Annotated in this window: 51 protein-coding genes (2 of these 51 running past the window's edge); 26 read left to right on the forward strand and 25 right to left on the reverse strand. The window is 65.9% G+C overall.

Features of this window, described 5'->3' with window-relative positions:
* Positions 1–581 carry the 3' portion of a bifunctional hydroxymethylpyrimidine kinase/phosphomethylpyrimidine kinase gene (gene thiD, locus J0I42_RS01655; protein WP_291652135.1) on the forward strand. The gene continues 244 nt to the left of window position 1, outside the view, so the window shows 581 of its 825 coding nt (coding positions 245–825); its start codon lies off the left edge, out of view; its stop codon occupies positions 579–581.
* Positions 578–2743 (forward strand): methylmalonyl-CoA mutase, encoded by a 2166-nt coding sequence (scpA, locus tag J0I42_RS01660; RefSeq protein ID WP_291652137.1) that lies wholly within the window; start codon positions 578–580, stop codon positions 2741–2743. The genes thiD and scpA overlap by 4 nt, the downstream gene beginning before the upstream one ends.
* A gap of 62 nt (positions 2744–2805) precedes the next feature.
* Here the strand turns inward: scpA and J0I42_RS01665 are convergent, their stop codons facing one another.
* The 5 genes from J0I42_RS01665 to J0I42_RS01685 all read right to left on the reverse strand — a co-directional run bounded on the left by J0I42_RS01665 (position 2806) and on the right by J0I42_RS01685 (position 7149).
* A complete protein-coding gene (locus J0I42_RS01665; protein WP_291652139.1) occupies positions 2806–3075 on the reverse strand; it encodes a hypothetical protein in 270 nt (89 codons plus the stop codon).
* Positions 3076–3172: 97 nt separating this feature from the next.
* Positions 3173–3961 carry an ABC transporter permease gene (locus J0I42_RS01670; RefSeq protein WP_291652141.1) on the reverse strand — a complete coding sequence of 263 codons (789 nt, stop codon included), beginning with the start codon at positions 3959–3961 and terminating at the stop codon, positions 3173–3175.
* Positions 3958–4860, reverse strand: a complete 903-nt coding sequence (locus J0I42_RS01675; protein ID WP_291652143.1) for an ABC transporter permease — start codon at positions 4858–4860, stop codon at positions 3958–3960. Before J0I42_RS01675 ends, J0I42_RS01670 begins: the two co-directional genes overlap by 4 nt.
* Entirely contained in the window at positions 4857–6011 is a 1155-nt protein-coding gene (locus tag J0I42_RS01680; RefSeq protein WP_291652145.1) for an ABC transporter ATP-binding protein, read from the reverse strand. Before J0I42_RS01680 ends, J0I42_RS01675 begins: the two co-directional genes overlap by 4 nt.
* Positions 6012–6036: 25 nt before the next feature.
* On the reverse strand, positions 6037–7149 hold the full coding sequence (locus J0I42_RS01685; protein WP_291652147.1) for a polyamine ABC transporter substrate-binding protein: 1113 nt from the start codon (positions 7147–7149) through the stop codon (positions 6037–6039).
* Positions 7150–7314: 165 nt separating this feature from the next.
* Between J0I42_RS01685 and J0I42_RS01690 the strand changes: the two genes are divergently transcribed.
* Complete coding sequence (locus J0I42_RS01690; RefSeq protein ID WP_291652149.1) at positions 7315–8052, forward strand: DUF3750 domain-containing protein; 738 nt, start codon at positions 7315–7317, stop codon at positions 8050–8052.
* Positions 8053–8063: 11 nt separating this feature from the next.
* Here the strand turns inward: J0I42_RS01690 and J0I42_RS01695 are convergent, their stop codons facing one another.
* A complete protein-coding gene (locus tag J0I42_RS01695; RefSeq protein WP_291652151.1) occupies positions 8064–9347 on the reverse strand; it encodes a cystathionine gamma-synthase family protein in 1284 nt (427 codons plus the stop codon).
* 133 nt (positions 9348–9480) lie between these two features.
* On the opposite strand from J0I42_RS01695, the gene J0I42_RS01700 reads away from it, so the two are divergent.
* Positions 9481–9951: an Lrp/AsnC family transcriptional regulator gene (locus J0I42_RS01700; RefSeq protein ID WP_291652153.1), complete on the forward strand. Its 471-nt coding sequence runs from the start codon at positions 9481–9483 to the stop codon at positions 9949–9951.
* A gap of 6 nt (positions 9952–9957) precedes the next feature.
* On the opposite strand, the gene J0I42_RS01705 is transcribed toward J0I42_RS01700, so the two are convergent.
* From J0I42_RS01705 to J0I42_RS01715, 3 genes are all read right to left on the reverse strand, one after another.
* Positions 9958–10818 (reverse strand): alpha/beta hydrolase family protein, encoded by an 861-nt coding sequence (locus tag J0I42_RS01705; RefSeq protein WP_291652155.1) that lies wholly within the window; start codon positions 10816–10818, stop codon positions 9958–9960.
* A 37-nt stretch (positions 10819–10855) separates the two neighbouring features.
* Positions 10856–11860, reverse strand: a complete 1005-nt coding sequence (locus tag J0I42_RS01710; RefSeq protein ID WP_291652157.1) for an alpha/beta hydrolase — start codon at positions 11858–11860, stop codon at positions 10856–10858.
* A 134-nt stretch (positions 11861–11994) separates the two neighbouring features.
* Positions 11995–13146 carry an alpha/beta hydrolase gene (locus tag J0I42_RS01715; RefSeq protein ID WP_291652159.1) on the reverse strand — a complete coding sequence of 384 codons (1152 nt, stop codon included), beginning with the start codon at positions 13144–13146 and terminating at the stop codon, positions 11995–11997.
* Positions 13147–13278: 132 nt separating this feature from the next.
* Between J0I42_RS01715 and meaB the strand changes: the two genes are divergently transcribed.
* A complete protein-coding gene (gene meaB / locus J0I42_RS01720) occupies positions 13279–14265 on the forward strand; it encodes a methylmalonyl Co-A mutase-associated GTPase MeaB (RefSeq protein ID WP_291652161.1) in 987 nt (328 codons plus the stop codon).
* 218 nt (positions 14266–14483) lie between these two features.
* Here meaB and J0I42_RS01725 read toward each other — a convergent pair whose 3' ends face one another.
* The gene (locus J0I42_RS01725; RefSeq protein ID WP_291652163.1) at positions 14484–15482 is read right to left on the reverse strand and encodes an asparaginase; all 999 of its coding nucleotides are present in this window, start codon (positions 15480–15482) and stop codon (positions 14484–14486) included.
* A 139-nt stretch (positions 15483–15621) separates the two neighbouring features.
* On the opposite strand from J0I42_RS01725, the gene J0I42_RS01730 reads away from it, so the two are divergent.
* The 5 genes from J0I42_RS01730 (at position 15622) to J0I42_RS01750 (ending at position 22270) form a co-directional block, all read left to right on the forward strand.
* Complete coding sequence (locus J0I42_RS01730) at positions 15622–16446, forward strand: alpha/beta hydrolase (protein ID WP_291652165.1); 825 nt, start codon at positions 15622–15624, stop codon at positions 16444–16446.
* A 52-nt stretch (positions 16447–16498) separates the two neighbouring features.
* Positions 16499–16735: an Lrp/AsnC ligand binding domain-containing protein gene (locus tag J0I42_RS01735; protein ID WP_038361355.1), complete on the forward strand. Its 237-nt coding sequence runs from the start codon at positions 16499–16501 to the stop codon at positions 16733–16735.
* 356 nt (positions 16736–17091) lie between these two features.
* Entirely contained in the window at positions 17092–19392 is a 2301-nt protein-coding gene (locus J0I42_RS01740; RefSeq protein WP_291652167.1) for an NADP-dependent malic enzyme, read from the forward strand.
* A 143-nt stretch (positions 19393–19535) separates the two neighbouring features.
* Positions 19536–21134 carry a peptide ABC transporter substrate-binding protein gene (locus J0I42_RS01745; protein WP_291652169.1) on the forward strand — a complete coding sequence of 533 codons (1599 nt, stop codon included), beginning with the start codon at positions 19536–19538 and terminating at the stop codon, positions 21132–21134.
* A 278-nt stretch (positions 21135–21412) separates the two neighbouring features.
* Positions 21413–22270 carry a D-amino-acid transaminase gene (locus tag J0I42_RS01750; protein ID WP_291652171.1) on the forward strand — a complete coding sequence of 286 codons (858 nt, stop codon included), beginning with the start codon at positions 21413–21415 and terminating at the stop codon, positions 22268–22270.
* A gap of 57 nt (positions 22271–22327) precedes the next feature.
* On the opposite strand, the gene guaD is transcribed toward J0I42_RS01750, so the two are convergent.
* Complete coding sequence (gene guaD, locus J0I42_RS01755; RefSeq protein WP_291652172.1) at positions 22328–23638, reverse strand: guanine deaminase; 1311 nt, start codon at positions 23636–23638, stop codon at positions 22328–22330.
* Positions 23639–23755: 117 nt separating this feature from the next.
* Here guaD and xdhA point away from each other — a divergent pair, with 117 nt between their 5' ends.
* From xdhA to J0I42_RS01805, 10 genes are all read left to right on the forward strand, one after another.
* On the forward strand, positions 23756–25246 hold the full coding sequence (gene xdhA, locus J0I42_RS01760) for a xanthine dehydrogenase small subunit (RefSeq protein ID WP_291652174.1): 1491 nt from the start codon (positions 23756–23758) through the stop codon (positions 25244–25246).
* Positions 25239–27581, forward strand: a complete 2343-nt coding sequence (gene xdhB / locus J0I42_RS01765) for a xanthine dehydrogenase molybdopterin binding subunit (RefSeq protein WP_291652177.1) — start codon at positions 25239–25241, stop codon at positions 27579–27581. Before xdhA ends, xdhB begins: the two co-directional genes overlap by 8 nt.
* On the forward strand, positions 27578–28420 hold the full coding sequence (xdhC, locus tag J0I42_RS01770; protein WP_291652179.1) for a xanthine dehydrogenase accessory protein XdhC: 843 nt from the start codon (positions 27578–27580) through the stop codon (positions 28418–28420). The genes xdhB and xdhC overlap by 4 nt, the downstream gene beginning before the upstream one ends.
* Positions 28404–29948 (forward strand): ABC transporter ATP-binding protein, encoded by a 1545-nt coding sequence (locus J0I42_RS01775; protein ID WP_291652182.1) that lies wholly within the window; start codon positions 28404–28406, stop codon positions 29946–29948. Before xdhC ends, J0I42_RS01775 begins: the two co-directional genes overlap by 17 nt.
* Positions 29941–31005 (forward strand): ABC transporter permease, encoded by a 1065-nt coding sequence (locus J0I42_RS01780; protein WP_291652185.1) that lies wholly within the window; start codon positions 29941–29943, stop codon positions 31003–31005. Before J0I42_RS01775 ends, J0I42_RS01780 begins: the two co-directional genes overlap by 8 nt.
* The gene (locus J0I42_RS01785) at positions 31002–31925 is read left to right on the forward strand and encodes an ABC transporter permease (protein ID WP_291652188.1); all 924 of its coding nucleotides are present in this window, start codon (positions 31002–31004) and stop codon (positions 31923–31925) included. Before J0I42_RS01780 ends, J0I42_RS01785 begins: the two co-directional genes overlap by 4 nt.
* Before the next feature lie 31 nt (positions 31926–31956).
* Entirely contained in the window at positions 31957–33036 is a 1080-nt protein-coding gene (locus J0I42_RS01790) for a BMP family ABC transporter substrate-binding protein (protein WP_291652190.1), read from the forward strand.
* A gap of 319 nt (positions 33037–33355) precedes the next feature.
* Positions 33356–33628, forward strand: a complete 273-nt coding sequence (locus J0I42_RS01795; protein WP_047582325.1) for an HU family DNA-binding protein — start codon at positions 33356–33358, stop codon at positions 33626–33628.
* Positions 33629–33711: 83 nt separating this feature from the next.
* Positions 33712–34887, forward strand: a complete 1176-nt coding sequence (locus J0I42_RS01800) for a vWA domain-containing protein (protein ID WP_291652194.1) — start codon at positions 33712–33714, stop codon at positions 34885–34887.
* Positions 34884–35486, forward strand: a complete 603-nt coding sequence (locus J0I42_RS01805; protein ID WP_291652197.1) for a hypothetical protein — start codon at positions 34884–34886, stop codon at positions 35484–35486. The genes J0I42_RS01800 and J0I42_RS01805 overlap by 4 nt, the downstream gene beginning before the upstream one ends.
* Positions 35487–35489: 3 nt before the next feature.
* Here J0I42_RS01805 and J0I42_RS01810 read toward each other — a convergent pair whose 3' ends face one another.
* Complete coding sequence (locus J0I42_RS01810; RefSeq protein ID WP_291652199.1) at positions 35490–35912, reverse strand: universal stress protein; 423 nt, start codon at positions 35910–35912, stop codon at positions 35490–35492.
* Here J0I42_RS01810 and J0I42_RS01815 point away from each other — a divergent pair.
* Positions 35896–36087 (forward strand): hypothetical protein, encoded by a 192-nt coding sequence (locus tag J0I42_RS01815; RefSeq protein ID WP_291652201.1) that lies wholly within the window; start codon positions 35896–35898, stop codon positions 36085–36087. The genes J0I42_RS01810 and J0I42_RS01815 overlap by 17 nt on opposite strands.
* Here J0I42_RS01815 and J0I42_RS01820 read toward each other — a convergent pair.
* Positions 36078–36398: a 2Fe-2S iron-sulfur cluster-binding protein gene (locus J0I42_RS01820; protein ID WP_291652203.1), complete on the reverse strand. Its 321-nt coding sequence runs from the start codon at positions 36396–36398 to the stop codon at positions 36078–36080. The genes J0I42_RS01815 and J0I42_RS01820 overlap by 10 nt on opposite strands.
* Positions 36399–36482: 84 nt before the next feature.
* Positions 36483–36821, reverse strand: coding sequence for an Hpt domain-containing protein (locus tag J0I42_RS01825; protein WP_291652205.1), 339 nt, complete (start codon positions 36819–36821; stop codon positions 36483–36485).
* A 262-nt stretch (positions 36822–37083) separates the two neighbouring features.
* Here J0I42_RS01825 and J0I42_RS01830 point away from each other — a divergent pair, with 262 nt between their 5' ends.
* Positions 37084–43290, forward strand: coding sequence for an apolipoprotein A-IV repeat region-like domain-containing protein (locus J0I42_RS01830; protein ID WP_291652208.1), 6207 nt, complete (start codon positions 37084–37086; stop codon positions 43288–43290).
* Between the two features lie 75 nt (positions 43291–43365).
* Here J0I42_RS01830 and J0I42_RS01835 read toward each other — a convergent pair whose 3' ends face one another.
* From J0I42_RS01835 to J0I42_RS01855, 5 genes are all read right to left on the reverse strand, one after another.
* Entirely contained in the window at positions 43366–44085 is a 720-nt protein-coding gene (locus J0I42_RS01835) for a DNA helicase (protein WP_291652210.1), read from the reverse strand.
* Between the two features lie 195 nt (positions 44086–44280).
* The gene (locus tag J0I42_RS01840) at positions 44281–44886 is read right to left on the reverse strand and encodes an ABC-type transport auxiliary lipoprotein family protein (protein ID WP_291652212.1); all 606 of its coding nucleotides are present in this window, start codon (positions 44884–44886) and stop codon (positions 44281–44283) included.
* A gap of 4 nt (positions 44887–44890) precedes the next feature.
* Positions 44891–46033 (reverse strand): MlaD family protein, encoded by a 1143-nt coding sequence (locus J0I42_RS01845; protein ID WP_291652214.1) that lies wholly within the window; start codon positions 46031–46033, stop codon positions 44891–44893.
* A gap of 3 nt (positions 46034–46036) precedes the next feature.
* On the reverse strand, positions 46037–46867 hold the full coding sequence (locus J0I42_RS01850) for an ABC transporter ATP-binding protein (RefSeq protein WP_291652216.1): 831 nt from the start codon (positions 46865–46867) through the stop codon (positions 46037–46039).
* Between the two features lie 2 nt (positions 46868–46869).
* Positions 46870–48012: an ABC transporter permease gene (locus J0I42_RS01855; RefSeq protein WP_291652218.1), complete on the reverse strand. Its 1143-nt coding sequence runs from the start codon at positions 48010–48012 to the stop codon at positions 46870–46872.
* A 312-nt stretch (positions 48013–48324) separates the two neighbouring features.
* Here J0I42_RS01855 and J0I42_RS01860 point away from each other — a divergent pair, with 312 nt between their 5' ends.
* Positions 48325–49182, forward strand: coding sequence for a hypothetical protein (locus J0I42_RS01860; RefSeq protein ID WP_291652220.1), 858 nt, complete (start codon positions 48325–48327; stop codon positions 49180–49182).
* A 17-nt stretch (positions 49183–49199) separates the two neighbouring features.
* Here the strand turns inward: J0I42_RS01860 and J0I42_RS01865 are convergent, their stop codons facing one another.
* The 3 genes from J0I42_RS01865 to J0I42_RS01875 are packed head-to-tail and all read right to left on the reverse strand — an operon-like array spanning position 49200 to position 51945.
* Complete coding sequence (locus tag J0I42_RS01865; protein ID WP_291652223.1) at positions 49200–50075, reverse strand: ABC transporter permease; 876 nt, start codon at positions 50073–50075, stop codon at positions 49200–49202.
* Entirely contained in the window at positions 50075–50890 is an 816-nt protein-coding gene (locus tag J0I42_RS01870; protein ID WP_291652225.1) for an ABC transporter ATP-binding protein, read from the reverse strand. The genes J0I42_RS01865 and J0I42_RS01870 overlap by 1 nt, the downstream gene beginning before the upstream one ends.
* A 23-nt stretch (positions 50891–50913) precedes the next feature.
* On the reverse strand, positions 50914–51945 hold the full coding sequence (locus J0I42_RS01875) for an ABC transporter substrate-binding protein (protein ID WP_291652227.1): 1032 nt from the start codon (positions 51943–51945) through the stop codon (positions 50914–50916).
* A 148-nt stretch (positions 51946–52093) separates the two neighbouring features.
* Between J0I42_RS01875 and J0I42_RS01880 the strand changes: the two genes are divergently transcribed.
* Positions 52094–52894, forward strand: coding sequence for a creatininase family protein (locus J0I42_RS01880; RefSeq protein WP_291652229.1), 801 nt, complete (start codon positions 52094–52096; stop codon positions 52892–52894).
* A gap of 3 nt (positions 52895–52897) precedes the next feature.
* Here J0I42_RS01880 and soxR read toward each other — a convergent pair whose 3' ends face one another.
* A complete protein-coding gene (soxR, locus tag J0I42_RS01885; RefSeq protein ID WP_291652232.1) occupies positions 52898–53353 on the reverse strand; it encodes a redox-sensitive transcriptional activator SoxR in 456 nt (151 codons plus the stop codon).
* A gap of 76 nt (positions 53354–53429) precedes the next feature.
* Here soxR and J0I42_RS01890 point away from each other — a divergent pair, with 76 nt between their 5' ends.
* A complete protein-coding gene (locus J0I42_RS01890) occupies positions 53430–54023 on the forward strand; it encodes an NADPH-dependent FMN reductase (RefSeq protein WP_291652234.1) in 594 nt (197 codons plus the stop codon).
* 98 nt (positions 54024–54121) lie between these two features.
* Positions 54122–54886, forward strand: a complete 765-nt coding sequence (locus tag J0I42_RS01895; protein ID WP_291652236.1) for an MBL fold metallo-hydrolase — start codon at positions 54122–54124, stop codon at positions 54884–54886.
* A 121-nt stretch (positions 54887–55007) separates the two neighbouring features.
* On the opposite strand, the gene J0I42_RS01900 is transcribed toward J0I42_RS01895, so the two are convergent.
* Together J0I42_RS01900 and J0I42_RS01905 are read right to left on the reverse strand one after the other, a co-directional pair.
* Complete coding sequence (locus J0I42_RS01900; protein ID WP_465247631.1) at positions 55008–56501, reverse strand: malonate--CoA ligase; 1494 nt, start codon at positions 56499–56501, stop codon at positions 55008–55010.
* A gap of 167 nt (positions 56502–56668) precedes the next feature.
* Positions 56669–57149, reverse strand: the final stretch of a protein-coding gene (locus J0I42_RS01905) for a malonyl-CoA decarboxylase (RefSeq protein ID WP_366509787.1). 848 nt of this gene lie beyond the right edge of the window; 481 of the gene's 1329 nt are visible here — the last part of the coding sequence; the start codon falls outside the window, past its right edge; the stop codon is at positions 56669–56671.

Below are 57149 nucleotides of genomic sequence, written 5' to 3' on the forward strand. Positions count from 1 at the left end.
CCGCCGAGCTGATCGAGACGGTCGCTGCCGGGCTGAAGCGCCATGGCGCGAAGAATGTCGTGCTCGATCCCGTGATGATCGCGGCCTCCGGCGCGCGGCTGCTGGAAAGCGCGGCGGTCGAGGCAATCCGCACGCATCTCTTCCCGCTTGCGACCCTGATCACGCCGAACCTACCGGAAGCCGCGGCCCTGCTCGGCACCAGCGCTGCCGAGACCGACGAGGCAATGGACGAGCAGGCCGAGAAGCTCGCCGCGCTCGGTGCAGCCAACGTCCTGGTCAAGGGCGGGCACGGCACCGGCGATATCAGCAGCGACCTGCTTTTGCTCGCGGGCGGCGCGCGCCAGCGCTTCAACGCGCCACGGCTCGCGACGCACAATACCCATGGCACCGGTTGCACGCTCTCATCCGCAATCGCCGCCAACCTCGCCAAGGGGCTGGCGCTGCCAGAGGCGGTCGGCCATGCCAAGACCTATATCTCGGCCGCCATCGCTGCCGCCGACGAGATTCCGGTTGGCCACGGCCATGGACCGGTCCATCATTTCCATCATTGGTGGGACAGGACCGACGGGAGCAAGCCATGACCGCGATCCCGGATTTCACGAAGCTCGCCTACGCCGCCGGGGCGCGCCCGGCTGCCAGCGCTCTGCCCTCGGGCGAAGCCTGGCAGACACCCGAGGATATCCCGGTCAAACCGGTCTACATTGCTGCCGACCGTGACGGCCTGCCCTTCGTCGAGACGCTGCCGGGCATCGCGCCCTATCTGCGTGGCCCCTACCCGACGATGTATGTCAACCAGCCCTGGACGATCCGGCAATATGCCGGCTTCTCCACGGCCGAGGATTCGAACGCCTTCTACCGGCGCAACCTCGCTGCCGGGCAAAAGGGCCTCTCGGTCGCCTTCGATCTCGCGACCCATCGCGGCTACGATTCCGATCATCCGCGCGTCGCCGGCGATGTCGGCATGGCCGGCGTCGCGATCGACTCGATCTACGACATGCGCACGCTGTTCTCCGGCATCCCGCTCGACCAGATGAGCGTGTCGATGACGATGAACGGCGCGGTGCTGCCGGTTCTGGCGCTCTATATCGTCGCGGCCGAAGAACAGGGCGTGCCACAGGCCAAGCTCTCGGGGACCATCCAGAACGACATCCTCAAGGAGTTCATGGTCCGCAACACCTATATCTACCCGCCCTCGCCCTCGATGCGGATCATCGGCGATATCTTCGCCTTCACCTCGGCCAACATGCCGAAGTTCAACTCGATCTCGATCTCCGGCTATCACATGCAGGAGGCCGGGGCGACGCAGGACCTCGAGCTCGGCTACACGCTGGCCGACGGCGTCGAGTACATCCGCGCCGGCCAGCGCGCGGGCCTCAGCGTCGATGTCTTCGCGCCGCGCCTGTCCTTCTTCTGGGCGATCGGCATGAACTTCTTCATGGAAGTCGCCAAGATGCGCGCCGCCCGGCTGATCTGGGCCAAGCTGGTCAAGGATTTCGGGGCCCAGAACGAGAAATCCCTGCCCCTGCGCACCCATTGCCAGACGTCTGGCTGGTCGCTGACGGCGCAGGACGTGTTCAACAACGTGCCGCGCACCATGATCGAGGCGATGGCGGCGACTCAAGGCCATACCCAGTCGCTCCACACCAACGCGCTCGATGAGGCACTGGCGCTACCGACCGATTTCTCGGCCCGCATCGCCCGCAACACCCAGATCCTGCTGCAGCAGGAGAGCGGCACGACCCGGATCATCGATCCCTGGGGCGGCTCCTATTACGTCGAACGGCTTACCGCGGAACTCGCCGAAAAGGCCTGGGGCCACATCCAGGAGGTCGAGAAGTTAGGGGGCATGGCCAAGGCGATCGAGGCCGGCATCCCGAAGCTGCGCATCGAGGAGGCGGCCGCCAAGACGCAGGCCCGCATCGATGGCGGCCAGCAGGCGATCATCGGCGTCAACTGCTACAAGCCGGAAAGCGAAGCGGCGATCGACGTGCTCAAGGTCGACAATGCTGCCGTACGCACCCAGCAGCTCGACAAGCTGAAGCGCCTCAAGGCCGAGCGCAACGAGAGCGAGGTCGATGCCGCGCTGACGGCGCTGACCAATGGCGCAGCCGGCAACGGCAACCTGCTCGATCTTGCGGTCAAGGCCGCCCGCGCCAAGGCCACCGTCGGTGAGATTTCGCTGGCGATGGAGAAGGTCTTCGGGCGCCACAGGGCCGAGATCAAGGCGATCTCCGGCGTCTACAAGCGGGAGGTCGGCGAGATGAACCCAGCCGTGACGCGTGTCCAGATCATGTGCGAGGCCTTCGAGGAGGCCGATGGGCGCCGCCCGCGTATCCTCGTCGCCAAGATGGGCCAGGACGGGCATGATCGCGGCCAGAAGGTCATCGCCTCGGCCTTCGCCGATCTCGGCTTCGATGTCGATATCGGCCCGCTCTTCGCAACGCCTGACGAGGCGGCGCGGCAGGCCGTCGAGAACGACGTCCATATCGTCGGCGTCTCGTCGCTGGCGGCAGGGCATCTGACGCTGGTGCCGGAGCTGAAGGCCGCGCTCGCCAAGGCCGGCCGGCCCGACATCATGATCGTGGTCGGCGGCGTCATCCCGCCCCAGGATTTCGACGCCCTGATCGAAGCCGGTGCTTCAGCGATCTTCCCGCCCGGCACGGTCATCGCCGACGCTGCCGAGAAGCTGCTGCAGGAATTGAACGAGCGCCTCGGATACGCCCAGCGGACGGCTGCTGAATAAAAGAAGGCGGGCGCTGCCAGCCGGCAGCGCCCGCCCCATGATCACGACCGACGTGGCGACACTTACCGCCAGCCGTAACCATAGCCGTAGCGCGGCGGAGGCGGCCGCATGCCGTAACCGTCAGAATAGCGATGCCAGCGGCGCTGACCCCAGAAGCCGTGGACGGCGGGCGGCGCGGGGCGCCAGCCGTAGCCATAGGCCGGACGCTCAGAGCTGCGCCCGTAGCCACCAAAGGCCTGGGCCTCGCCGGACCCGGCGAAGGTCGAAAAGGCGAGAACGGCACCGCCGAAAGCGAGCGCGGTCAAACCGATCCGGGTGCGATTGCCAAACATGATCTCACGTCCTGTTCCGGCAGGGATCGCCCCGCCACGGATCGGACATTCGCAGATCGAGGCTGAACGGGCTTTGAGGGAGCCGTTCAGCAGCCGTTTATCTATCGGAGAGTTGCTGCCGCTTCAGCAGCAGCGAGGCTGCGATCACGACGACGGCGACAGCCCCGATCATGATCGTGCAGGCGGCGTTGATCTCCGGCGAAACGCCAAGCTTGACCGCTGAATAGAGCCGCATCGGCAGCGTCGTCGCTCCCGGGCCCGTCGTGAAGCTCGCAATGACGAGATCATCGAGCGAAAGCGTGAAGGCGAGCATCCAGGCTGCGGCCACCGCCGGCCAGATCAGTGGCAGGGTCACGGTCCAGAAGGTGACGAAGGGCGTCGCGCCGAGATCCTGCGCCGCTTCCTCCAGCGAACGATCGAAGCCTACGAGCCGGGACTGCACGACGATGCAGGCAAATCCCAGGCTGAAGGTTGCGTGGGCGATCGTCACCGTCCAGAAGCCGCGCTCGACATCGACGGCGACGAAGAACAGCAGCAGCGACAGGCCCGTCACCACCTCGGGCATGACCAGCGGCGCCAGTACCATGCCGGAGAACATGGTGCGCCCCATGAAACGACCATGGCGCGCCAGCGCGAGAGCGGCGAGCGTGCCGAGGACCGTCGCCAGCGTCGCCGAGACGAAGCCGAGGCGAATCGAGAGCCAGGCTGCATCGAGCAGCGGCTCATTCTGCATCAGCGCGCCGTACCAATGCGTCGAGAAACCGCCCCAGACCGTTACCAGCCGCGAGGCGTTGAAGGAATAGGCGACGAGCGTCAGGATCGGCAGGTAGAGGAAAGCGAAGCCGACGACCAGCGCGAGGATCAATCCGGGACCGAGCCGGCTCATGCCGCCATCTCCCGCTGCAACCGCGCCCGCTGGAGCAGGACGAGCGGCAGCACCAGCACGACGAGCAGCACCACGGCCACCGCCGAAGCCAAAGGCCAGTCGCGGTTCGAGAAGAACTCGCCCCAGAGCACCTTGCCGATCATGACCGTGTCGGGGCCGCCCAGCAGGTCCGGGATGACGAACTCGCCTACCGCCGGGATGAAGACCAGTGCGGAACCAGCCAGAATGCCCGGCAGCGAGAGCGGCAACGTCACCGTCAGGAAGGCGGTGACCGGCGTGGCGCCGAGATCGGCGGCCGCCTCGAGCAGGCCGCGATCGAGCTTCTCCAGCGTGGCGAAGAGCGGCAGCACCATGAAGGGCAGATAGGAATAGACCATGCCGAGCAGCACAGCCACTTCCGTATTGAGCAGGCGCAGCGGCTCCCCCTCAAAGCCGAGCAGACCAAGCGCCGCATCGAGCAGCCCGTCCGGTCGCAGGATACCGATCCACGCGTAGACGCGGATCAGAAAGGACGTCCAGAACGGCAGGATGATGAAGACGAGCAGAATACCGCGCCAGCGCGCCGGCACCGACGCCATGGCATAGGCGAGCGGATAGCCGATCGCGAGGGCCAAAACGGTGGTCAAGGCTGCGATGCGGAGTGAATAGAGATAGCTTTGCCAGTAGAGCGGGTCGTCTCCGAGCAGGGTGAAATTCGCCAGGTCGAGCTGGGAAATGAATTCGCCGAGCTGAGCCAGCCCTTCCCAATGCGGCGCATAGGGAGGCAGCGCCGTCTCGGCCTGCGAGAAAGCCATGCGCAACACGATGGCGAAGGGCACGAGGAAGAACAGCGCCAGCCAGACGTAAGGGACGGCAACGACCAGCCGGCCGAGCCGCTGCAGCGGAGCGACCGCGCTCATGGCGGCAGCACCACGCCAGCCTCGACATCCCAGGACAGCCAGATCTTGTCGTCCCAGGCGAAGGGCCGTGCCAGACGGCGCGTGCGGTTGGCGAGCGCAACCTTGACCAGTTGCCCGCGCTCCCCGCCGAGCATCACCTGGATCATGGTGAAGTCGCCGAGATAGCCGATGTCCCAGATCTCGCCTTCGACCTTGTTGACGGCCTGAGCCGGCTCGTCATGGCCGATCTCGATTTTCTCGGGCCGGATGCCGACAACCAGGGGCTCGCCCGGTCTCAGCGCTGGCGCATCCTCGTCGAGTTCGACGATACCTACATACGGCATCTCGGCCCGAACCAGATCGCCTTCCACGGCCGCAACACGGCCCTCGAAGATGTTGATGTCGCCGACGAATTCCGCGACGTGGCGGCTGGCGGGCGCTTCGTAGATCACGTCGGGCGGGCCGATCTGGACAAGCTTGCCATGGTCCATCACCGCCATACGGTCAGCCATGGTCATCGCCTCGTCCTGGTCGTGGGTAACGACCATGAAGGTCAGGCCGAGCTCGCTCTGCAGATCCATCAACTCGAACTGGGTCTGTTCGCGCAGCTTCTTGTCGAGAGCCGCCATCGGCTCGTCGAGCAGGAGCAGCTTCGGCCGCTTGGCGAGCGAGCGGGCGAGCGCGACGCGCTGACGCTGGCCGCCGGAGAGCTGATGCGGCTTGCGGCCGCCGAAACCGGAGAGCTTGACCAGCGCCAGCATCTCCTCGACGCGCCGGTCGATCTCGGCGCGCGGCAATCCCTCCCGCTTCAGCCCGTAAGCAATGTTGCCCGCCACCGTCAGGTGAGGGAACAGTGCATACGACTGGAACATCATGTTGATCGGCCGCAGATGCGACGGAATACCGGTGATGTCCTGCCCGTCGAGCAGAATCCTGCCCTCGTCCGGCGTCTCGAAGCCGGCGAGCATGCGCATCAGCGTGGTCTTGCCGCAGCCTGATGGCCCGAGCAGCGCAAAGAACTCGCGCGGGTAGAGCGCGAGCGAGAGATCGCCGACCGCAGTGACGTTGCCGAAACGCTTGGTCACGCCCTCGAACGAGACCAGCGGCTTCGCCGCCGGGTCGTTCCAGGGCTGAAAAGCCCGGCGTACGCTGCCGGGCGAGGTTTTCTTCATACCGGTCGTCCCCGTCGAGAACCGTTCACTTGCCGGTCTTGACGCGGGTCCAGAGCCGGTTGACCAACCGCTGGGACTTTTGGTCGTAGGGTGTGATCGTGTAGAGCCGCCCCATCACCTCGTCCGACGGATAGATGCCGGGATTGTCGCGCACCGCCGCAGAGAGCAGCGGCTTCGCTGCGATGTTGCCGCTGGCATACTGGATGAAGTCAGAGTTCTTCGCCGCCATTTCGGGCTTGTTGACGAAGTCGATGAACTTCAAGGCAGCCTCGACATTGCCCGCATCCTTCGGGATCACGAAGGAATCGAACCACATCAGCGCGCCTTCCTTCGGGATCGAATAGGCGATCTGGACGCCGTTCTTGGCCTCCTCGGCACGCTTCTTCGCCTGAAGGATGTCGCCGGAATAGCCGACGGCCAGGCAGATATCGCCATTAGCCAGAGCGTTGATGTACTCGGAAGAGTGGAATTTCTGGATATGCGGGCGGATCTTGCGCAGGAGTTCGCCGGCCTTGTTGAGATCGGCTTCCTTCTTCGAATCGGGATCGAGCCCGAGATAGCGCAGCGCCGCGGGGAACATCTCCTCGACCGCGTCGAGCACATGGACACCGCAATTCGACAGCTTCTTGAGCTGGTCGGGCTCGAAGACGATCTTCCAGCTATCGATCACGGCATCGGGACCAAGCCGTTCCTTGACCTTGGCCACATTGTAGCCGACACCCGTCGTGCCCCACATGTAGTTCACGGCATATTTGTTGCCGGAATCGTACTTGCCGAGACGAGTCTGGATTTCGGGCCAGAGATTCTTGAGATTCGGCGCCTTGTCGCGGTCAACCGGCTGGTAGAGGCCGAGCGGAATATGGCGCGGCAGGAAGGACGCGGTGACGACGATCAGGTCATAGCCGGTCTTGCCGGCCAGAAGCTTGGTCTCCACCGTCTCCATCTGGTCGAAGGTGTCGTAGACGACGGTGATGCCGGTTTCCTTCTTGAAGGCGTCGAGCACTTCCGGATCGACATAATCCGACCAGTTGAAGATACGCAGCTGCTTGTCCTGCGCGGCCGCCGGCGCGGCGAGAAGTCCCAATCCGATCGCACAGGCGGCGATCGCCTCGGTCAGTCGCTTCGTCGTCTTTCCCAATCCGCCCCTCCATCATGTTGGCGCGCGCACGCTACCAGCTTTCGTTTCGGCATCAACCGCCAACGACCAGGTTCGGAATGGCTGCACACAGGCGAAGCGCGCCTGACGCAACCGTGATGTGCCGGGTTCTTGCCGGCGTGCGACGGCATGCACATACCGAAAAGCATGCGTCTGCTCCGCCGCATCCTGCTATTCTTCGCGATCGCGTTCCTGCTGCCGCTCGCAAGTCACGCGGGCTGGTGGATTTGGCAGTCGCATGCACCAGACTGGCGGCGGGCCGACTGGACCAGCGCAAAGCTGCTCCCTCCAGCCTCGGTCGAACCGGAGGCGAGCGTGCATGTCTTCGCCGCACGCGTCGGTCGCTGGCGCGGGATCTTCGCCCATCATTCCTGGATCGTTGTGAAGGAACGGGGCGCCAGCGCCTATACACGCTTCGACGTCGTCGGCTGGGGCGCGCCACTCAGGGTCAATCATCGCGAGGCCGACGGCCGCTGGTTCGGCAACACGCCCGAGTCCGTCGCCGAAATTCGTGGCGAAGCGGCGGAGCACCTGATTCCGCGTATCCGCGCGGCCGTGACCGCTTACACCTATTCCAGCCCCGGCAGCTATATCGCCTGGCCGGGGCCGAACTCGAACAGCTTCGTCCAGTACGTCATGGCGGAGGTGCCCGAGCTTCAGCAGGCGCTGCCACCGACGGCGCTGGGGAAGGATTGGCGGGCCGACGGGCTCTTCGCCGGGCTGACCGCCAGCCGCACGGGCGTCCAGGCCTCGCTCTACGGGCTTGCCGGCGTCACCGTCGGCTGGGTGGAGGGCATCGAGATCAACATGTTCGGCCTAGTCGCCGGGTTCGACCTGCGCAGCCCGGCGCTGAAGCTGCCGGGCTGGGGGCGGGTCGGAGCCTAGTCTCGAAGCGGTCACACCGCCTCGAAGGCCTGCGCCAGATCCGAGATGAGGTCCTCGATATTCTCGATGCCGACCGAGATACGGATCAGGGCATCGGTCAGGCCGATCTCCTCGCGCAGTTCACGAGCGACGCCGGAATGAGTCATCGCGGCCGGGTGCGAGACCAGTGTCTCGGTCCCGCCCAGGCTCACCGCGAGCTTCATGATCTGCAGGTTGTCGAGCAGCGCGAAAGCCTCCTTCTCACCGCCCTTGACGTCGAAGGCGAAAGTCGAGCCTGCGGCCGTGCACTGGCGGTCGAAGACGGCCTTGCGTGGATCGCTGTCCTTGAGGTTGCCAAGATAATGGACTCTGGCGACCTTGGGATGGCCTTCGAGATATTCCGCCACCAGCTTGGCGTTCTCGTTGGCGCGGCTCATGCGGATGTCGAGCGTCTCCAGCGAGCGCATCAGCATCCAGCAGGAGTTCGGATCGAGCTGCGTACCGAGCGAACCGCGCCAGGCTTTCACCTGCCGCACGAGGGCTTCCGAGCCGCTGATCGAGCCACCGACGAGATCGGAATGGCCACCGACATATTTGGTCAGCGAAAGCAGCGACAGGTCGGCGCCCTGCTTCAGCGGCTTCTGGTATTTCGGGCCTAGCATGGTGTTGTCGACGACGACAGGCGGGCGGTGACCCTGCGACTTCTCCAGTTCGTCGGCGATCGCCTTGCAGGCAGCAAGATCGACGAGGCCATTGGTGGGGTTGGCCGGGGTCTCGACCAGGATCATCGCGACCCGGCCCTTGGCCGCGGCGGCACGCGCAACGTCACGCATCTGCGCGATATCGAGCCCGTCGGTAAAACCGAAGGGCGTGACGCCGAAGGCGCCCATCTGATTCTTCAGCAGCGTCTCGGTGCCGCCATAGAGCGGGCGGGAATGCAGGATCGTATCTCCCGGGCGCAGGAAAGCGAAGCAGGTGGTCGCGATCGCCGCCATGCCCGAAGCGAAGACCGCGCATTTCTCGGCTTCGTCCCAGATCGCCAGGCGATCCTCGAGGATCTCCATATTGGGATGGTTGAAGCGCGAATAGACGAGGCCGGGCTTCTCGCCGGGCTTGGGCTGGCGCCGGCCGGAGGTGAAGTCGAAGAAATCCTTGCCCTGCTGGGCATTCTCGAAAACGAATGTCGAGGTCAGGAAGACCGGCGGCTTCAGCGACCCTTCCGACATGGCCGGCGAATAGCCGAAGCCCATCATCAGCGTCTCGGGATGGAGCTTGCGGTTAGCGATCCGGTCCTTGTGGTAGTTGTCTGCGCTCATGGCCGTCTCCCTCTGAATCCTGCGACGCAGGCCGGTTTCTGGCACCAGAGTATTCCCATCAGCGCGCCATTGCTTGGCCGATCAGCATCGCCCTGATATTCCTTGAGCAACTTTCTGCTCAATCTTCATCGACATGGAGCATATCGTGCTCGACAGCATCGACCGCCGCATTCTCGCCGTACTGCGCGAGGACGGGCGCATCACCAATCAGGACCTGTCCCAGCGTGTCGGGCTGTCGCCGACGCCGTGCCTCAGGCGCCTGAAGCGTTTGGAGGAAACCGGCGTCATCCAGGGCTATGCGGCCATTGTCGACCCCAAAGCCTACGGACTGCCCTTCAGCGTCTTCGTCTCGGTGCGGCTGACGCAGCAGAACCAGGAGCAGATCGCCGAGTTCGAGAAAGCGGTAGAAGGCTGGAGCGAGGTTGCCGAGTGCTACCTCATGACCGGTTCCCAGGATTATCTGCTACGCGTCGTCACCGACGGCATCGAGGGCTATGAGCGCTTCCTGAAGCAGAAGGCGACGCGGCTGAAATGCATCCAGTCGGTCGAATCCAACTTCGCGCTGGCGACGATCAAGAAGCGCTCCGGCCTGCCGCCGGTCTGAAGATTATCAGCGGGCGGCGAACAGCTCGGCCGCCGCGGCCTTGGCCATGCCGCTTTGCTGATGCGCCACGCCGGGCACGGCAACCTCGCGCCAGCGCAACGCCACACCGAGACGGCGTGCCTCGTCCGCAGCCATAGCTATGAAGTACTCTCCGCGCGCAAAGCGGGTCGGCCCCTGCTCCTCGGCGCCTCGCGACTTGTTGAGTTGAGGATGGTCGGGATCGATGTCGCGGTCTCCGAGCATGACCAGTACTGGCTTGGAGAAGGCGCGGATCAGCGTGGCATCGGTCGCGGGGGTAGCCTTGAGCGAATACGGATAAGCGCGATCACCGGCCAAAACGGGCAGCGTGTAGTAGCCGGCATTCGCCACAACCGCCGTCGCAATGCGCGCCTCAGGCACCAGCATCACCATGCGATGCACGAACTGCGCACCTGCGGAATGACCGAAGATCGTATAGCTGTCGCCGGCAACACGGCCACTGGCGCGAGCGCCGTCGAACAACCTTTCGATCAGGCCGAAGGTCCATTTCGTCTTGTCGGGCTCGCCGCGCACACCACCCTGCTGGAAACGGCGGCTGGGAAACTGCTCCTTGTCGAAGCGCGGCGCCAGAACCAGAAAGCCCGCCCGGTCGGCGGCAGCCTTCCAGGCATCGCGCGCGCCCTTTGCATTGCGGCCCATGCCATGGACCGCGATCAGCAGCGGACAGGGCTCGGCGGCACAAACCGGCGGCACATAGGTCGAAACGGCGATGGTGGCTGGCAACGGATCGGAATAGCTGGCCTCGGCCGGACCGGTCCCCGCGAAGAGTGCCGGCGTTTCGGCAAAGGCAGCGGAAAGGCCGAAGGCCAGCGCCAGACCAGCGACCATCAATCCCCTGCCCGGCCGCCTCATCCCGCCAGCTCCTCTAACCGCCGCGATCCATGGCGCGACGCACGACCTGGGTGACCTCGCTGTTGGACAGGAAGAGGTCGTGGCGCAGCATGCTCCAGCCCCGACCGGAGGTATCGGCGACTCTGACGCCCAATTCTTCCAACCGCGAGCGATCCGCAGCGCCAGCCCGGGCGACGCCACCGGCGATACGGGCAGAAACCGCGAGCGCCCGGTCGCCGGGATCGATGATCACCGTCATGCGCTGCGCCAGAGGCCCGAGCTTCTTCACCGTCTGCTCGAAGGCGTCGATATCGACATCGGGCGAAGCCAGAACGACAGAACCGATCCGGGCATAGATTTCCCGAGATTCACGCAATTCGCGCAGGCCTTCCAGCGTCAGGAAAGTCCCCATGGAATGGGCCACGATATGGATGCGGCCGACGGTCGGGTTGGCGACAAGCGCCTGCAGCGACTGCACGAAGCCGTCACGCGACCAGAGAGCGCTCTCACGATCATAGGCATAGTCGAAGAGCTTGCCGCCTGAGGGCCAGGTGAACAGCGCCGTGCGGCCCTGGAATTCCAGCGAATGCGAGAGCTGGCCAGCGCTGCGTGCCGCGGTCTCGAACGTCTCGTTGAAGCCATGGATGTAGAGCAGCACGTCGCGCCCGTTTACGGCGTCCGAAAAGGCACGCGCAGCGTCGCCCGTCGTCTCGCGCGAAACCCCGAGCACGGCCCAGTCACCGCTGACCGCCGAGGAGACACGCCCCGCGATACCGCGCCCCGGCGGCGACAGCCGCACCTCGGCGAAGGTCAACGGTCCGCGATCCGTGTTGAAGAAGGGCGCGGCGTTCCCGGTCGACCGACGCGTCGTCATGACCAGCAGCCGCGGGTCCTTGCCGAGCGCAGACGTATCGGCGCGCTCCGGCTCGGAAAAGGGAGACACACTCGCCTCGCTTTGCGCGCAGGCGGCAAGCCCGAGCGGCAGGAACGCGGCGAGGGCCAGCGAACGGCATGAAAAGGCGCGCCTTGTAACGGGCATGGAGACGGGTATCCGGTCAGAAATCGAGGGGCCGAGCTGGCAGCCGGACCTCTAAAGGCAGGTCAAGGCGGCCAGAATGGGGCAAACCGCCCGCTTCCGCTCCTGAGCGGCCGGAGCGTTGCGCGAAGGCGACATCACCGTGCCGCGCCGGAGATGATCTGGATCGGCGCGTTGACGACCAGCCCGACGGTCGAACCGACCGTACCCATCACGCCGCCGGCGATATCGCCGACCCTGTCACCGAATTGCGGGCCGGCGAAGCCGATGCCCTTGTCCTGCTGCAGCCTCTGACCGATGAGCTGCACCACTTTCGGCGAGGACGCGAATTTGGCGTGGTTGAGGCTGTCGCCCGAGGAGACCTCGGACAGGTCGATCAGCCGTACGCCGAGCTTCTCCAGCTCCGCGATCGTTTCGGTATCCTTGCTCGACACCGCGCCGAGCCGCGTCTTGTCGCCGGCAAAGCGCCGGGAGAAGTCGAGTGCCCTGTCGTCGGCCGAAACGAAGACCGTCAGCGGCCGCCGGATGGCGCGCATCTGCGTCCTGAACACGTCAAGATCGACATCGGGCGCCGCGAGCATGACATCGCGCAGCTTGCCGCCGAAACCTCCATCGCCCCGGATCGCAGCCTGACGGAGCGTCTCCAGCGTCAGCATCGTGCCCATGGAATGGGCGAGGATATCCATGCGCGCCGGGCCGAGATCGCGGGCGATGGCACGCAGGTTCAGCTCGAGGAAATCGCGCGAATAGAAGGCGCTTTCGCGATCGTAGGGATAGGCCAGCAACTGCCCGCGCGAGGGCCAGGTGAACAACACCGGCACGCCCTTGAAGCCGGAATCATAGACGATCTGGGCGAAGCGATAGGCCGCATCGGCGAAATTCGTGTTGTAGCCGTGGACGAAAACCAAGACGTCGCGTTGGGAAGCCGGCCGCCGCTGCAACTCCTTCCGCACGTCAGAAACAACAGGCGCGAGATCGAGCTTCTGGATGTAGATGGCGGAAAAATGCTTGGCGGGGTCGCCCGGCCCGGAATCGGGCAACTCCAGATTGCCGGGTTTATGGATACGCGGGACGGTGATGTCGAGGCGGGCGAAGGAGAGCTGCGGCCCGCGCTCGCCGCTGAAATAGACCGGCTGCGCCGAGACTTCGCGCGTGGTCGCAACATAGATCTGGACGGTTCCGGCGATGTCCTCTTTCGGCGCCTGGCTCAGCTCCAGCACGCGCGGCGTGCCGCAGGCGGCCAGCGCCAACGGCAGAAACAGAACCAACAGGAAAACACGAAGCCGCATCGCCACGCACATCATCGCCAAGTCGTCTCACCGCCACGGCGGATTCACAAGAGGCACACATGACACAGTGATGAAGCAAGTGAGTCGCAAGGGTGCCTTGTCGCCGGCGCCGGCGGGTTGCTAACTGGCGGCATGGTCGACAGCAGTTCCCCAGCCGATCCGCTCGGCGATGCCATCCTCGCCGGCGAACGTGCGGCTTTGGCGCGCGCGATCACGCTCGCGGAATCGCGGCGCGCCGATCATCGCGAGCGGGCGCAGGCCCTGATCCAGCGTTTGCTGCCCCATACCGGGCGCGCGATCCGGGTCGGCATCACTGGTGTTCCGGGGGTCGGCAAATCGACGACGATCGATGCCCTTGGTACCTATCTGACAGCCAAGGGTCACAAGGTCGCGGTGCTCGCGGTCGACCCCTCCTCGACTCGTACCGGCGGCTCGATCCTCGGCGACAAGACACGCATGGCCCGCCTCGCGGTCGACCCTGACGCCTATATCCGCCCCTCCCCTTCTTCGGGCACGCTCGGCGGCGTCGCGGCAAAGACACGCGAGACCATGCTGCTCTGCGAGGCCGCCGGCTTCGACGTCATCCTGGTTGAGACGGTCGGCGTCGGCCAGTCCGAGACCGCGGTCGCCGACCTCACCGATTTCTTTCTCGTGCTGATGCTGCCCAATGCTGGCGACGAGCTGCAAGGGATCAAGAAGGGCATCATCGAGCTTGCCGACATGATCGCGGTCAACAAGGCCGATGGCGACGGCGCCACGGCTGCGCGCTCGGCGGCAGCTCAGTACAAGGCAGCGCTGCACATCCTGGCGCCTGCCTCGTCGCTCTGGAGCACACCCGTCGTGACGATCTCGGGACTGACCGGGCTCGGCCTCGAAGCCCTGTGGTCCAAGATCGAGGAGCATCGCGGACGCTTCGAGGCCAAGGGGCTGATTGCCGAGAAGCGCCGCCGGCAGGACGTAAAATGGATGTGGGCGATGGTGCAGGACCGGCTTCAGGCGAAACTGCGGAGCGATCCGGCGCTGAAAGCCCGCACGCCGGAGCTCGAGGCCGCCGTCGCGGCCGGGCGCCTGCCGCCGACATCGGCCGCCGACGAGATCGCGCAAGCGCTGGGATTATAGAATTCGGGCTGTAGCTGACGAAGCGCTGGCCTGGGCATGCCAGGCACCGCCAATGATCTCATCGAGGACTTTTAGACCGGCGCGTCCCTGATCGAGCTCGACGATGGCAGGTGCCTGGCGGTCAGCGCCAACGACGTCATCGCCGGGGACCTGACGAAGCCCCCGATGCCAAGGCGTCGGAGGCTTGGCCGCGAACGACGCGATGCGCTGAACCCGGATCAGGCAGCAGGCGCGCGGATCCGCCCGACCTCGATGCCGTTCCAGTTCTTCAGCACGGTCTCGCGCAGCGGCGCGAAGGCGGCCTGCATGGCGTCGTCCATCGGCAGGAAGCGCGCGATCAGGGCGCCGAGCGCGATCTCGGCGGCGCGGCCGGCGCCATCATCGCATTTCAGGGCGATGCCATAGCCCAGTTCCGGCAAGGCCGCGCAATAGACGCCTTCGGCCCCGGTCTTGGTGAAGGCGCGCGCGCCGAGCAGGTCCATCAGCCGCGTGTCATAGCGGCCCGTGCCGGCCACCATGAAGGGATGGGCGGCCGCAGCCGCCCGGATACGCGCAGCCGCCTTCGCCCGCTCCAGCCCAAAGCCACGGCCGGTGCCGAGCCGGGCAAAGCCCAGCGCCAGCGCGGAAAGCGGTACGGCGTAGGACGGGATCGAGCAGCCATCGGTGCCCATCCGGTCGGCGCTATGGGCGGCACCGGTCACCGCTTCCAGCGCGCCGCGCACCGCTTGTTGCACAGGATGGCCGGCCTTCACATAGCCCCGGGTGTCCTCGCCCATATTGCAGGACAGGCAGACGAAGCCGGCATGCTTGCCGGAGCAGTTATTGTTGAGAGCGCTCGGCTCGGCGCCCGACTTCGCCAGCGCTCGCGAAGCGAGTTCGTTCGACGGCCAATGCGCACCGCACTCAAGGCAGCCAGCATCACGGCCGGCCTTGCGGAGCATCGACAACGACGTCTGCGCATGGAGCGGTTCTCCGGAATGCGAGGAGACCGCGAGCGCGATCTCGGCCTCGGTCAGCCCGTAACGGTCTGCGGCACCGCTCTCGATCAGCGGCAGGCCCTGGATCGCCTTGACGGCCGAGCGCGGGAAGACCGGGCGTTCGACATCCCCCGCCGAGAAAACCACGCCGCCGTCGGCATCAACCACGATCGCCGCGCCGCGGTGGCGGGATTCGACGACATTGCCGCGCGTGACCTCGGCGAGCACAGGGTTTTCCATGGCGACCTCCATTGCCCATTCGTCAGGGCTTGCCGCCTTTTGGCGCCGACACGAGGTCCTGTCAAAAGCGCTGGCGCGAAGAGCGCCGGGCTGCCACGGTGCGGCCGAGCCAACCACGCCCTTCAGCGATGGAAGACCGATGTCGCCGGACTACGAGACCGAGTACAACAACCGCGCCCGCGTGCCGGAACATCCCGGCATCATCGCCGGCTGGCAGGCAGATGCCGCCGCCTATCGCAGCGAAGCGCTGGCCGAGCTGGACGTGTCCTACGGCGAGGGCGAACGCCAAGCCTATGACCTGTTCAAGCCTGAAGCGATCCGCGGCAATGCGCTGGTGATGTTCATCCATGGCGGCTACTGGCAGGCGCTGGATCGCAGCTATTTCTCGCATATGGCGCGCGGACTGAACCGGCTCGGCCTGCCGGTCGCGGTCGTCGGCTACGACCTCTGCCCGCAGGTGCATCTTGGCCATATCGTCTGGGAACTGCAGCAAGCGGCGGCGGCGCTATGGCGACGCTTCAACCTGCCGGTGATCGCGACAGGGCATTCAGCCGGCGGGCATCTCAGCGCCTGCACGCTCGCCACGGACTGGAAGAATGTCGACGCCAGTCTCCCGGACCAGCTCGTGCCCGCGGCCTATGGCATCTCCGGGCTCTACAACCTGAAGCCCCTCGTTGAGACCAGCATCAACAAGGCGCTGAATCTCGACCTCCCCGCCGCAGAACTCGAAAGCCCGCTATTCTGGCCGGCGCCGTCCCGGCTGACGATGGATGCGGTGGTCGGTGGTGCCGAGAGCGAAGAATATCACCGGCAGAGCCGTCGGCTCGTCGATGTCTGGGGGCTGGAAGGCGTGACGACACGCTATGAAGAGATACCGGGCTCCAACCATTTCACGGTGATCGCCGGGCTGACCGACCCGGAGAATGCGATGACACGGCGCATCGCTGCGCTCGCCGGCGCTTGATCTCGGCCCATCGAAGATTCTATCCAGACCCGACAGAATTTCGGAGCATGCCATGCAGACCTTCTTCGTCGAGATCAAATGCAAGCTCGGCAAGACCTACGAGGTCGCCAGCGAACTGGCTGATCGCGAGATCGCGTCCGAGATCTACTCGACCGCCGGCAACTACGACATCCTGGCCAAGTTCCACGTCGCGGCCGATGTCGATATCGGCCATTTCGTCGCGCAGAAGGTACAGTCGATCCCGGAGATCGCCGACACGCATACGATCATCACCTTCAAGGCGTTCTGAGAGCCGACCCCTTACCTGAATCCGCATCCTGAGAAGCGGTTCCTCGCGGAATGGCTTCTCAGGATGATTCAGTTGTCTCCTGCCCTCTGGAACATCCTTCGAGACGCGCCTGCGACGCTCCTCGGGATAGGGGCTCAGATATTGAAGCCGGACTCCCTTCGCTGGGATTTCCCGAATCCTTCCCGGCGTTTGCGTGCGACTTCGCGCATGCTGGTTCAGCATCTTGCCAGATTGATTCAAGTTCGCGCCCGCCTCATCCTTTCCGCCCCGGCGAAACTGCTGGCGGCATCGACGGCTTGACGGCATGGGGCCTTTCGCGCGACCAGCATCCTTCGGATCGAAGGGACTATCGCGCCATGAAAAGTACGCTCTCGACTGATCTGCGCTCGGGCGCGCTCGTCTATCACCGCCAGCCCCGTCCCGGTAAGCTCGAGATCCAGGCGACCAAGCCGCTCGGCAATCAGCGCGACCTCGCTCTCGCCTATTCGCCCGGCGTCGCCGCCGCCTGCGAGGCGATCATCGACGACCCCTCCGAGGCTGCCGAGCTCACCTCGCGCCAGAATCTCGTCGCCGTCATCACCAACGGCACCGCCGTGCTCGGCCTCGGCGACATCGGCCCGCTCGCCTCCAAGCCGGTGATGGAGGGCAAGGCGGTCCTCTTCAAGAAATTCGCCGGCATCGACTGCTTCGACATCGAGGTCGAGCAGAAAAACATCGAGAAATTCGTCGAGGTCGTCGCAGCGCTGGAGCCGACCTTTGGCGGCATCAATCTCGAGGACATCAAGGGGCCGGAATGCTTCGAAATCGAGGAGCAGCTCAAGGCCCGGATGAACATCCCGGTCTTTCATGACGACCAGCACGGCACGGCGATCATCGTCGGGGCCGCCGTCCTGAACGGGCTCGACCTCGCAGCCAAGAAGATCGCCGACGTCAAGATCGTCGTCTCCGGCGCGGGCGCGGCCGCGCTCGCCTGCACAAGCCTGCTGGTCGAGCTCGGCGCACAGCGCAAGAACATCTGGGTCACTGATATCGACGGCGTGGTCTACAAGGGCCGCAACACGCTGATGGACCGCTGGAAGGAGGTCTATGCGCAGGAGACCGACGCCCGGACTCTCAGCGACGTCATCGGCGGCGCCGACATCTTCCTCGGGCTGTCCGCCGCCGGCGTGCTCAAGCCCGAGATGGCCAAGCAGATGGCGCCGAAGCCGCTCATCCTGGCGCTCGCCAACCCGAATCCCGAAATCACGCCGGAGGACGCGCTGAGCGTTCGCCCCGACGCGATGATCTGCACAGGGCGGTCGGATTATCCGAACCAGGTCAACAACGTTCTGTGCTTCCCCTATATCTTCCGCGGCGCGCTCGACGTGCAGGCGACGACGATCAACGAGGCGATGAAGCTCGCCGCCGTGCGCGCCATCGCCTCGCTCGCCCGTGAGGCGACCTCCGATATCGCGGCGCGCGCCTATGGCGGCGAGGCCTCGACCTTCGGCGCAACCTCGCTGATCCCCAACCCGTTCGACCCGCGCCTGATCATGCGCATCGCCCCGGCCGTCGCCGAGGCCGCGATGGTGACCGGCGTCGCCCGCAAGCCGCTGGTCGATGTCGAAGCCTATCGCGAGCAGCTTTCGCGCTTCGTCTTCCGCTCCGGCTTCCTGATGAAGCCGCTGTTCCAGAAGGCCAAGGCCGACCCCAAGCGCGTGATCTATGCCGAAGGCGAGGACGAGCGCGTGCTGCGCGCGGCCCAGGTCGCGCTGGAGGAAGGGCTTGCCATCCCGATCCTGATCGGCCGCCCAAGCGTGATCGAGACGCGTATCCAGCGCTTCGGCCTCACCCTCAGGCCCGGCGTTGATTTCCAGGTGGTCAATCCCGAGGACGACCCGCGCTATCGCGATTACGTCCAGAGCTATCTCGATATCGCCGGCCGGCGCGGCATCACGCCGGAGGCGGCGCGCGCGCTGGTGCGCACCAACAACACGGTCATCGCCGCGCTCGCCGTCGCCCGCGGCGAGGCCGATGCGATGATCTCGGGCCTCGAAGGCCGGTTCATGTCGCGCCTGCGGCACATCAAGGACATCATCGGCATGGCGCCGGGTGTCTGCGACCTCGCGGCGATGACCCTGATCATCACCAACAAGGGCGCCTTCTTCCTGTCGGACACGCATGTGAAGCATGATCCGACGGCCGAGGAGATCGCCGATATGACCGTGCTCGCGGCGAGTCATGTTCAGCGCTTCGGTATCGCCCCGAAGATCGCACTCTTGTCTCATTCCGATTTCGGAGCGGCCGATACGCCCTCCTCGCTCAAGATGCGCAAGGCGCTGAAGCTGATCCGCGAGCGGGCGCCGCATCTGGAATGCGACGGCGAGATGGAGGCCGACACCGCGCTGGTCCCACTGATCCGCGAGCGCGTCCTGCCCTCCTCGACGCTGAAGGATATGGCGAATGTCCTGATCTTCCCGAATCTCGACGCCGCCAACATCTCCTACCAGTTCGCCAAGGTGATGGCCGACGCCCTGCCGGTCGGGCCGATCCTGATCGGCACGGCCAAGCCAGCGCATATCCTCACCGGCTCGGTGACCGCGCGCGGCGTGGTCAACATGACCGCCGTCGCCGTGGTCGAGGCGCAGGAGAGCGCGGCCGCTGCCGCAGGCAAGTGAGCCTGTAGCCAGCTCCTGACAATCAAGACGCGAAAACCGCGGCCCCGTCGCCGTTTTCGCGCTTGGCAGACTCAACGCGACAAGGTCTACTCCCCCGAAGTCGGGCATCGCTCGCAACGACGCCCGATTCGAGGGAGGTTGCCATGCTTGACGTCACGCGCCGTCACGCGCCCTGGGCGTTCGCCGCCATCCTGGCTGCGACCCGCGCCGCGGCCTCCCAGGGCCGGATCGTCTTCCACCGCGGCAATGACGGCGATCCGGAAACGCTCGATCCGCACAAGACCTCGACCGTTGCGGAAGCTCATCTGCTGCGAGACCTGCGCGAAGGCCTCGTCATCCACGACATGAAGGGCGAGGTCGTGCCCGGCGTCGCCGAAAGCTGGACGATGAGCCCGGACGGCAAGACCTGGCGCTTCAAGCTGCGCGGTAACGCGAAATGGTCGAACGGCGACCCGGTCAGGGCCTCGGACTTCGTCTATTCCTTCCGACGGATCATCAATCCGGAAACCGGCGCGAAATACGCCAACCTGCTCTTCCCGATCCGCAATGCCCAGGCGATCCACAAGGCAGCCACCGGCTCCTCGCTGGAGGCTCTCGGCGTCAGCGCCCCGGACGAAGGCACGCTGGAGATCGCGCTGGAACAGCCGACGCCTTATCTCCTGGAGTTACTGACCCACCAGAGCGCACTGCCCGTACACCCAGCCAGCGTGAGCAGGGCAGCGCAGGAGCCGGCAAAACCGGAGAACTGGATCACCAACGGCCCGTATATGCTCAGGGAGCTTGCCCCGAACTCGCATATCCGGCTCGACCGCAACCCGCATTTCCATGCGGCGGCCGATGTGAAGATCGATACCGTAATCTTCTATCCGGCTTCAGACCTCGCGGCGACGGCACGGCGCTTCCAAGCCGGCGAACTGCACCTGACCACGGATATTCCCGCCGACCAGTTCAAGAATCTCAAGGACAAGCTCGGCGATCAGGTCCGGATCGGCCCCTATCTCGCGACCTATTTCCTGATCGTCAACAGCGCCAAACCGCCCTTCGACGACGAGCGCGTCAGGCGGGCGCTCTCACTCCAGATCGACCGGGAATTCATCGCCGACCGGATCTGGGGCGGCACGATGCTGCCGGCCTACGGCGTGATCCCACCCCATATCGGCAATTACGGCGAGCGCGCCGAGCTCGATTTCCGCCATGCCTCGGTGCTGGAACGCGAGGACGAGGCCAAGCGCCTGCTCGCCTCCGCCGGCTTCGGCAGCATGCCGCTTCAGGTCGAATACCGCTTCAACACCACCGACAACAACCGCCATACGGCGGAGGCGATCGCCGAGCAATGGCGCGCGATCGGGGGCGAGACCCGCTTCGTCGAGACCGATTTTCGAACGCATTTCGCCTATCTGCGCGACGGCGGCGATTTCGACGTCGCCCGCTATGGCTGGGTCGGCGACTATTCCGACCCGCAGAACTTCCTGTTCCTGTTCGAGAGCGACAATGCCGGCTTCAACATCGGCCAGTACAGGAACCCGCGTTTCGATGCGCTGATGAAACTCGCTGCCGAGGAACTCGATATTGCGCGGCGCGCCGCGATCCTGCGCGAGGCCGACAGCATCGTCATCCGCGACGAACCCTGGCTTCCGGTGCTGCATTACTCGACCAAGAACCTGGTCTCGCCGAAGCTCGCCGGCTTCGAGCAGAATCTGCGCGGCGCGATACCGACGCGGTTCCTGAGTTTGAAGGCGTAGCTTTTTGGGAAGTTCCTCCTCAGGTCATCCCGGACAAGCGGCGAAGCCGCGCCGATCCGGTATCCATTCCGGAAGCTTCCCCGGGCGCCTTCCGGAAGGGACCGCGGATTTCCCTGCGGCCGCCGGGATGCCCTGCGTTTTCGTTAAATTCCGACGTGTCGACCCGACGCCGGCCCTGCACCAGACGCCGGGCCGTTTCCACGCTGTGAGGCTCGCAACCGCCGCCAAGCTTCGCTAGGAAGGACCGGCCTTTCCTTTCAATCAGCGAGTCCGCATCGATGAGCCGCATCGTCTACGTCAATGGCGCCTATCTTCCCGAGGAAGAGGCCAAGATTTCCGTCTTCGACCGCGGCTTCATCTTTGGCGATGGCATCTACGAGGTTTCGGCGGTGATCGGCGGCAAGCTGGTCGATTGCGAGGCGCATCTCACCCGCCTCGAGCGCTCCTGCGGCGAGATTCGCCTGGCCCTGCCCTGGTCGAAGGCCGAGCTTGTCGCAATCCATGAAGAGCTGATCAGGCGCAACAATCTCGACGAGGGCGGCATTTACCTGCAGGTCTCGCGCGGTGCCTCCGATCGCGACTTCCCCTTCCCGAAGGATGTCCAGCCGACGCTGGTGATGTTCACCCAGGCCCGCAACTTCGTGAACGCGCCGGGCGCCAAAACCGGCATCAAGGTCGTCTCGACGCCGGACCTGCGCTGGGCGCGCCGCGACATCAAGAGCGTCAACCTGCTCGCCCCCGTTCTCGCCAAGCAGTTCGCGCTCGAAAGCGGCGCGCAGGAGGCCTGGCTGGTAGAGGACGGCGTGGTGACGGAGGGCGCCTCCTCCACCGCATGGATCGTCAAGGGCAAGACGCTGATCTCGCGCCCGCTCTCGCACAAGGTGCTGCCGGGCATCACCCGCAAGGCCGTGCTGGCCTATCTCGCGGAATCCGGCTTCAGCTTTGAAGAGCGCGAGTTCACGCTGGAAGAGGCGCTCGATGCCGAGGAGGCCTTCATCACCTCCGCGACCAGCCTCGTCATGCCGGTGACCACGATCGACGGCCACACGATCCATAACGGCGCTCCCGGCCCGACCGCGCTGCGCCTGCGCGAGATCTATATCGACTACGCCCGCAAGGGCGGCGTTCTGGGCTGAAGCATCCCCGTCATTCCGGGCTCGCAGCTTCGCTGCGCCCCGGAATGACGCCGGAATTTACGCCAGCGTGGCGACCCGCTCCCCCATCACATAGGTCGCGGCGACATTGCGCTCGTCGCCAAGCGTAATGAGCACGAAGAGTTCCTCCGCGAGATCACGCACCGTCTCCATGCGGTGCGCCATCGCCGGCGTCGCGGCCGTATCGAGCACCACGACATCCGCCTCGTGGCCGGGCTCGAAGCTGCCGATCAGGTGTTCGAGCCCGAGTGCGACGGCGTTGCCGCGCGTGATCGCATGCAAGGCGTCCAAAGCCGGCAGGCTTTGGCCCTGAAGCTGCAGGACCTTGTAGGCCTCCGCCATCGTCCGAAGCATCGAATAGGACGTGCCGCCGCCGATATCGGTAGCGACCGCGACCTTGACGCCCCGCTGCCTTGCATGGGCCCAATCGAACAGCCCTGAGCCGAGGAAGAGGTTCGAGGTCGGGCAAAACACCGCGACCGCGCCTGTCTCGGCGAAGGCCTGCCACTCGTTGTGGGTCATGTGAATGCAGTGGCCCATCAGGCTCTTCGGGCCAAGCAGGCCGTATCGCCGGTAGATATCGGCATAGTCCGCAGCTTCCGGATAAAGCTCGCGGGCGAAGGCGATCTCAGCTCGGTTCTCGTCGATATGGGTCTGAATGTGACAGTCCGGGTGCTCGGCAGCGAGCTTTCCGGCCGCCGCCAGCTGCTCCGGCGTCGAGGTAATCGCGAAGCGCGGCGTGATCGCATAGAGCTGCCGGCCCCTGCCCTGCCAGCGCGCGATCAGCGCCTTCGTGTCGCGATAGCCGCTCTCGGCCGTGTCGGTCAGCGCTTCCGGCGCATTGCGATCCATCATCACCTTACCGGCGATCATGCGGGTGTTGCGACGCTGCGATTCCGTGAAGAAGGCTTCGGCCGATTGCGGATGAACCGAGCAATAGACCGCCGCCGTGGTCGTGCCATTGGCGAGCAATTCGTCGAGGAAGAAGCGCGAAAGCTTCTCGGCATGGCCCTGATTGGCCAGTTTCTGCTCCTCGACGAAGGTGTATTTGTTGAGCCACTCCATGAGCTGGGCGCCATAGGAGGCGACGACTTGGGTCTGCGGCATATGGATATGGGCGTCGATGAAGCCCGGCATGATCAGATGCGGCCGATGGTCGATGATCTCGGCATCGGCCGGCAGCATCCGCAGCAGCTCCCGCGCCTCTCCCGCCGCCTTGACCAGTCCGTTCTCGATGACGAGCAGCCCGTCTTCGACATGGCGATGCGCAGCCTCGCCAGCGATCTGCGGATCATCGACGAACCAGAGCAGGCGGCCGCGCAGGGCGCGCAAGGCAGTGAGTGCGGTCACGTCGGGCAACTCCGGCACAATTCGACATCACATCTGCACCAAATCGAAGCTTCCGGCCAAGCGCGGATCATGCCTAATCTGGAGGGATGATTTGGCTTTGCGAATGGAGCGGGCAGGATGCGTGACAGCTTGCGCTTCCTGCTCGGCGACAGGCTGGTCGAAATCGACCGCTGCGATCCGACACTTACCGTGCTCGACTGGCTGCGCCTCGACCAGCGCATGACCGGCAGCAAGGAAGGCTGCGCCGAGGGCGACTGCGGCGCCTGCACCGTCGTCGTCGGGCGGCTCGATCGCGGCCGGCTGCGCTACGAGGCGATCAATGCCTGCATCCGCTTCCTGCCGACGCTGGATGGCTGCCAGCTCCTCACCGTCGAGCATCTAAAGGGCGCCGACGGCAGTCTGCATCCGGTACAGCAGGCTATGGTCGAGTGCCACGGCTCGCAATGCGGCTTCTGCACGCCGGGCTTCGTGATGTCGCTATTGGCGCTGAGGCTCAACGAGGCGGAGCCGAACGTGGGCCGTATCGAGGATGCACTGGCCGGAAATCTCTGCCGCTGTACGGGCTACGAGCCGATCATCGCCGCTGGACGACGCATGGACGAGGTTGCACCGCGAGAGGCGGATCGGTTTCTGTCGGAGCGCGAGGCGGTCGCGGCGCGGCTTGAGACACTCGACGATACCGAGACGTTGGCCTTGCAGGGCGATGGCGGCCGTTTCCATGCACCCGCGACTGTCGAAGCGCTTGCCGAGCTTGTCGCGGCACATCCGCAGGCGACGCTGGTGGCCGGCGCAACCGATGTCGGGCTCTGGGTCACCAAGGCGATGAGACGCCTTGATTCCGTGATTTACCTCGGGCGCATCGAGGCTTTGCGCGCCATCATCGACGAAGGCGACCATCTCCGCTTCGGCGCGATGGCGAACAACATCGACGTGCGGGAAGCGCTGGCCGCGCTCTCGCCGCAGCTCGATGAATTGATGCGCCGCTTCGGCGGCGAGCAGGTGCGCAATGCCGGCACGATCGGCGGCAACATCGCCAACGGCTCGCCGATCGGCGACCTGCCGCCGGCCCTGATCGCGCTCGACGCGACGCTGGTGCTGGCACGACACTCCGAGGCAGGGATCGAGCGCCGTTCCATCCCGCTCGAAAGCTTCTTCACCGCATACCGCAAGCAGGACCGGCGCCCCGGCGAGTTCGTCGAGACCGTGCTGGTCCCGAAACTGGCAAAGGGCGCGCTGCTCCACGCCTCCAAGGTCTCCAAGCGCTTCGACGAGGACATCTCGGCCGTCTGCGGCGCGTTCCGGCTGACGCTCGGCAGCGATGGCCGGATCAGCGAAGCCCGTCTCGCCTATGGTGGCATGGCCGGCATCCCGAAGCGAGCGGCGGCGGCAGAAGCGGTGCTCGCCGGCCAACGCTGGAACGAGGCGGCCGTCGCGGCGGCCATAGCCGCCCTGCCTCAAGACTTCACTCCACTCGACGACATGCGCGCCTCGGCGCATTATCGGCTTAAGATCGCCGGAAACCTGCTGCGCCGCTTCCTGATCGAGACCACGCAGACACAGGCGCAAACCCGGGTCGTCGGCCTGCTGGCGGAGACCGCCAATGGCTGACGCGCGTCGCAGGCTCTATATGGGAGTGGAGAGCGGCCCGGTCGGCAGCTCCCGCATCCATGATTCCGCCCCCAAGCATGTCGCGGGCGAGGCACTCTATGTCGACGACGTCGCCGCGCCCGAAGGACTGCTGCACGCCTATCTCGGCACGAGCACGATCGCCCACGGCCGGTTGCTCTCGCTCGATCTCGATGCCGTCCGGCAAGCGCCCGGCGTCATCGCCGTTCTGACGGCGGCGGATATCCCCGGCGTCAACGACATCTCCTCGACACATCTGCATGACGAGCCGGTCTTCGCGACGCAGGCTATCCTGTTCCACGGCCAGCCGCTCTTTGCGGTCGTCGCCGAGACCCGCGAGCTGGCAAGACAGGCCGCGACGCTGGCCAATGCGGAGTATGCCGAGGAGGCGCCGCTGATCGATGTCGCCGCCGCGCGCAGGGCCGGCGGCAAGTTGGTCACCGAGCCGCTCAAACTGGAACGCGGCGATGTCGCGGGGGCACTCGCGGCCAGCCCGCGCCGGCTGAAAGGCGCGATGGCGATCGGCGGGCAGGAGCATTTCTACCTCGAAAGCCAGATCGCGCTCGCCATCCCCGGCGAGGACGAGGACATCGCCGTGCTGGTCTCGACCCAGCATCCGAGCGAGGTCCAGCACATGGTCGCCGTCGTGCTCGGCATCGGCTCGCATGCGGTCACCGTCGAGGTCCGGCGCATGGGCGGCGGTTTCGGCGGCAAGGAAACGCAGGCCAATCTTTTCGCCTGCGTCGCCGCGCTCTGCGCCCGAAAACTGAAGCGGCCGGTCAAGCTCCGGCCCGATCGCGACGACGACATGGCGATCACCGGCAAGCGGCACGATTTCGTCTGCGACTACGAGATCGGCTTCGACGACGAGGGGCGCATCCACGCGGTCGACGCCATCTATGCGGCGCGCTGCGGCTGGAACGCCGATCTGTCGGGGCCGGTGACGGACCGCGCCCTGTTCCACATGGACAATTGCTATTTCTACCCGGCGGTGCGCGCCCGCTCCGAGCCGCTTTTCACCAATACCTGCTCCAACACGGCCTTCCGCGGCTTCGGCGGGCCGCAGGGCATGGTCGGGGCCGAGCGCTTCATCGAAGAGGTCGCCTATGCGACCGGGCTCGACCCACTGGAGGTGCGCCGGCGCAACCTCTATGGCGGCCCCGGCCGCGACGTCACGCCCTATCACCAGACGGTCGAAGACAACATCGCGGCCGATGTCATCGGCGAGCTGGAACGGCGCTGCGATTATCAGACACGCAAGGCCGCGATCCGCGAGGCCAACAGGACGAGCCCGATCGTCAAGCGCGGCATCGCGCTGACGCCGGTGAAGTTCGGCATCTCCTTCACCGCGACCTGGTTCAACCAGGCCGGGGCGCTGGTGCATGTCTATACGGACGGCACGGTCGCGCTGAACCATGGCGGCACCGAGATGGGGCAAGGGCTCTATATCAAGGTGGCGCAGGTGGTGGCGCATGCCTTCGGCATCGGGCTCGATCAGGTCAAGATCACCGCGACGACCACCGGCAAGGTGCCGAACACCTCGGCCACCGCCGCTTCCTCCGGCTCCGATCTCAACGGCATGGCGGCGCTCGACGCCTGCGAGACAATCAAGAAGCGGCTGACGGAATTCGCAAGGAAGCATTGGCAGGTCGAGGCCGGGGATGTCGCCTTCCTGCCCGGCCGCGTGAAGATCGGCGCTCGCGAGATCGCGTTCAAGGAATTGATCGCGGCCGCCTATATTGCGCGCGTCCAGCTCTCGGCAACGGGCTTCTATGCAACGCCGAAAATCCATTGGGACCGCAAGGCCGGGCGCGGCCACCCGTTCTATTATTTCGCCTATGGCGCGGCGGCGGCCGAGGTCGCAATCGACACGCTGACCGGCGAGTACAAGATCGAGCGCGTCGATATCCTGCACGATTGCGGGCAGTCGCTGAACCCGGCGATCGACAAGGGCCAGATCGAGGGCGGCTTCGTGCAGGGCATGGGCTGGCTGACGACCGAAGAGTTGGTCTGGGACAGGAAGGGCCGCCTCTGGACCCATGCGCCCTCGACCTACAAGATCCCGGTCGCCTCGGACCGGCCACGCATCTTCAACGTACACCTGCTCGAAAACGCGCCGAACCGCGAGCCGACGATCCATCGTTCCAAGGCGGTGGGCGAGCCGCCCTTGATGCTGGCGATCTCGGCGCTGCACGCACTTTCGGATGCGGTGGCGAGCGTCGGCGATCATCGCATCTGCCCGCGCCTCGATGCGCCGGCGACGCCGGAGCGCGTGCTGGATGCTGTCGAGCGAGTCCGGGCGGAGGCCGCACGATGACCCTCGCAGCTTTCCTCACCGCCCATCAGCGCAACGGCATCGTTCTCGTCCGCATTGAAGCCGCGGAAGGCTCGACGCCGCGCGAAGCCGGGGCCTGTATGGCTGTGAGCTCGAACGCCATCGCGGGGACCATCGGCGGCGGGCAGCTCGAATTCCATTGCATCGACATCGCCCGGCACATGCTGAGCGACGGCGCCGATGAGCGGTTGCTCGACATTCCGCTCGGTCCGCAGATGGGGCAGTGCTGCGGCGGGCGGGTGCGCGTGTCGCTGCGCCATGCCGGGGCAGCCGAGATCACTCTGTTCAGCACCCGCGAGAAGGCGGAGGCCGCGGCGCGGCCGCCGGTGCTGATCTTCGGCGCCGGGCATACTGGCCGGGCTCTTGCGAAAGTAATGGCGCTCTTGCCCGTATCCGTTTCGCTGATCGACGATCGCGACGACGTCATGAGCGGACTTCCAGCCGCCGTCACCTGCATCCGCAGGGCCGATCCTGTCGATGCGATCGCAAGCGCACCGGGCAAAGCGGCCTTCGTGGTGCTCTCGCACAGTCACGCGCTCGACTACCGGCTGACCGAGGCGGCACTGGCGCGCGGCGATGCCGCTTATGTCGGCATGATCGGCTCTGCGACCAAGCGCGCCCGTTTCGAGGCAAGTTTCCTGCGCAGCGGCGGGCGGCGCGAGGTGCTGGCGCGCCTGACCTGCCCGATCGGCGGTTCGGATGTGGACGACAAGCGCCCGGAGGTGATCGCGGCCTTGACGGCAGCCGAGCTGGTGCGTTGCTTGCTTGGCCGCCGGGAACCGGCGCGAAGGAGAAAAGCGAGACATGAATCAGCCGCGTGAGCAGGAGGTGCCGCCGCGGCTGGCGCTCGCCCATATTTCGAAGAGCTTTCCAGGCGTCAAAGCCAATGAGGACGTCAGCCTGAGCGTCAGGCCCGGCGAAATTCACGCCCTGCTCGGCGAGAACGGCGCGGGCAAATCGACACTGGTCAAGATCATCTACGGCGTCCAGCAGGCCGACGAGGGCACCATCTCCTGGAACGGCTCGCCCGTGTCGATCCCCTCGCCCAAGGCCGCGCGCAAGCTCGGCATCGGCATGGTCTTCCAGCATTTCTCGCTGTTCGACGCGATGACGGTGATCGAGAACATCGCGCTTGGACTCGACGAAGCGGTCGATCGCGAGGAGCTCAAACAACGCGTCGCGACGATCCTGCAATCCTATTCTCTGCCGCTCGACCCCGAACGCGAGGTGCATACGCTCTCGGTCGGCGAGCGCCAGCGCATCGAGATCGTGCGCTGCCTGCTACAGAAGCCGAAGCTGCTGATCATGGACGAGCCGACCTCGGTGCTGACGCCGCAGGAGGTCGAGCGCCTGTTCGCGACGCTCCGGCAGATCGCGGCGGAAGGCTGCTCAATCCTCTACATCTCGCACAAGCTGCACGAGATCAAAGCGCTCTGCGACAGTGCCACCATCCTGCGCGGCGGGCGCGTCGTTGCGAGCTGCGACCCCAAGGTCGAGACGACCAGGCGCATGGCCGAGCTGATGATCGGTGCGGAGCTGCGCAAGATCGAGCACGGCAAGGCGGCCGGCAGCGGCGCGGTCCGGCTGGAGGTCAAAGGCCTTTCACTCCCCGGTGAGCCGCCCTTCGGCACCGATCTGGAGAGCGTTTCCTTCGAGGCGCGCGCCGGCGAGATCCTCGGCATCGCCGGTGTCGCCGGCAACGGACAGGCCGAACTCCTGACCGCTCTCTCGGGCGAACAGCTCGCGGGTGATGCCCTGGCGATCAAGCTCGACGGCGAAGCGATCGGGCTGGAAGGCGCAGGCGCGCGCCGCGCCCTCGGCCTCGCCTGCGTACCCGAGGAGCGCAACGGCCATGCCGCCGTGCCGGATTTCTCGCTCGCCGACAACGGCGTCCTGACCGCGCGCCACCGACTGCCATTGGCGCCGCATGGCTTCATCAGCCGAGGCAACGTGAAGCGTTTCGCCGACAACGTCATCAAGCTCTTCGACGTCCGCACCACCGGGAATGCCGCACTCGCCAGCTCGCTTTCGGGCGGCAATTTGCAGAAATTCATCATGGGCCGCGAGATTGGCCAGCAGCCGGCCGTTCTTGTCGTCTCGCAGCCGACCTGGGGGGTCGATGCCGGCGCCGCCGCCGCGATCCGGCAGGAACTGGTCGATCTCGCAGCCAAGGGCTCGGCCGTGGTCGTGATCTCGCAGGACCTCGATGAACTGCTCGAGCTCGCCGACCGGCTCTGCGTCATCAACGAGGGGCGGCTCTCGGCGCCGCGCCCCGTCGCCAGCCTCGGCATCGACGAGATCGGCCTGATGATGGGCGGCGTCCACGGCGCGGAGACGGCACATGCTTGAATGGCGCCGCCGCCGCGAGCCGAGCACGCTGATGCTGCTTGCAAGCCCGCTGATCGCGATCGGGCTCACCATGGTGATCGGCATGATCGTCTTCACCGCCATGGGCTATGACGGTTTCCATGCCGTCGAGAGCATCTTCCTGACGCCCTTTCTCGAGCCGCAGCGCTGGGGTGATATCGGGGTCAAGGGCGCGCCGCTGGTGATGATCGCGCTCGGGCTGGCCATCGGCTTCCGGGCCAATGTCTGGAATATCGGCGCCGAGGGACAGTACGTCATGGGCGCCATCGCCGGGACCGGCGTCGCCCTGCTAACCTATGACATGACGGGATGGTGGATCCTGCCCGCCATGGTGCTGGCCGGCATCCTCGGCGGCATGGCCTGGGCAGCGATCCCCGCCCTCCTGCGCGTCAAATTGCAGGTCAGCGAAATCCTGACCAGCCTGATGCTGACCTATGTCGCGGTACAGTTCCTGTATTTTCTGGTGCGCGGCCCCTGGAAGGATCCCGGAGGCTTCAACTTCCCGCAGACGCGGATGTTCACCGCCGACCAGACCCTGCCGACCGTACTGGAAGGCTCGCTCGTCCATCTCGGCATCCCCGCCGCGCTTGTGCTCGCGGTGATCGCCTGGCTGCTGATGGAGAAGACCACCGCCGGCTATGCGATCAAGGTCGTCGGCCTCGCGCCGGCTGCCGCGCGCCATGGCGGCTTCAGCGCCGCGCGTACGACCTGGGCCACGATGCTGATCAGCGGCGCGCTCGCCGGGCTTGCCGGCCTGTTCGAAGCGGCCGGTCCGTTCGGCCAGCTCACGCCGCAATTCCCGGTCGGCTACGGCTTCACCGCGATCATCGTCGCCTTCCTGGGCCGGCTCAATCCGCTCGGCATCGTCTTCGGCGGCATCGTGCTGGCCGGGACCTATGTCGGCGGCGAGATCGCTCAGTCGACGGTCCGGCTGCCGCAGGCCGCAACCGGCCTGTTCCAGGCGACGCTGCTGTTCATGCTGCTCGCCACCGACGTGCTGGTGCGCTGGCGCATCGCCCTCAAGCGGAGGGTGGCATGACCTCCGCCATGCTTGTCTCCATCCTGATGACCTTGATCGCGGCTTCGACACCGTTGCTGCTGGCCTCTCTGGGCGAGCTCGTCGCGGAGAAGTCGGGCGTGCTCAATCTCGGTGTCGAGGGCATGATGCTGTGCGGCGCGGTTGCAGGCTTCGCCGTGGCGTTCTCGACCGGCAGCACCGGCATCGGCCTTATCGCGGCGATCATTGCCGGAGTCGCTGCCTCGATGATCTTCGCCGTGCTCGCGCTCTCGCTGATGGCCAATCAGGTCGCGACGGGGCTCGCGCTGACGATCTTCGGCATCGGCGCCTCCTCGCTGATCGGCGCGGGCTTCGTCGGGCGCACCATCACGCGGCTCCAGCCGGTGTTTCCGGCGATGCTGTCCGAGCACCCGCTTCTTCGGGTTATCTTCGGCCACGACATCCTCGTCTATCTCTCGTTCGCGCTCGTCGCTGCCGTCGGCTGGTTCCTGCGCCGGACGCGACCGGGGCTGATTCTGCGCGCCGTGGGCGAAAACGACGCTTCCGCCCATGCCATCGGCTATCCGGTGATCGCCATTCGCTATGCGGCGGTCGCCTTCGGCGGCGCGCTGGCGGGGCTCGGCGGCGCCTATTTCTCGCTGGCGCTGACGCCGATGTGGGCCGATCGGCTGACGGCCGGACGCGGCTGGATCGCGCTCGCGCTCGTCGTGTTCTCGGCCTGGAAGCCGGGGCGCCTGCTGCTCGGAGCCTATCTGTTCGGCGCCGTGATGACGCTCGAATTGCAGTTGAAGGCAGCCGGTGTCACCTGGTTTGCGCCGGAGGTGCTGGCGATGGCCCCCTACCTTGCGACCATTGCAGTTCTGACCATGATGTCGCTAGGACGGAAGACCGGCCGGCTCGACGCGCCCGCCTGCCTCGGCAAACCCTTCTCGGCGTCCTGACGCCGCAACCCACAACGGGGAGTTTTCGGACATGACCAGCATCATCACCCGCCGCAGGCTGACCTTCGGCGCGGCCGCCGCCTCCACCCTGCCGATCCTCGGCCGGAGCGCCTCGGCGCAGGCGCCGCTCGGTGTCGGCTTCGTCTATGTCGGCCCGATCGGCGATCATGGCTATACTTGGACGCATGACCAGGGCCGGCTCGCGCTGGAGAAGGAGTACGGCGCCAAGATCAAGACCAGCTTCATCGAGAACGTCGCCGAGGGGCCGGACGCGGCGCGCGCCATCCGCCAGCTCGCCCAGGCCGGCAACCAGCTGATCTTCACAACCTCGTTCGGCTTCATGAACCCGACGATCCAGGTCGCCAAGCAGTTCCCGAAGATCAAGTTCGAGCACGCCACCGGCTATATGCGCGCCGAAAACGTCGCGACCTACGACGCCCGTTTCTACGAGGGCCGCGCCGTAATCGGCACCATTGCCGGCCATATGTCGAAGACGGGCCAGGCTGGCTATGTCGCCTCCTTCCCGATCCCGGAAGTGGTGATGGGCATCAACGCCTTCCATCTCGCAGCCCGCAAGGTGAACCCGAACTTCAAGACCAAGGTCGTCTGGTGCTCGACCTGGTACGATCCGGCCAAGGAGGCCGATGCCGCCAAGGCGCTGATCGACCAGGGGGCCGACATGATCACCCAGCACACTGATTCTGCCGCCCCGCTCCAGGCAGCCGAGCAGCGCGGCGTGTTCGCCTTCGGGCAGGCCTCCGACATGAAGTCCTTCGCGCCCAAGGCCCATCTCAGCGCCATCGTCGACGACTGGTCGGGCTACTACATCAAGCGCGTGAAGGAAGTGATGGACGGCAACTGGAAGAGCGGCGCCGTCTGGGGCGGCATCAAGGACGGCTTCGTCAAGCTCGCGCCCTATAACGACGCTGTCACGCCCGCGGCCCGTGCGGCAGCCGACGAAGTCACCAAAGGCATCGTCGCCGGCACGCTCCATCCGTTCACCGGTGAGCTCAAGGATCAGAAGGGCGAAATCCGCCTCAAGGCCGGCGAGACGGCGAGCGATGAGATGCTCTCGAAGATGGACTGGTATGTCGACGGCATCCAGGCCTGAGCTTGATATCTTCGCTGCGGCGCCCGGTGACGCCGCAGCGATTCGCCGGCTCCGGCGCCTGACGATCGGCAAGTTCGACCTCAAAAGCTTGTTCCAGCTCTAAAATGGGCCTGTTGCAGGCCTAAAACCGATGGAACGAAGCCGTTTCCTGTGCGTATCTACCGCCGCGGGCATCGTCTTTCCGCGACAACCGTGGCAACTGCGTGAGTTGCGCGCCGCGAATGGCATCCATGTGTCGCGGTCGCGCGTGTCGGAAACGAGCATGAATGCCCGTCTTCCGACACGCGACGCCTGAACCACCTTTCTCAAGGAGGAATTCATGACCAAGAACGAACTGATCGCCGCCATCGCCGAAGAGACCGGCAAGACTAAGGCCGACGTCTCGGCCATCCTGGCCTCACTCGGCGCGACGGTCGCCAAGACCCTGAAGAAGGGCGACGACGTCACCCTCGGCGGCATCGGCAAGCTCTCCGCCGCCAAGCGCGAGGCTCGCGAAGCCCGCAATCCCTCGACCGGCGCGACCATCAAGGTTCCGGCCAAGACCGTCGTGAAGTTCAAGGTCACCAAGGACCTCGCCGACGCGGTGGCGTAAGGCCATCATCGGGCTCAGGCAGCGTTTGCGCATGAAACGCGGACGCTGCTTGACCCGGCGCCCCATGCCCTCACATTAGCGGCATGTTCCTTCGCCTCTTCACCGATCTGCGCGCCGCCAAGGTCCCCGTAACCCTGCGCGAATACCTGACGCTGCTCGAAGGGGTAGAGGCCGATCTCGCCGAACACCGGGTCGACGAGTTCTATTATCTCGCCCGCGCCACGCTGGTGAAGGACGAGCGCCATCTCGACAAGTTCGATCGCGTCTTCGCCCAGGTGTTCAAGGGCATGGAGACGCTGCAACAAGCGATCGAGGAAGCCGGCATTCCCGAGGAATGGCTGCGCAGGCTCGCCGAGAAATTCCTGACCGACGAGGAAAAGGCCCAGATCGATGCGATGGGCTGGGAGAAGCTCTGGGAAACTCTGAAGCAGCGGCTCGACGAGCAGAAGGGCCGTCACCAGGGCGGCAGCAAATGGATCGGTACGGCCGGTACCTCGCCCTATGGCGCTTACGGCTACAATCCCGAAGGCATCCGCATCGGCCAGGACAAGAACCGCAATTTCCGGGCGGTGAAGGTCTGGGACAAGCGCGAGTTCAAGGATTTCGACGACACCCGCGAGCTCGGCGTTCGCAACATGCGGATCGCGCTCCGGCGCCTACGCCGCTTCGCCCGCACCGGCGCGGCCGAGGAGCTCGATCTCGACAACACCATTTCCGAGACCGCCCGCCACGGCTATCTCGACGTCAAGCTCCGCCCCGAGCGTCGCAATGCCGTGAAGGTGCTGCTCTTCCTCGATGTCGGCGGCTCAATGGACTGGCATATCGAGCTGGCCGAGGAGTTGTTCTCGGCGGCACGGGCAGAGTTCAAGCATTTCGAGCATTTCTACTTCCATAACTGCCCCTATGAGCGGGTCTGGAAGGAGAACCGGCGGCGTCACGATCAGCAGATCGCGACCTGGGACGTGCTCAGGACCTATCCGTCCGACTATCGCCTCGTCTTCGTGGGCGATGCCTCGATGAGCCCCTACGAGATCGCGATGCCCGGTGGCTCGGTCGAGCACTGGAACGAGGAGGCCGGCGAGGTCTGGATGGAGCGTCTGGCCACGAAATTCCCGAAATCGGTCTGGCTTAATCCGGTCCAGCAGAATCTCTGGAACTACACCCAGTCGATCCGCCAGATCGGCGGCCTGATGGGTGGACGCATGTTCCCGCTGACACTCGACGGGCTCGACGGCGCGATGAAGGTTCTGGCGCGGTGACGACGATCGTGGACGATGACGACGCCCCTGCCCCGAGCTGGCGTCAACGCCCCAAGCCGGTCGGCTACGAGATCGGCTACAAGCTCGACGGTGATACCCTCGAGGTCGACCGGACGCGGCGTGTCGACAGCATCCGCCTGAGCGCCGTCGAGCAGGTGCGCTTCGTCTATGCGCCCGGCAATATCTCATCGAAAGGCTACAAGACGCAGCTCCGGCTCAGCGACGGCCGGACCGTGACCTTCGGCAACCTGTCATGGCGTTCGCTCACCGATCTCGACCGCGACGATCCGCGCTATCATCGCTTCGTCACGGCTCTATCGGCCGCGATCGCGCGGGCCAATCCGCGCGCCCGCTTCGTCGCGGGGCGGCCGAAGCCGATATGGCTGGGCGTCGCCGTCGTCGGCGCGCTCTCGCTCCTGATGCTGGCGGCCTTCACCTTGCGCGCCTTCCAGCAGGGCGCGACCAATGCCGGCCTGCTCGGCATCCTGCTGATCGCCGCCTCATTCTGGCAGGTCTGGCCGCTCGTCCACCTCAACCGGCCGCGCGAACTCGCGACCGGAGAGGTGCCTGAAAGCCTCGTTCCGGGCGGGACGGGCTAAGGCTCAGCGGACGACCAGCACCGAGCATTTTGCCCGGCGCACGATGGCCGAGGCGTTGGAGCCGATGACATAGGCGAGCATGCCGGGCTCATGCGAGCCGATGACGATGAGGTCGATGCCGCCTGCATCGGCCTCGGCCAGGACTTCGCCATGGACGGAACCGATCAGCACCTTGGCAGAGACCTGCTCAGCCGGGAGATCGACCTTCGCCGCGATCTCGGCCAGCTTCGCCTCGGCGTCTTCTTGCTGCTCGGAATCGAAATCGGCCGGCACGAATTCCATATACGTGACCGGGATCAACGAGCGGACATAGACCAGCCGCACCTTTCCGCCGGAGATCTTGGCGAATGATACGGCGGCCGCGATCGCCGGCTGGGCGAGATCGGCTTCGGCGAGATCCACGGGGACCATGATCGATCTGTACATCGCATCCTCCAAGGCTGGTTTCGAAACCATCATGGAGTTTGCCAGTACCGGCGCCATGATCCAGCGCAAAATGCAGGATGCGGCGCAGCGCCGCGCGCCGGGTGCCCGACCAAGCCGTCATTGCGAGCGCAACGAAGCAATGACCGGAAAGCTTCCGGAAAAGCTTCAGCCCTGACGCTCGGGCGTACGAACGGTCAGCCCGTCGAGATCGTCGCGGATGCGGATCTGACAGGAAAGGCGCGAACCCGGACGAACGTCGAAAGCGAAGTCGAGCATGTCCTCCTCCATCGGCTCGGCATGCCCGACGGCGGCGATCCAGGCGTCGTCGACATAGACATGACAGGTGGCGCAGGCGCAGGCACCGCCGCATTCCGCCTCGATGCCGGGAATCGCGTTTCGGATTGCCGTCTCCATCACGGTGGAGCCGGTTTCGGCCTCGACGGTGCGGCTCTCGCCCTGAGCGTCGATGAAAGTGATGTTCGGCATGAAGGACTCCGGCGGCGCGATGACGGCCTCCGCTTAGAGCATTTCAAAGCGGCACGGAACGGGGTTTCACGCCGCAGTGCCCGATCACGCGGCGCAGTCGAAGCGGGCGATGACCGCCCTCGCCTCGGCGGCGGCCAGGGCGAGCGCATCGAGTGCGCTGTCGTTCGCCTCCTGCTGCGGCCCGGAAAGACCTTCCTCGATGCAGTCGGCCGCCTCGGCGACCTGCCATGCACCGATGGCGCGCGCCGCGCCCTTCAGGGTGTGGGCAGCATCGATCCTCGCCTGCCGGTCGGCGCTGCCATGGATGGTCCGGAGGTGGACGACGCATTGCTGGGCAAACAGCGTGAGCAGTTCGCGCTCCAGATCGTGGTCGCCGGCGGTCTGGCGCGAGAGATAGGCGAGATCGATGGCCTTCTCGGTCATGTCGGAAACTCTTGGACTGATGTCATCAAATGGCCGCATGGGCCGGTCTCGTGCCCTTCAGGAAGCGCCCGGATGGTAAACGAGGCGTTAACGACGTTTGTGAATCGCATGGTCAAATGGGTTTCCAATGCTCCGGGGGTCCACTACCCTTCCAATTGGTAAATGATGGGCGCAGTGTCTCCGTTCACCCGGCCAGAGGCGGCATGGGGCGGCGGTGATCACCGTATGCGCCCATGTTCAGTAGCGTGGCGAGGCGGCACCGATGAATCGACCCAAGAAGCTCCAGGATCCCACTGAAGCTGCGATGTCGGCAATCGAAGAGGCTCTTCGCCTTGACCAGCCCAGGGAAGGCGAAGAGACGCCGATCGAAACCGAGCCTCGCCTGCCTTCGACCAGCGAGAACGACCTGAAGCTCGAACTGCCGCGGGTCGAGCCGGCTCCGGCATCGCCTCTGCCGGCCTCCGCCGCTCCTGCCCCGCAACAGCCAGCGCCGCCTCGCGCCGCGATCGCGCCCGATACCAGCCGCGTCGCCAATGACGACCGCCGGGATTCCAGCTCGCTGGTCCAGGCCTTCGCCGTGCGCCCGTCGCGCAAGCCCTACTGGTTCGCCGCGCTGGCCTCGCTCGCCTGGCTCGGCGGCGCCGCCTTCGTCCTGCTCGGCCGCTACGGCTCGTTCAGCAACGGCCTGCCTGAGCCTGTCGCCAGCTTCGGCATCGGCGAATGGACCCTGCTCGCGCTCTCGGTCGGAGCGCCCGTCGTCTTCTTCTTCGTGCTGGCGGCGCTCTATCGCCGTACCCAGGAAATGCGCCTGATCTCGCGCGCGATGACCGAGGTCGCGCTGCGCCTCGCCGAGCCCGAGGTCGCCGGCGCCGATTCCGTGCTGTCGCTCAGCCAGACCATACGCCGCGAGGTTGCCGCCATGGGCGACGGCATCGAGCGCGCCGTGGCGCGTGCCGGCGAGCTGGAAACCATCGTCCGCGGCGAAATCTCGACGCTGGAGCGCGCCTATGCCGACAACGAAATCCGGCTGCGCTCGCTGATCGACGAGCTCGTCACCCAGCGTGAGGCCGTGGTCGGCAATGCCGAGCGCGTCAAGCTCGCCATCAGCGGCGCCCATGACGGGCTCGCCAAGGACCTCGACAGCGCCAGTCGCGCCATCGCGGAAGCCGTCTCGCAGGCGGGCGACCGCGTCACCGGCTCTCTCGGCGCCAAGGGCGACCAGATCACGCAGGCACTCGGCCGCGCCGGCGAGAAGATGATCGAGGAGATCAGCGGCCGCAGCCATGACCTCGTGGAGCGCCTGCAGATCACCTCCGGCGAAGTGTCCGAGCGCCTGGCCGGCGCCAGCGGCAACCTGTCGGACATGCTCGACGGCCGCGCCAAGGAAATCGCGAGCTCGCTGGAGCGCACCGGAGCCGTCCTCACCGAGGGCCTGACCACCGGCGCTCAGGACGTCACCCGCGCCATCAGCGAGACCGGCAACCAGGTCGCCGAGACGCTGACCGGCCGCGTCGAGAGCGTCAACGAACTGCTCAAGAACACCGGCGAGACGCTTGCCCGCGACATCTCGGCGCGCGGCACGGAAGCGGCCGAGCGCTTCGAGGTCAGCAGCCGCAACATGGTCGCGCTGATCGAGAGCCAGAGCGAGGCCCTGCAGGCGCGCCTGGCGGAATCCGGCGAAGCGCTGCGCAGCGCCCTCTCCGACGAGGGCGAGAGCGTCACCACGCGCCTCGCCGAGGTCGGACGGGGCGTCAACAGCCTGCTCAACCGCCAGAACGAAGCCATCGCCAACCGCCTCACCGAAGTCGGCGAAAGCGTGCATGGTCTCATCGGCACGCATGGCGACACGCTGGTCAATCGCCTCAACGACACCGCCCGCACCGTCGACGACGTGCTGCGCGAGCGCAGCGAGGCGATCATCCTGCGCGTCACCGACGCCGGCCAGTCCCTCAGCGAGTCCGTCGCGCAGCACGGCGACACCCTCACCGGCCGCATCACCGATGTCGCGGGCCAGGTGAACGGGCTCTTCACCGAACAGGGCGGCAAGCTCGTCGACCGCCTCAACGAAACCGGCCAGACCGTCCATACCCTGCTCGACCAGCAGGCCGAGAAGCTCGTCGACCGCGTCTCCAGTGCCGGCAGCGAGCTCGCCGATCTGGTCGGCCAGCAGAGCGATGGCGTCGTCGAGCGCGTCTCGCAGGCCGGCAATGAATTGGCCCGTGTGCTCACGGAGCGAAGCGAAGCAGCGGTCACCAGCGTCTCGGATGCCGGCCGCAGCCTCGCCAGCCTGATGGGCGAGCACAGCGACGCCACCGTCGCGCGCGTCTCCAATGCCGGCGCCGATGTCGCCAAGCTCCTGTCGGAGCGCAGTGAGGCGCTGGTTTCCAGCGTCTCCGGCGCCGTCAACACGGTCGAGACCCGCCTGCGTGACGAGAGCGAATTGCTTGTGAGCCGCCTGACCCAGGCCGGGCAGGACGTCAGCGCCGTCGTCGGCGGCGAGAGCGAGCGCCTGCTCTCCGGCCTTTCCGAGACCGGCATGCGCGTCAGCGCGCTGCTCGAGGAGCAGGCCGGCGCGATGACCGTCAAGGTTTCGCAGGCCGGGCTCGAGATCAAGGACCTGCTCGGCAACGAGAGCCAGGCGCTGGCCAGCCGCGTCGCCGATGTCGGCCGCTCCGTTCACGGCATCCTGGCCGAGCGTTCGAACGCGCTGATCTCCCGCCTCGCCGAGACTGGCGCCAGCATTGACCAGCAGCTCGACGAGCGCGGAGCCGTTCTGGCCTCGCGCATCACCGGCAGCATCGAAGCGGCGCAGAACGCGCTCGAACAGCAGCAGACCGGCTTCCTCGCCAGCATCGGCGACACGGCTGAGAAGGTCGGTGCCCTGCTCGGCGAGCAGCGCGAGACCATGGTGCGCGATCTCGTCAGCACCGGCCGCGAGGTCCACACCCTGCTCGGCGAGCAGAGCGAGGATCTGGCGCGCCGCATGACCGAGGCGACCCGATCCCTCACCGAGACGATCAATGTCGACGGCCGCCATGTCGCCGACCGCGTTTCCGAGGCGACACAGGGCCTGCGCGACACTTTCACCGTGCATGCCGAGGAAGCCCGCACCATGCTCGCCGGCACCGGCCGCGAGATCGTGATGGCGCTGACCCAGCAGGGCGGCCGCGTGAACGAGGCACTTTCGGCCAATGCCGAATCGATGCTGCGTTCGGTCGAGGGCCGTGCCCAGGCACTGAACGAGGCGCTGGCCTTGCGCCACGACGCGCTGACCAGGCTCTTCGACGAGCGCGGGCATGAAATCGAAGCCGCTCTCGGCGGACGTCTTGCGGCGTTCTCGGCGCTTTTCGACACGCAGGGCCGCGACGTCGAGAACGCACTCGCCGCGCGCCTGGGCGCCTTCGAGGACCTGATCGTCAACCAGGGCGGCCTCCTGACCGCCAAGATTTCCGGCGACGCACAGCAGCTTACCGCAGCGCTCCATGCCGGCATCGCGCAGGTCGAAAAGCTCATCTCCGAAGACAGCGTCCTGCTGGCCGACAAGGCTGGTACACGCGCGCTGGAAGCGGCGGAGCTCCTCGCCAGTCGCACCCGCGAGGCGGCGGACGCGATGGAAAGCCAGATCAAACTGTTCGAGGACCGCTCCGGCACCAAGAGCGCCGAGATCGCCGGCACGCTCGATAGCCTGATCGCCCGCATCGACGGCAGCCTGGGCTCGCGTGCCACCGCCCTCAACGAGGCGCTGGTCGAGCGCACGGTCGATATCGCCCGCGTGCTGGCCGAAGGGGGGCGCGAGGTCACCCGCGCGCTCGCAGCCAAGGCCGACGAAATCGGCGAGGTCGTCACCTCCAAGAGCGAGTCGCTCACCCGCACGCTCAGCGACAAGGCCGATACGATCAACGCGACGCTGGGCGGCCGCGCCCTCCAGATCGCCGATACGCTCGACCAGAGTGTCGCGCGTTTCGAGGAACGCGTCGTCGGGCGACTCGATACGGTCTCGCACACGCTCGACACCCGCGGCGACGAGATCGCCGCCACGCTGCAGGGCCGTTCGGAAGCCATCGCCACGGTTCTGGCCGAGCGGGCGCAGGAGCTGCGCGCCCTCTTCGACGACCAGGGCGGCGGCATGGTCTCGGCGCTCGCCGGGCAGAGCGAAGCCATCGCGGCCGCGCTCACCGAGCGCGCCGAGCAGTTGCGCACCCTGTTCGACGATCGCGGGCTCGGCATAGTTGCCGCGCTCGGCCGTCGCGGCGATGCCATCTCGGGCGCGCTCGACCAGCGCGCCGAGCAGCTGCGCGCGATCTTCGAGGGCCAGGGCGCCGGCATCGTCACCGCCCTGGAGCGCCAGGGCACGGCGATCGCCAATTCGCTGGACGAGCGGACGGACGCCATGCGGGCCGCCTTCGACGCCAAGGGCCACGGCCTCGTCGAATTGCTCGGCCGCCAGGGCGATACGATCACCCAATCGCTCGACGAACGCGTGGAGACTCTGCGTGGCGTCTTCGAGGCCAAGGGCAGCGGCCTCGTCGCAGCCCTCGGCGAGCAGGGCGCGACCTTCACCCAGTCGGTCGACGAGCGTGTGGAAGCCCTGCGCGCCGTGTTCGACGCCAGGAGCAATGGTGCCGTCGAGGCGCTGAACGAGCGCGGCGAAGCGCTGGCCAACGAGTTCGCCTCCGTCGGCGAGACGGTGGTGCGTGCGCTCGAAAGCCGCGGCAACGCCATCGTCGCCAGCCTGCGCGATCGTGGCGCGGCGATTGCGAATGCGGTCGAAGCTTCGTCCAATGCGCTCCGCGAGACGCTCGAAGCGGGTTCGCGCCAATCGATCGAGGCGCTGATCGGCACCAACGACCAACTCCGCGACGAGCTGGGGGGCATGTTGGGACGCCTCGGCGAGGCCAACAAGCTGATGCAGCAGATCGTCAACGGCGCCAACAAGAACCTCGCGGCCGTCGAGAATGGCCTGTCGACCCGCGTCGGCGAGCTTCAGACTGTGATCGGAACCGTGATGACGGAAGCCGGCTCGGCCTCGCAGCAGGTCACGGCGCAGATCGCCGAACTGAAGAGCTTCTCGGAAGGCACCCTGCGGGAGACGACTGCGCTGATCGGCCAGCTCGACGACCGCGGCACCTCGCTCAACGAGGCGACGCAGGCCAGCAGTGCGGCGCTCAACGCCGTCGCCGGCCGGCTGGAGCAGATCGAGAACCGCGTTGGCAAGGCCTTGATCGAACGTCGCGAGGCGCTGGAGCAACTGCACGGGCTCATCGCCAACCGCACCGACGACGTCGAATCCATCACCCGCTCCTTCGCCACGCTGATCGATGATTCGCTCAGCACGGCCGAAGCGCGAGCCCGCCAGATCGGCGCGGTTTTGTCCGACTCGGCAGAATCGACAACGAACGCGATCGCCCAGCAGTTCGAGACCATCCGCTCGGCCACCGGGCAGGAGCGCGAACGCACGGCGGAAGCCCTGCGCGCGGCCTATGCCCAGGTCTCTACCGAGATCGGCGGCGAGATCGCCAAGGTCACCGAACGCTTCCAGAAGGCGGCGCAGGACATGCGCGGCATCACCGGTGGCATCCAGCGCGAGCTGGAGGCGACCCGCGCCGAGCTGAAGCGCGGCGTGCTCGAACTACCGGCCGAGGCCCAGGAATCGACCTCGGCCATGCGCCGGGTCGTGGCCGAGCAGATCAAGGCGCTGAACGATCTCACCGAGATCGTAACGCGCGCCGGCCGCCGCGGCGACGTCTCGCTGCCGATCGACCATGTCGCCAGCCGGCGCCCGGCCGCGGCTGCAGTGGTCGCCGCCGCCGTTGCCACCCCGGCCGCTCCGGCGCGACCTGCCCAGGCTTTCCCGCCTGCACCTCAGCACACGCCTGCCGCGGAGGAGCCTCTGCTGCGGCCGTCCATCGATGCTGCGGCGAGCGAGCCCGAGCAGCCTGCCGCGCCGCGCGTCGCCGCCCGCATCGAGACGGCGACCGCGCCGACCCGTCCGGCCTCCGTGCAGGACGTGTCGCGCCGCCAACCGGAGCCCACACAGCAGCCGGCCAAGACGGGCTGGCTCTCGGACCTCCTGACCCGCGCCTCGCGCGAGGACAAGCAGCCGGAGCCGAGCAAGCCGACGACGCATTCGATCGAGAAGCTCGATTCGCTCTCGGTCGACATCGCGCGGATGATCGACCATGACGCCGCCGTCGAATTGTGGGACCGCTACAAGCGCGGCGAGCGCAACGTCTTCACCCGCCGGCTCTACACGCTGCAGGGCCAGCAGACCTTCGACGAGATCCGCCGCAAGTACCGGCGCGATGCCGAGTTCAAGGACACGGTCGACCGCTATATCGACGAGTTCGAGCGCCTGCTCGGCGAAGCCGCCAAGGACGACCGCGACTCGATGGTGGCCAAGACCTACCTCACCTCGGAGACCGGCAAGGTCTACACGATGCTGGCCCATGCCAGCGGGCGCTTCGAGTAAGCACCGGGCACAACCGGAACGAGAAAGGCCGCCCCGCAAGGGCGGCCTTTTACTTTTCAGATGGCTATGGAGAGGCTAACCGGGCGCCGCCGCCCGGAAACGCGCCTCACCCCGGTTCACGAAACAGGTCTTGTCGAACAGGGCGAGGTCGAGCGGGTTGGGCAGCCGCACATCCGCGATCCCGGGGAAGGATTTGCCCGAGGCTTCATAGGAACGGTCGACCTGCGAGAGGAAGACGAGGATCACCCCCCTCTCCCGCGCGAAGGCTTTCAGCGTCCTCACCTGCAGCTCCAGCTCCGGCGTATCACGGCGCTGGTCGAGCAGTTGCAGGTAATCGATCACCGCCACCGTGCCACGCGACGCATCGGCCAGCCTTACCATGACGTAGTTGGCGCTGATCGCATCGGAACAGTCGCAATCGAACAGGCCCGCGAACTCAGCCGGCTCGACATTGATCGCCCGCAGACGGGAGAGCACGTCAGCCGGCGTGTATTCAAGCGTAAGGAAGATAGCTTGGCGCCCGGCACGCATCGCTTCGGCAAGAAGGGCCAGGCTCGCCAGCGTCTTGCCCTGCCCGGGCCGTCCCGCCACCAGTACGAGATCGCCCGGTTCAAGCAGCGGCCAGAGCGCGCGAACCGATGCCATTCCGGGCTGCTTGGCTGCGAGCAGGTTCCAGCTGCGATAGCCCTCCTCGGCCGCGACGCGGTCGAGGGCTACGTGGAGCGGGATGCGCTCCGCCCGGCTCAGGAGGCGCGCTTTACGTTTCAACTGATGGATCGGAGCCGACAAAATCATGACGTAAACCTCCTATCGCAGGCAGCTCACGCAATCCCTCCTCACGCGTGGTGCCCGGACAGTCGGTCAGGTCGATGGAAATGCCCCGCATGATGATGCTGCCCCGGCTGGAGGGGGGAGGCTCGGGCCGAGCCGGAATCAAAGCCTAGCGCAGCATTGGTTCGAAGGAAATCGCGGGTTGCCGGCGAAATGCGCTCAGCGTGCCCAGCGCACGATCTCGACCAGGACCTGCGACAGCGCCCGGTCGAGCGCCTGGGTCGCAGCCGGTCCGTCGACCGCGCCAGCCGGTACGCGCGCCGCGAACAGCCGCGCCCGCTGGATCTGCCCGGTCCGGTCACCGACAATCCGGGCAGTGATCTCGACCACCGCCGTTCCGCTCGCCGCATCAATGTTGAAGCTGCGGATATTGGTATTGAGCTGGACATCAGGCGAGATGCGCTGGCCCGGCCCCGAAACCGAGCCGACCCGTCCGGCATTCTCGAAGGTCTGGATCAGGCGGGCTTGCACCAGCGCCGGAACGCGATCGGCCCATTGCGCCCCGCCGACGAAGGACAGGGCCCCGCTTGAATCTCTGACGATGACCCGATCGGAATCGAGCGCCTGGACTGCCGTCGGCTCTGCCACGACCATCATCGCCCGCGATCCGCCTGCCTTGCCGAAGCCGCCCGGCGCCGAGAGATCGAATGTGGTGGGCGTCGCCCCGCCGCCGCAGCCGGCGAGAAACGCCGTTGCGGCCACCACCAGGACGGGGAGGAAGCGGCGAGCCCTGCGGGCCGGAGGAAACTGAACCTCGGTCGTCATGGGGCTAGCGTGATCCGTTGTACTGGGGAAGCGGCGGCTTGCCCCCGAAAATGAACTGCTGCGGGTTGCGTTCGAAATTCCGCAAGGTGCGGTTGAGTTCCGTGAGCGTACGTTTGCCGTCGGCAGCCAGCGTCTCGACATCGCGCAGGCCCGGCCCGGTGAAGCGGCTGATGCCTGCCGTGATCTCGGCGGTGCGCTTGTCGAGATTGTCGGCGAGTGTCCGGATCGATTTGGCAGCGTCCGCGACCTCCTGGAAAGCGCTGCGGCCGTCGGGGCCCGATCCCGACTCAAGGAAGCCCTTCGCCGCCTTCAGCACGCCCTCAACCTGATCGGCCGCCTTGTCCAGCTTCGCCGAGATCGAGGCTGCGTCCTTGACCACCTTGGCGACATCGGCGCTCGAGCCTCCGAGCGCGCCGGTGAACTTGTCGACGTTCTCGACGATGCTGGCGATCCGGTCTCGATCGACCGAGCGCACCACCGCGGTCAGCTCCTCGCTCAGCGATTGCAGCCTCTGCGAGAGCGGCTGGATCGTCTCGGCGATGCTGCCGAAACCGGCCATCAGCTTGTCGAGCCCGTCGGCATTGTTGCCGAGCGCCTGCGAGAATTTTTCGACATTGCGGACGGTGTTGTTGATCGGCGTGGCGTTCTGCTTGATCAGCCCATCGAGGGAGGTAAGCATGCCATCGGCCTTCTGCGCGACGTTGCGCACGGTTTCGATGATATCCTGCAACTCGGAGCGCTCGGCGATGATCGTCGGCATCGGCTCGCCGGGCTTGGCCTTCAGCATCGGTGCGGAAGGATCGCCGCCGATGAGCTGCAGCGCAACCACGCCGGCCAAACCTTGGGCCTCGATGCGCGCGCGCGTGTCGTCACGCACGGGCGTCGTGTTGGCGACCTGGATCACCGCATAGATACGCCGCGGATCGTCCGGCTGAAGCTCGATACTGGTGACCTCGCCGACGCGCAGACCGTTGAAGAGCACGCTCGATCCACGGCCCAGCCCGGTCACCGTACCGGTGAAGATGACGCGGATGCTCTCCTTGCTTCCCGCCCCGCCGCTGTTGAACCAGTAGACGAAGCCGAAAGCCGCCGCGAGGACCGCGAGCGTGAACAGGCCGACGAGTGCGTAATTGGCGCGCGATTCCATGCCCTAGCCGCTTCGTCCCTGCTCTCCTGCCGGCAGTCTGGCCATGGCGCGCTCGCCGCCGAAATAGGCCTTCAACCATGGGTGGTCGGACGCCAGCATCGCCGCCAGCGGGCCGACCGCGATCACCTTCTTGTCCGCCAGAGCGGCGATTCGGTCGCAAGCATGATACAGGCTGTCGAGATCATGGGTTACCATGAAGACGGTCAGGCCCAGTGTCTGCTTCAAGGTCATGATTAGATCGTCGAATTCGGCGGCGCCGATCGGATCCAGCCCCGATGTCGGCTCGTCCAGGAAGACGATCTCGGGATCGAGCGCGAGCGCGCGGGCGAGTGCGGCGCGCTTGATCATGCCGCCCGAAAGTTCGGACGGCACCTTGTCGGCAGCGTCGCGCGGCAGGCCGACAAGATCGAGCTTCACCATCGCCAGTTCGTCGAGCAGATCGGGCGAGAGCTGGAGGTATTCCCGCATCGGCACCTGGATATTCTGCTTTACCGTCAGCGCCGAGAACAGCGCGCCCTGCTGGAACATGACGCCGAAGCGCCGCTCGAGCACACGGCGCTGCTGGAGATTCAGGTCGTCGACATCCTCGCCGAAAACCTCGATCGTCCCGCGCCGCTTGCGGACGAGCCCGAGGATCGTGCGCGTCAGCACCGACTTGCCTTGACCGGAGCCGCCGACGAAGCCGAGGATCTCGCCCCGGAACACGTCGAGATCGAGCCCCTCCATGATCACCTTGTCGCCAAAGGCGACCTTGAGGTCACGGACGCGGATGACAGCCTCGGGTTCGCCGAGAGCCTGCGCCGAACCGGTATGTGACGCGCCCTGCCCTGTCATCGTCAGAACTCGATCGAGGCGAAGAACATGGCGAAAAGCCCATCGACGACGATGACCATGAAGATCGCCTTCACCACCGAGGCGGTGACCTGCCGGCCGAGCGATTCCGCCGAACCCTTGACCGCGAGTCCCTCGATCGAGGCGATCAACCCGATGACGAAGGCCATGAAAGGCGCCTTGATCAGGCCGACGGCGAAATGCTTCCAGGTGATGACCGATTGCAACCGAGCGAGGAAAGTATCGACCCCGATGCCACCATAGAGCCAGGAGACGAGGCCGGCGCCGACCAGTCCGGCCATCGCCGAGATGAAGGTCAGGATCGGCAGCGAGATGATCAGCGCGAGGATGCGTGGCACGACCAGAACCTCGATCGGGTCGAGCCCCATTACGCGCAAGGCATCAATCTCCTCGCGCATTTTCATCGAGCCGATCTCCGCCGTGAAGGCCGAGCCCGAGCGGCCGGCGATCATGATCGAGGTCAGGAGGACCGCGAGCTCGCGCAGGATCAGGATGCCGGTCAGGTTCACCACGAAGGCGGAGGCGCCGAACTGCTGGAGCTGGAAAATTCCCTGCTGCGCGACGATGCAGCCGACGAGGAACGAGATCAGCATGATGATCGGCGCGCCGTTGAAGGCGATCAGCTCGATCTGGTTGACCAGCGACGGTCCGCGAAACTTGCGCGGGCCGAGGACGACACTGGCCGAGCCGACCACGACCTCTCCGAGGAACATGGCGCCGCCGACCATGTCCCGGCCGAAGCGCACCACGCCCTCACCGATATCGACGAGCACGTCGACGATCCCGAAATGCCGACGGGATTTCGGCGGATCCTCGTCGTGAAGCTGGACCTCGGCCAGGAGGATGCCGTGCTCGGGCCGGCGGCTGACGAGTTCGACCTCGATGCCATTCCGTTTCTGCCGGGACTTCAGCCGATTGAGGACGTAGGCGCCAAGCGTATCGAGCCGCGTCACCTCGGACAGATCGACCCGGGCACCGGACTGCGTCAGGCGCTCGCTGATCTCGGTGACCAGTTCCTCGATGCGCGGGGCACGGTCGGCGCTCCACGAGCCCGTCAGCGCCACCGCGAGCGTGCCCGCGTCATCGCGGATAGCCGCCTGCGGTTCGGCGGTATCGAGACTCGCCATATCGCCCTGAGGCCCTCATCCCCTCGCCGGAACTGCCAGACGGCCTTGCACGCGTCCGCGCATTGCCGTGGCATCGGCTTTCACCCCCAGCCCTGTATTGCTGCGCCGCGCCTGCTTGGCAAGCAGCGAGCCTTCCGGCGGCGTCCGAGGCGTAGCCAATACGTTGCTTGGCCCGAAAACGACCGTCTGCCTGGCAATCTGTTCCAATTCGGGGCGGTGGCAGCAATTCCTTAAGCAATCGCAAGGCAGGCTTGGTTCACAACTTCATCCCCGGTTCCCTGATTCGGCCGGTCCTTCGAAGGCAGATCCGTCATGGGCGATGCGCGCTCGCTGACACCACTGAGCCAGGCCGACTACGAGGCGATCGAGGCCGCGGTGATGGAGACGGCACGCGGCCGCTGGTTCATGGTCGAATACGCCAAGCGCAACCGGCAGGCGGACACCCTGCAACTGCTCGGCGCCATCCAGCGAATCGAGCGCGTCGTCGGGCTCGGCGTGCAGGAAACCAGCCGGGAAACCAATCTGATCGAGGCTGCAGCGCTCATCAGCGATCTGCGCACCGATCTCGAACGCATCAGCGGCAAGGCCGAAGCTCGCTCCTCGGGGCTCGCCGCCCAGATCGAGAAAGCCGCCGGCGCCGTTCTCGCCGCGACCGAGGGCGTCCAGGAGGCTGCCTGGGGACTGCGCGAAACCGGCGCGGATGTGGCAGCCTGCGATATGCTCGACCGACGCGCCGCCGAGATTTCTACGGCGATCGGCGTCGTCGACAGCGTGGTCCAGCGGATCGACAAGATCGCCGATACGATCGCCATGCTGGATTCGAGCCTCCGGGCCTTCGGCGAGGTCTCGCGGGAGAGCAGCGTGAGCTTCGAGGCCATGGCGGCGACCACGGACACGATGATCGTGCCGCCCCCTTCCGCCGCGCCGCGCCATTACGACGATCTCGACATCGCGACCGATGGCCATGCTCCGGTCCCGCTGGAATTCCCGGACCGAATGGCGTCGGAAGCACGCTTCGCCACAGTCCAGTTGCTCGACGACGATATCGTCTTCAGCGATTCCGGCAACGCCCATCCAGAGCCCGCGCGCCCGGCCGCCACCCCTTCGGAATCCGCGCTGCGCGACATCGATGCGCTGCCGGCCGAGCGTAAGCTCGCCTATTTCGTCTAGCTTCGCCGCGCCGGCCGCTAGTTCTCGCGCCGGATCGCACTCTCATGCCAGCGATGGAGCAGCAGGTACGAGATCAGGCTGGTTGCCAGGAAAATGGCGATGCCTGAGAGCGAGATCATCACCAGTGCCGCGAAGACGCGCGGTATCTTGAGCTGGTAGCCTGCCTCTAGGATGCGATAGGCGAGGCCCGAGGCGCTACCGCCTGTGCCGGCGACGAACTCGGCCACGACCGCACCGATCAGCGCAAGACCGCCCGAAATCTTCAGCCCCGCGAGGAAATAGGGCAGCGCCGCAGGCAGCTTGAGATAGCGCATCGTCTGCCAGCGCGAGGCGCCATAGAGTTCGAACAGGTTGACGAGGTTGTGATCGGCCGAGTTCAACCCGAGGATCGTGTTCGACAGGATCGGAAAGAAGGCGACGATCCAGGCACAGATCAGCAGCGACAGGTCGATGTCGTTGGCCCAGATGATGATCAGCGGGGCGATGGCAACGATCGGCGTGACCTGCAGAATGACGGCGTAGGGCAGGAGCGCCATCTCCAGCCATTTCGACTGGCTGAACAGCACCGCGAGCGTCACGCCCACAACGATCGCAGCGGCGAGCGCCATGAAGGTGATCTTCAGTGTCACCCAGAGCGAGCCCGAAAGCGTGCCCCAGTCGGCCACCAGCGTCTGCCCGACCAGGATCGGCCCGGGGAGGACGTAATGCGGGATATCGTTCCAGCGGACCGCGAATTCCCAGAGCGCCAGCACGGCGACGCCGATCACCAGCGGCGCGAAGATACGCGGCCAGACACTGGCAGGCAGGCCGAGAATGTTGGCCTCGACCGCCGCGATCGGCCGTGCCTGCGCGTCGGTTCCGTCCGAATTCAAGCTTTCAACGGGCACGTTCATCAGCCGATCGCCTCTTTGAGCTTGGTCGAAGCGACGCGGCAGAGATGGGCGTATTCACCGGAGGTCCGGAACAGGTCGTCGCGCGGATAGGCGGCATCGACTGACAAATCGGCCATGACCCGGCCGGGGCGCGCCGCCATCACCACGATGCGCTCCGAGAGATAAACGGATTCGAAGACCGAATGGGTGACGAAAACGGCGGTGAAGCGCTCACGCTCCCACAAGGACAGCAGGTCGTCGTTGAGGCGGTGGCGGGTGATCTCGTCGAGCGCAGCGAAGGGCTCGTCCATCAGCAGGATCTTCGGCCGCATCACCAGCGCACGTGCAATCGAGACGCGCATCTTCATGCCGCCCGAGAGTTCACGCGGGTAGGATGCCTCAAAGCCCCTCAGGCCGACCAGCGCCAGCATTTCGGCGGCACGCGCCTCGGCTTCGGCTCTCGGCACGCCCTTGAGCTTGAGCGGCAGCATGACGTTGGCGAGCGCATTAGCCCAGGGCATCAACGTTGGGTCCTGGAAGACGAAGCCGAGATCGCGTGCGCCGTGGCCGGCACTGCCCTGCGCATCTCCGGTCTCGCCCGGCCAGGTGATCGAGCCTGTCGTCGGCGCGCCGAGCCCCGCGATCATGCGCAGCAGCGTCGACTTCCCGCAGCCGGACGGGCCGAGCAAGCTGATGAACTGCCCTGCCCCCAACTCCAGATCGACATCCCGCACGGCCAGCGTGCCATTGGCGAAGCGCTTCGAGACGTGCCGGACGGCCACCAGCGGGGTGCTTGCGGCGGATTGCGGCTTCGTCTCGTCCATCGTCACAGTCATCTTTTCAGCAATGCTTGTCCGGCTCAGCTCTTGCCGATGCCCTTGTTGACGAAGTCGAGGCTGTAAGCCTTCTTCACGTCGACACCGGCGGGAACCACACCGGCTTCGTTCATCGTCTTGTAGAAGCTCGCCCAGCGCGCATCGGTCATCGCGCCGATGCCGAGCGTCTTGGCGTCTCCGGAGACGACGATGCCGCGCTCGTTCATGACCTTGAGCGCGTAGTCGATCTTCTCCTGATCCATGTCGGGATTATCCTTCAGGATCCGGGCATTGGCGGCGGCGTTGCCGGGGCCGCCCTTCATGTATTCCGCCCAGCCCTCCAGCGTCGCATCGGTGAAGCGCTGCACCAGTTCCTTCTTCTCCTGGACCATCTTCCGGGAGAGCGTGATCGTGGTGTTGTAGTTCTCGAAGCCGGCATCGGCGAGAAGATGCACGACCGGGTCGACTCCCGCCTTGCGGATGACGAAGGGCTCGGAGGACAGGAAACCCTGCTGCGTCAGCTTCTTGTCGGCCAGAAACGGCGCCATATTGAACGTGTAGGGACGAATCTGTTCGTCCTGATAGCCGAATTTGAGCTTCAGGAACGGCCAGAAGCCGACGCGGGCCTGCGCCGCGATCAGAATCGGCTTGCCCTTCAGGTCGGCGAGCGTGTCGTTGCCCTGGCCGGGATGCGAGATCAGGACCTGCGGGTCCTTCTGGAAGATCGAGGCGATGCAGAGGAAGGGCAGGTTCTCATGCGCGAAGCTGAGCGCTTCCAGCGAGTTGCCCATGATCATGTCGACGCGGCCGCCGAGCAGGAGCTGAGTGGGATTCTGCTGCGGACCGCCGGGGCGGATCTCTACGTCGAGGCCGTATTTCTTGTAGATGCCGTTGGTCGCGGCGAGATAGAAACCACCATGCTCGGTCTGGGCGCGCCAGTTGGTCTGGTAGCTGACCTTGTCGAGCGTCTGCGCGTTGACGCGCGCGCCCGGCACCGGAATAAGCAGGGACGCGGTGGAGCCGCCGATCAGCCCCAGCGCGGCGCGCCGGTTCACGCGATATTTCATCGTCGCCATCTCGCTCTCTCCCCTCTCGCCGCCGCCAATCCGACCACTGGCCCGTCTCCTTATCCCATGCGATAGGACGGCGGGACAATGCAACGCCGTGCGGCCGGGTTTCTGCACAGAAACAAGGCGACCGCACCGGTTCCTGACAGGCCTGATCATGACCGCACGTTTCTGGGGCGACCTGAAGAGCTCCGACTTCGCCACGCTTTCTGCCGATCGCACCGTCGCGGTGCTGCCGCTGGCGGCGATCGAGCAGCACGGCCCCCATCTGCCGGTCTCCGTCGATACGACAGTGATGAACGGGATGTTGGCCGAGGCCATGCCACTTGTGCCGGCCGGTCTCGACGTGCTCGTCCTGCCCACGCAGGCGGTCTGCAAGTCGAACGAGCATCTGCATTCGCCGGGTACCGTGACGATCGGCTGGGAGAGCGCGATCCGCTCCTGGATCGAGATCGGCGAGAGCGTGAAGCGGGCGGGCCTGCGCAAGCTGGTGCTGATCACCTCGCATGGCGGCAATGTCGACCCGATGAAGATCGCGGCTCGGGAACTGCGCGTCGAGCACGGGATGTTCGCCGTCTGCACCGCCTGGATGTCCTTCGGCCTGCCGGAGGGGCTCTATGGCGAGCTCGATGTCCGCCACGGCATCCATGGCGGCGATGTCGAGACCTCGCTGATGCTGCATTTCCGGCCCGACCTCGTCGACATGGGCCAGGCCGGGCTGTTCAAGCCCCATACGGTGACCATGGCCGAGGAAGGCTACGCGCATCTGCGCCCGACCGGCCCGCATGCCTTCGCCTGGATGGCGCAGGACGTGAACCGCGCCGGCGCGGCGGGCGATGCCAGCCTCGCGACCGCCGCGAAGGGCAAGGCGACGGCGGCCCTCCAGGCGCAGGGCTTCGCTCAATTGATGGCCGATGTCGCGCGGATGCCGCTCGACACGCTCTACAAGGCAGGCTGAGCCTCACTCGGGATCGAGGAGGCGCGGCCCCGGCCCCTCCTCTGCCAGGCGATCGAGAGGATTGTGCAGCGGACAATCCCGCACCGACAGGCAACCGCAGCCGATGCAGCCGTTCAGATGGTCGCGCAGTCGCGTCAGCCGGTCGATGCGGCGTTCCAGCTCCTGTTTCCAGGCTGACGAAAGCCGCGTCCAGTCGGCGACGGTCGGCGTGCGTTCCTGCGGCAGCGCCCTGAAGGCCTCGCGGATCGTCTTCAGCGGGATGCCGGCCCGCTGCGCCACCTTGATGATCGCGACCCGGCGCAGCACTTCTCGGGCATAGCGACGCTGATTGCCGGCCGTGCGATGGCTGCGGATCAGCCCTTCGGCTTCGTAGAAGTGCAGCGCCGATACGGCGAGCCCGCTGCGGCGGGCGACATCGCCGACGCTGAGTTCGATCGGCAAATGCACCGGCTGGGGCACTGGAAACACCTCTTGACCTTAACCTTACTTGAGGTTCTATAAACCCCGCTCCCGTGATGCAAACCGGAGCGTTTCCATGCACCAGAAGGTCGATACGCGGATCAGGCTCGCCCTGATCTATGGCAGCAGCCGCGAAGGCCGCTTCTGCGACAAGGTCGCCGGCTGGGCGATCTCGCAGATCGCGGGCGACGGCCCCTTCGACCTCGCGGTCGTGGACCCCGGCGACATGGACCTGCCGCCGCGCCATGTCAGCGGCAAGCACCCTGCCCTCGAAGAGCTCCGGCAGATCATCGGCTGGGCCGACGGCTTCGTCGTGGTGACTCCGGAGTACAATCGCGGCTATCCGGCGATCCTGAAATTCCTGATCGACGCGGTCGGGCAGGAATGGCGCGGCAAGCCGGTCGGCTTCGTCTCCTATGGCGGGATCTCGGGCGGCTTGCGTGCGGTCGAGCAATTGCGCCTCGTCTTCGGGGAACTGCATGCTGCCCCGATCCGCGACGGCGTCGCCTTCGCCGATGTCTGGAGCCGCTTCGATGCAGAGGGCACACTGCTCGATGCCGACCGTGCCGAGCAGGCGATGGCGACGATGCTGGCGCAGCTCCACTGGTGGGCGAGCGCGCTGCGCAAGGCGCGCGAAACGGTGCCCTACGGCCAGTTCGCGGTGGCGTGATACGTCACGCGAACGTGGAAAGAGCTTCACAAATCCGAACTGGTCTCCTCGTGGCGGGATGCGGAACAATGCCGGTCCCAGATGAGGAGCCGACGGATATGAAGCTCAAACTTCTCCGCAACGCGACGCTGAAGCTCGATTTCGGGGGCCGGGTCTTCCTGATCGACCCCGATTTCGGCCCGCGCCATAGCCGCCGCTCCTTCACCGGGCGCTCGGAGAACCCGATGGTGGACCTGCCCGAGCCCATCGCGGACATCGTCGCCGGGGTCGAGACCGTGATCATCTCCCATCTCCATGCCGATCATTTCGACGAGGTCGCCAAGGAACGTCTGCCGAAGAACCTGCCGATCCTGTGCCGGCCAGGCGACGAGGCGGCGATCGCGCAGGCGGGCTTCGCCTCGATCACGGCGATCGACTGCTATATCAGGCTGGGGCCGATCATCCTGAAACGACACCCGGCCCAGCACGGCACCGGCGCCGTCGTCGAGAAGATGGGGCCGGTCATGGGGCTGAGCTTCGAGGCGCCGGGCGAGCCGACGCTCTACTGGTGCGGCGACAGCGTGCTCTATCCACCCCTGCGCGATGCCGCGACCGCGACAGGCCCCGACGTGATCGTCAGCCATTCCTGCGGGGCGATGTGGGACAACACGCTGATCGTGATGGATGCCGAGCAGACGCTCGACCTGGCCGAGGCTTTCCCGCATGCGACAGTGATCGCGACGCATATGGAAGCGCTCGACCACGCCACGGTCAGCCGTGCGGCTTTGCGCAAGGCGGCGAAGGAGCGCGGGGTCGATACCCGGCGCCTGCGCATCCCGGCCGATGGCGAGACCATCGAGCTCGGTGTGCCGGCGCTGGTATGAATCGTCTGAGCTAGCCGTCATGCTAGGGCTTGACCCGAGCATCTCTCGAAAGAGAGCGCCCTTCCTGCATGAAATTCTCGGGTCGAGGCTCCACCTCGCCCGAGAATGATGGATAAAGCTGTTATCCGCCCGCCTTCATCTGCCTGGCGTAGATATCCTTGTACTGCTCGCGCAGCAGGTTCTTCTGAACCTTGCCCATGGTGTTGCGTGGCAGCTCCGCCACAACGAAGACCTGCTTGGGCTGCTTGAACTTGGCGAGACGCTGCTCCAGCGCCGTGGCGATCCCCTTCGCGGTGATCTCGGCGCCGGGCTTGCAGACCACGACCGCGGTGACGCCCTCGCCGAAATCGGGATGCGCCACGCCGATGACCGCGCTCTCGATCACGCCCGGCATCTCGTCGATCTCGGTCTCGACTTCCTTCGGATAGACGTTGTAGCCGCCAGTGATGATCAGGTCCTTGCCGCGCCCGACGATATGGACGTAGCCGGCGGGATCGATCTTGCCGAGATCGCCGGTGATGAAGAAGCCGTCCGGCCGGAACTCGGCGGCCGTCTTCTCGGGATTGCGCCAGTAGCCCTTGAAGACGTTCGGGCCCTTGACCTCGATCATGCCGATCTCGTCGCGAGCGATCTCCTTGCCGGTCTCTGGCTCGGTGACGCGGGCCGAGACGCCCGGCAGCGGGAAGCCGACCGTGCCGGCGACCCGATCCCCCTCATAGGGGTTCGAGGTATTCATGTTGGTCTCGGTCATGCCGTATCGTTCGAGAATGGCGTGGCCGGTGCGAGCGCTCCACTCGCGATGCGTCTCGGCCAGAAGCGGCGCCGAGCCGGAGACGAAGAGGCGCATATGCTTCGTCGCCTCCTTGGTCAGGCGGGCATCCTGAAGCAAACGGACATAGAAGGTCGGCACGCCCATCATGCTGGTCGCCTGCGGCAGATACTTGAAGACCTGCTCCGGATCGAATTTCGGCAGGAGGATCATCGAAGCGCCGGACAGCAGGATCACGTTGGTCGCGACGAAGAGGCCATGCGTGTGGAAGATCGGCAAGGCATGCAGCAGCACGTCGCCCTTCGTGAAGCGCCAGTAGTCGACCAGCGCCAGCGCATTGGACGACAGGTTGTCATGGCTGAGCATCGCGCCCTTGGAGCGTCCGGTCGTACCAGAGGTGTAGAGGATCGCGGCGAGATCGTCCGGCCCGCGCGCGACATCCGCGAATTCGTCTGAGGCGGCATCGGCCTTATCGAGCAGGCTGCCGGTGCCGATGCCCAGCGTCTCCAGCTTGGCGCCGGCCTTCTCGGCATAGGGCCGCAGGGCCTCGGCCTTGGCGGGATCGCAGACGAAGACCGCTGGCTCGGCATCACCCAGGAAATACTCGATCTCGGCCGGGGTATAGGCGGTGTTCAGCGGCAGGAAGATCGCGCCGGCCCGCACAGTCCCGAGATAGAGCATCAGCGCTTCGAAGCTCTTCTCGACCTGCACCGCAACGCGATCACCCGGCTTCACGCCGAGTCCGGCGAGTGCATCCGCGAAGCGCGCGGAGACCGCAACCATGTCGCCATAGGAGAAACGCCTGCCATCATCGAGCAGCGCGAAGGGCGCGGCGGGCGCCGGCATGCGCGAACGAATCAGATCGAAGAGGTGATTGCCCATGATTTCGGGTCCTTTCAGGCGTTTTCGCATTCGAGTATCGGACTGAACACGACATTCAGTCCGATACTCTAGATCCTAGATTTTGCATCGGCCTTTTTCGAAAACCGCATCACGCTCTTCGGACCGATGCTCTAGCTCGCAACAGAGCGCAGCAGCTTGCGTACGCCGGAGGAGGCCACCACCGTGTTGCGGGTCGCGAAGGCCTCGTGGTTGGTCTCGATATCGTCGAGGTCGTAGCGGTAATTGACCATCACGCCGTGCGACTCGCGCAGGCCCCGCGCCGAGAGATTACCGCCGACATTGATGCGCTCCAGCCGCGCACCGTTGCCGAGATGGAAGCGGGCGACGGGATCGATGACGCGGCCCGAGCCCGTGCGCGCCCGCAGCATGTATTGCGCCATCATCTGGCCGAGCAGCTTGTCGCGGCGCGCCTTGGTGGCATCGTCGAGCGAGATCGTCTCGCCGGCCGGGCGGGCGAGCTCGGAACGCTCCTCGTTGGTGAGCACGAGATCGCCGGGCTCTTCCGCCATGCTGGCGAGCCAGCGGGCGAAACCGGGCACAGGCGAGAGCGTGACGAAGGTATCCAGTCCCGGCAGTTCACGCTTCAGGTCC

Source organism: Allobosea sp., assembly GCF_017308015.1.
Taxonomy (GTDB): Bacteria; Pseudomonadota; Alphaproteobacteria; order Rhizobiales; family Beijerinckiaceae; genus Allobosea.

Coding starts and splice junctions, on each gene's coding strand:
- scpA (WP_291652137.1), top strand. CDS start 578: ATGACCGCGATCCCGGATTTCACGAAGCTCGCCTACGCCGCCGGGGCG.
- J0I42_RS01665 (WP_291652139.1), bottom strand. CDS start 3,075: ATGTTTGGCAATCGCACCCGGATCGGTTTGACCGCGCTCGCTTTCGGC.
- J0I42_RS01670 (WP_291652141.1), bottom strand. CDS start 3,961: ATGAGCCGGCTCGGTCCCGGATTGATCCTCGCGCTGGTCGTCGGCTTC.
- J0I42_RS01675 (WP_291652143.1), bottom strand. CDS start 4,860: ATGAGCGCGGTCGCTCCGCTGCAGCGGCTCGGCCGGCTGGTCGTTGCC.
- J0I42_RS01680 (WP_291652145.1), bottom strand. CDS start 6,011: ATGAAGAAAACCTCGCCCGGCAGCGTACGCCGGGCTTTTCAGCCCTGG.
- J0I42_RS01690 (WP_291652149.1), top strand. CDS start 7,315: ATGCGTCTGCTCCGCCGCATCCTGCTATTCTTCGCGATCGCGTTCCTG.
- J0I42_RS01695 (WP_291652151.1), bottom strand. CDS start 9,347: ATGAGCGCAGACAACTACCACAAGGACCGGATCGCTAACCGCAAGCTC.
- J0I42_RS01700 (WP_291652153.1), top strand. CDS start 9,481: ATGGAGCATATCGTGCTCGACAGCATCGACCGCCGCATTCTCGCCGTA.
- J0I42_RS01705 (WP_291652155.1), bottom strand. CDS start 10,818: ATGGTCGCTGGTCTGGCGCTGGCCTTCGGCCTTTCCGCTGCCTTTGCC.
- J0I42_RS01710 (WP_291652157.1), bottom strand. CDS start 11,860: ATGCCCGTTACAAGGCGCGCCTTTTCATGCCGTTCGCTGGCCCTCGCC.
- J0I42_RS01715 (WP_291652159.1), bottom strand. CDS start 13,146: ATGCGGCTTCGTGTTTTCCTGTTGGTTCTGTTTCTGCCGTTGGCGCTG.
- meaB (WP_291652161.1), top strand. CDS start 13,279: ATGGTCGACAGCAGTTCCCCAGCCGATCCGCTCGGCGATGCCATCCTC.
- J0I42_RS01725 (WP_291652163.1), bottom strand. CDS start 15,482: ATGGAAAACCCTGTGCTCGCCGAGGTCACGCGCGGCAATGTCGTCGAA.
- J0I42_RS01730 (WP_291652165.1), top strand. CDS start 15,622: ATGTCGCCGGACTACGAGACCGAGTACAACAACCGCGCCCGCGTGCCG.
- J0I42_RS01735 (WP_038361355.1), top strand. CDS start 16,499: ATGCAGACCTTCTTCGTCGAGATCAAATGCAAGCTCGGCAAGACCTAC.
- J0I42_RS01740 (WP_291652167.1), top strand. CDS start 17,092: ATGAAAAGTACGCTCTCGACTGATCTGCGCTCGGGCGCGCTCGTCTAT.
- J0I42_RS01745 (WP_291652169.1), top strand. CDS start 19,536: ATGCTTGACGTCACGCGCCGTCACGCGCCCTGGGCGTTCGCCGCCATC.
- J0I42_RS01750 (WP_291652171.1), top strand. CDS start 21,413: ATGAGCCGCATCGTCTACGTCAATGGCGCCTATCTTCCCGAGGAAGAG.
- xdhA (WP_291652174.1), top strand. CDS start 23,756: ATGCGTGACAGCTTGCGCTTCCTGCTCGGCGACAGGCTGGTCGAAATC.
- xdhB (WP_291652177.1), top strand. CDS start 25,239: ATGGCTGACGCGCGTCGCAGGCTCTATATGGGAGTGGAGAGCGGCCCG.
- xdhC (WP_291652179.1), top strand. CDS start 27,578: ATGACCCTCGCAGCTTTCCTCACCGCCCATCAGCGCAACGGCATCGTT.
- J0I42_RS01775 (WP_291652182.1), top strand. CDS start 28,404: ATGAATCAGCCGCGTGAGCAGGAGGTGCCGCCGCGGCTGGCGCTCGCC.
- J0I42_RS01780 (WP_291652185.1), top strand. CDS start 29,941: ATGCTTGAATGGCGCCGCCGCCGCGAGCCGAGCACGCTGATGCTGCTT.
- J0I42_RS01785 (WP_291652188.1), top strand. CDS start 31,002: ATGACCTCCGCCATGCTTGTCTCCATCCTGATGACCTTGATCGCGGCT.
- J0I42_RS01790 (WP_291652190.1), top strand. CDS start 31,957: ATGACCAGCATCATCACCCGCCGCAGGCTGACCTTCGGCGCGGCCGCC.
- J0I42_RS01795 (WP_047582325.1), top strand. CDS start 33,356: ATGACCAAGAACGAACTGATCGCCGCCATCGCCGAAGAGACCGGCAAG.
- J0I42_RS01800 (WP_291652194.1), top strand. CDS start 33,712: ATGTTCCTTCGCCTCTTCACCGATCTGCGCGCCGCCAAGGTCCCCGTA.
- J0I42_RS01815 (WP_291652201.1), top strand. CDS start 35,896: ATGATCGATCTGTACATCGCATCCTCCAAGGCTGGTTTCGAAACCATC.
- J0I42_RS01810 (WP_291652199.1), bottom strand. CDS start 35,912: ATGTACAGATCGATCATGGTCCCCGTGGATCTCGCCGAAGCCGATCTC.
- J0I42_RS01820 (WP_291652203.1), bottom strand. CDS start 36,398: ATGCCGAACATCACTTTCATCGACGCTCAGGGCGAGAGCCGCACCGTC.
- J0I42_RS01825 (WP_291652205.1), bottom strand. CDS start 36,821: ATGACCGAGAAGGCCATCGATCTCGCCTATCTCTCGCGCCAGACCGCC.
- J0I42_RS01830 (WP_291652208.1), top strand. CDS start 37,084: ATGAATCGACCCAAGAAGCTCCAGGATCCCACTGAAGCTGCGATGTCG.
- J0I42_RS01835 (WP_291652210.1), bottom strand. CDS start 44,085: ATGATTTTGTCGGCTCCGATCCATCAGTTGAAACGTAAAGCGCGCCTC.
- J0I42_RS01840 (WP_291652212.1), bottom strand. CDS start 44,886: ATGACGACCGAGGTTCAGTTTCCTCCGGCCCGCAGGGCTCGCCGCTTC.
- J0I42_RS01845 (WP_291652214.1), bottom strand. CDS start 46,033: ATGGAATCGCGCGCCAATTACGCACTCGTCGGCCTGTTCACGCTCGCG.
- J0I42_RS01850 (WP_291652216.1), bottom strand. CDS start 46,867: ATGACAGGGCAGGGCGCGTCACATACCGGTTCGGCGCAGGCTCTCGGC.
- J0I42_RS01855 (WP_291652218.1), bottom strand. CDS start 48,012: ATGGCGAGTCTCGATACCGCCGAACCGCAGGCGGCTATCCGCGATGAC.
- J0I42_RS01860 (WP_291652220.1), top strand. CDS start 48,325: ATGGGCGATGCGCGCTCGCTGACACCACTGAGCCAGGCCGACTACGAG.
- J0I42_RS01865 (WP_291652223.1), bottom strand. CDS start 50,075: ATGAACGTGCCCGTTGAAAGCTTGAATTCGGACGGAACCGACGCGCAG.
- J0I42_RS01870 (WP_291652225.1), bottom strand. CDS start 50,890: ATGACTGTGACGATGGACGAGACGAAGCCGCAATCCGCCGCAAGCACC.
- J0I42_RS01875 (WP_291652227.1), bottom strand. CDS start 51,945: ATGGCGACGATGAAATATCGCGTGAACCGGCGCGCCGCGCTGGGGCTG.
- J0I42_RS01880 (WP_291652229.1), top strand. CDS start 52,094: ATGACCGCACGTTTCTGGGGCGACCTGAAGAGCTCCGACTTCGCCACG.
- J0I42_RS01890 (WP_291652234.1), top strand. CDS start 53,430: ATGCACCAGAAGGTCGATACGCGGATCAGGCTCGCCCTGATCTATGGC.
- J0I42_RS01895 (WP_291652236.1), top strand. CDS start 54,122: ATGAAGCTCAAACTTCTCCGCAACGCGACGCTGAAGCTCGATTTCGGG.
- J0I42_RS01900 (WP_465247631.1), bottom strand. CDS start 56,501: ATGCCGGCGCCCGCCGCGCCCTTCGCGCTGCTCGATGATGGCAGGCGT.